General features: G+C 42.0%; 61 protein-coding genes (2 of these 61 running past the window's edge). 60 read left to right on the top strand and 1 reads right to left on the bottom strand.

The annotated features are described in order from the left end of the window. A protein-coding gene (locus K331_RS33015; protein WP_264177772.1) for a hypothetical protein crosses the window boundary here: on the top strand, nucleotides 1-85 show its 3' portion. 41 nt of this gene lie to the left of the window's left edge; 85 of the gene's 126 nt are visible here — the last part of the coding sequence; its start codon lies off the left edge, out of view; its stop codon occupies nucleotides 83-85. Here K331_RS33015 and K331_RS31210 read toward each other — a convergent pair. Then, entirely contained in the window at nucleotides 70-438 is a 369-nt protein-coding gene (locus K331_RS31210) for a helix-turn-helix domain-containing protein (RefSeq protein ID WP_051290015.1), read from the bottom strand. The two genes, K331_RS33015 and K331_RS31210, sit on opposite strands and share 16 nt — an antisense overlap. 174 nt (nucleotides 439-612) lie before the next feature. Between K331_RS31210 and K331_RS0124915 the strand changes: the two genes are divergently transcribed. The 59 genes from K331_RS0124915 to K331_RS30540 all read left to right on the top strand — a co-directional run. After that, nucleotides 613-858 carry a helix-turn-helix transcriptional regulator gene (locus K331_RS0124915; RefSeq protein ID WP_051290016.1) on the top strand — a complete coding sequence of 82 codons (246 nt, stop codon included), beginning with the start codon at nucleotides 613-615 and terminating at the stop codon, nucleotides 856-858. 22 nt (nucleotides 859-880) lie between these two features. Then, nucleotides 881-1,021 carry a hypothetical protein gene (locus K331_RS32050; RefSeq protein ID WP_156897709.1) on the top strand — a complete coding sequence of 47 codons (141 nt, stop codon included), beginning with the start codon at nucleotides 881-883 and terminating at the stop codon, nucleotides 1,019-1,021. Nucleotides 1,022-1,048: 27 nt separating this feature from the next. Then, on the top strand, nucleotides 1,049-1,849 hold the full coding sequence (locus tag K331_RS0124925) for a transcription termination/antitermination NusG family protein (protein ID WP_028592375.1): 801 nt from the start codon (nucleotides 1,049-1,051) through the stop codon (nucleotides 1,847-1,849). Continuing rightward, nucleotides 1,849-4,095 carry an SF1B family DNA helicase RecD2 gene (gene recD2 / locus K331_RS30485; RefSeq protein ID WP_051290017.1) on the top strand — a complete coding sequence of 749 codons (2,247 nt, stop codon included), beginning with the start codon at nucleotides 1,849-1,851 and terminating at the stop codon, nucleotides 4,093-4,095. Before K331_RS0124925 ends, recD2 begins: the two co-directional genes overlap by 1 nt. A gap of 14 nt (nucleotides 4,096-4,109) precedes the next feature. Further along, entirely contained in the window at nucleotides 4,110-4,799 is a 690-nt protein-coding gene (locus K331_RS0124935) for a hypothetical protein (RefSeq protein ID WP_028592376.1), read from the top strand. 208 nt (nucleotides 4,800-5,007) lie between these two features. Then, nucleotides 5,008-5,220, top strand: a complete 213-nt coding sequence (locus K331_RS0124940) for a hypothetical protein (protein WP_028592377.1) — start codon at nucleotides 5,008-5,010, stop codon at nucleotides 5,218-5,220. Between the two features lie 333 nt (nucleotides 5,221-5,553). Next, the gene (locus K331_RS0124945; RefSeq protein WP_028592378.1) at nucleotides 5,554-5,949 is read left to right on the top strand and encodes a DUF2538 family protein; all 396 of its coding nucleotides are present in this window, start codon (nucleotides 5,554-5,556) and stop codon (nucleotides 5,947-5,949) included. Nucleotides 5,950-6,278: 329 nt separating this feature from the next. After that, nucleotides 6,279-7,307 (top strand): hypothetical protein, encoded by a 1,029-nt coding sequence (locus K331_RS0124950; protein ID WP_028592379.1) that lies wholly within the window; start codon nucleotides 6,279-6,281, stop codon nucleotides 7,305-7,307. Beyond that, nucleotides 7,285-7,827, top strand: a complete 543-nt coding sequence (locus K331_RS0124955) for a hypothetical protein (RefSeq protein ID WP_028592380.1) — start codon at nucleotides 7,285-7,287, stop codon at nucleotides 7,825-7,827. Before K331_RS0124950 ends, K331_RS0124955 begins: the two co-directional genes overlap by 23 nt. A 271-nt stretch (nucleotides 7,828-8,098) precedes the next feature. After that, nucleotides 8,099-8,371, top strand: coding sequence for a stage V sporulation protein S (locus K331_RS0124960; protein ID WP_028592381.1), 273 nt, complete (start codon nucleotides 8,099-8,101; stop codon nucleotides 8,369-8,371). A gap of 12 nt (nucleotides 8,372-8,383) precedes the next feature. Further along, nucleotides 8,384-8,890: a hypothetical protein gene (locus K331_RS0124965; RefSeq protein WP_028592382.1), complete on the top strand. Its 507-nt coding sequence runs from the start codon at nucleotides 8,384-8,386 to the stop codon at nucleotides 8,888-8,890. Further along, nucleotides 8,887-9,429, top strand: a complete 543-nt coding sequence (locus tag K331_RS30490; RefSeq protein WP_051290018.1) for an HD-GYP domain-containing protein — start codon at nucleotides 8,887-8,889, stop codon at nucleotides 9,427-9,429. The genes K331_RS0124965 and K331_RS30490 overlap by 4 nt, the downstream gene beginning before the upstream one ends. After that, on the top strand, nucleotides 9,426-9,884 hold the full coding sequence (locus tag K331_RS30495) for a metal-dependent hydrolase (protein WP_051290019.1): 459 nt from the start codon (nucleotides 9,426-9,428) through the stop codon (nucleotides 9,882-9,884). The genes K331_RS30490 and K331_RS30495 overlap by 4 nt, the downstream gene beginning before the upstream one ends. 108 nt (nucleotides 9,885-9,992) lie before the next feature. Then, nucleotides 9,993-10,397, top strand: a complete 405-nt coding sequence (locus tag K331_RS0124980) for a hypothetical protein (RefSeq protein ID WP_028592383.1) — start codon at nucleotides 9,993-9,995, stop codon at nucleotides 10,395-10,397. A 349-nt stretch (nucleotides 10,398-10,746) separates the two neighbouring features. Then, nucleotides 10,747-11,532, top strand: coding sequence for a hypothetical protein (locus K331_RS0124990; protein ID WP_028592385.1), 786 nt, complete (start codon nucleotides 10,747-10,749; stop codon nucleotides 11,530-11,532). A gap of 13 nt (nucleotides 11,533-11,545) precedes the next feature. Continuing rightward, nucleotides 11,546-13,516 carry a VirB4 family type IV secretion system protein gene (locus K331_RS0124995; protein WP_036635732.1) on the top strand — a complete coding sequence of 657 codons (1,971 nt, stop codon included), beginning with the start codon at nucleotides 11,546-11,548 and terminating at the stop codon, nucleotides 13,514-13,516. Continuing rightward, the gene (locus tag K331_RS0125000) at nucleotides 13,517-15,700 is read left to right on the top strand and encodes a glycine zipper family protein (protein WP_028592387.1); all 2,184 of its coding nucleotides are present in this window, start codon (nucleotides 13,517-13,519) and stop codon (nucleotides 15,698-15,700) included. It begins immediately after the preceding gene. A 9-nt stretch (nucleotides 15,701-15,709) separates the two neighbouring features. Then, a complete protein-coding gene (locus K331_RS31215) occupies nucleotides 15,710-17,398 on the top strand; it encodes a M23 family metallopeptidase (RefSeq protein ID WP_051290020.1) in 1,689 nt (562 codons plus the stop codon). Between the two features lie 17 nt (nucleotides 17,399-17,415). Beyond that, entirely contained in the window at nucleotides 17,416-17,838 is a 423-nt protein-coding gene (locus tag K331_RS0125010; RefSeq protein WP_028592388.1) for a hypothetical protein, read from the top strand. After that, the gene (locus tag K331_RS0125015) at nucleotides 17,816-19,114 is read left to right on the top strand and encodes a hypothetical protein (protein ID WP_028592389.1); all 1,299 of its coding nucleotides are present in this window, start codon (nucleotides 17,816-17,818) and stop codon (nucleotides 19,112-19,114) included. Before K331_RS0125010 ends, K331_RS0125015 begins: the two co-directional genes overlap by 23 nt. 93 nt (nucleotides 19,115-19,207) lie before the next feature. Next, on the top strand, nucleotides 19,208-19,909 hold the full coding sequence (locus K331_RS0125020) for a hypothetical protein (protein WP_156897710.1): 702 nt from the start codon (nucleotides 19,208-19,210) through the stop codon (nucleotides 19,907-19,909). Further along, nucleotides 19,893-21,233, top strand: a complete 1,341-nt coding sequence (locus tag K331_RS0125025; protein WP_028592391.1) for an ATPase, T2SS/T4P/T4SS family — start codon at nucleotides 19,893-19,895, stop codon at nucleotides 21,231-21,233. The genes K331_RS0125020 and K331_RS0125025 overlap by 17 nt, the downstream gene beginning before the upstream one ends. 5 nt (nucleotides 21,234-21,238) lie before the next feature. After that, complete coding sequence (locus K331_RS0125030; RefSeq protein WP_028592392.1) at nucleotides 21,239-22,105, top strand: type II secretion system F family protein; 867 nt, start codon at nucleotides 21,239-21,241, stop codon at nucleotides 22,103-22,105. 15 nt (nucleotides 22,106-22,120) lie between these two features. Further along, the gene (locus K331_RS0125035) at nucleotides 22,121-23,014 is read left to right on the top strand and encodes a hypothetical protein (RefSeq protein WP_028592393.1); all 894 of its coding nucleotides are present in this window, start codon (nucleotides 22,121-22,123) and stop codon (nucleotides 23,012-23,014) included. A 20-nt stretch (nucleotides 23,015-23,034) separates the two neighbouring features. Continuing rightward, nucleotides 23,035-23,277 carry a hypothetical protein gene (locus K331_RS0125040; protein WP_028592394.1) on the top strand — a complete coding sequence of 81 codons (243 nt, stop codon included), beginning with the start codon at nucleotides 23,035-23,037 and terminating at the stop codon, nucleotides 23,275-23,277. Between the two features lie 62 nt (nucleotides 23,278-23,339). After that, nucleotides 23,340-23,783 carry a DUF4320 family protein gene (locus tag K331_RS0125045; protein ID WP_084165564.1) on the top strand — a complete coding sequence of 148 codons (444 nt, stop codon included), beginning with the start codon at nucleotides 23,340-23,342 and terminating at the stop codon, nucleotides 23,781-23,783. 12 nt (nucleotides 23,784-23,795) lie between these two features. Then, the gene (locus tag K331_RS0125050) at nucleotides 23,796-24,221 is read left to right on the top strand and encodes a hypothetical protein (RefSeq protein WP_028592396.1); all 426 of its coding nucleotides are present in this window, start codon (nucleotides 23,796-23,798) and stop codon (nucleotides 24,219-24,221) included. 14 nt (nucleotides 24,222-24,235) lie between these two features. Further along, nucleotides 24,236-24,949 carry a CpaB family protein gene (locus K331_RS0125055; RefSeq protein WP_028592397.1) on the top strand — a complete coding sequence of 238 codons (714 nt, stop codon included), beginning with the start codon at nucleotides 24,236-24,238 and terminating at the stop codon, nucleotides 24,947-24,949. Nucleotides 24,950-25,410: 461 nt separating this feature from the next. Beyond that, complete coding sequence (locus K331_RS30510; RefSeq protein ID WP_051290021.1) at nucleotides 25,411-29,724, top strand: OmpL47-type beta-barrel domain-containing protein; 4,314 nt, start codon at nucleotides 25,411-25,413, stop codon at nucleotides 29,722-29,724. 239 nt (nucleotides 29,725-29,963) lie between these two features. Beyond that, nucleotides 29,964-32,366, top strand: a complete 2,403-nt coding sequence (locus tag K331_RS30515) for an ATP-dependent helicase (protein ID WP_051290022.1) — start codon at nucleotides 29,964-29,966, stop codon at nucleotides 32,364-32,366. A gap of 16 nt (nucleotides 32,367-32,382) precedes the next feature. Next, on the top strand, nucleotides 32,383-32,433 hold the full coding sequence (locus K331_RS33180; RefSeq protein ID WP_404821528.1) for an exodeoxyribonuclease X C-terminal domain-containing protein: 51 nt from the start codon (nucleotides 32,383-32,385) through the stop codon (nucleotides 32,431-32,433). 565 nt (nucleotides 32,434-32,998) lie between these two features. Next, nucleotides 32,999-33,349: a hypothetical protein gene (locus tag K331_RS0125080; protein ID WP_028592400.1), complete on the top strand. Its 351-nt coding sequence runs from the start codon at nucleotides 32,999-33,001 to the stop codon at nucleotides 33,347-33,349. A gap of 94 nt (nucleotides 33,350-33,443) precedes the next feature. Next, nucleotides 33,444-34,211, top strand: coding sequence for a hypothetical protein (locus tag K331_RS0125085; protein ID WP_028592401.1), 768 nt, complete (start codon nucleotides 33,444-33,446; stop codon nucleotides 34,209-34,211). A gap of 383 nt (nucleotides 34,212-34,594) precedes the next feature. Then, complete coding sequence (locus tag K331_RS0125090; RefSeq protein ID WP_028592402.1) at nucleotides 34,595-35,644, top strand: GNAT family N-acetyltransferase; 1,050 nt, start codon at nucleotides 34,595-34,597, stop codon at nucleotides 35,642-35,644. Then, the gene (locus K331_RS0125095; protein WP_028592403.1) at nucleotides 35,622-36,011 is read left to right on the top strand and encodes an ASCH domain-containing protein; all 390 of its coding nucleotides are present in this window, start codon (nucleotides 35,622-35,624) and stop codon (nucleotides 36,009-36,011) included. Before K331_RS0125090 ends, K331_RS0125095 begins: the two co-directional genes overlap by 23 nt. After that, nucleotides 36,008-36,529 carry an ATP-binding protein gene (locus tag K331_RS0125100; RefSeq protein ID WP_036635736.1) on the top strand — a complete coding sequence of 174 codons (522 nt, stop codon included), beginning with the start codon at nucleotides 36,008-36,010 and terminating at the stop codon, nucleotides 36,527-36,529. Before K331_RS0125095 ends, K331_RS0125100 begins: the two co-directional genes overlap by 4 nt. A 19-nt stretch (nucleotides 36,530-36,548) precedes the next feature. After that, complete coding sequence (locus K331_RS0125105) at nucleotides 36,549-36,788, top strand: DUF3850 domain-containing protein (protein WP_028592405.1); 240 nt, start codon at nucleotides 36,549-36,551, stop codon at nucleotides 36,786-36,788. A gap of 435 nt (nucleotides 36,789-37,223) precedes the next feature. Then, nucleotides 37,224-38,102 carry a copper amine oxidase N-terminal domain-containing protein gene (locus K331_RS0125110; protein ID WP_036635740.1) on the top strand — a complete coding sequence of 293 codons (879 nt, stop codon included), beginning with the start codon at nucleotides 37,224-37,226 and terminating at the stop codon, nucleotides 38,100-38,102. An 86-nt stretch (nucleotides 38,103-38,188) separates the two neighbouring features. Then, nucleotides 38,189-40,507 (top strand): CARDB domain-containing protein, encoded by a 2,319-nt coding sequence (locus tag K331_RS0125115; RefSeq protein WP_028592407.1) that lies wholly within the window; start codon nucleotides 38,189-38,191, stop codon nucleotides 40,505-40,507. Nucleotides 40,508-41,000: 493 nt separating this feature from the next. Beyond that, the gene (locus K331_RS0125125; protein WP_028592409.1) at nucleotides 41,001-41,429 is read left to right on the top strand and encodes a prepilin peptidase; all 429 of its coding nucleotides are present in this window, start codon (nucleotides 41,001-41,003) and stop codon (nucleotides 41,427-41,429) included. 98 nt (nucleotides 41,430-41,527) lie between these two features. Continuing rightward, nucleotides 41,528-42,076, top strand: a complete 549-nt coding sequence (locus K331_RS0125130) for a sugar O-acetyltransferase (protein WP_028592410.1) — start codon at nucleotides 41,528-41,530, stop codon at nucleotides 42,074-42,076. A 324-nt stretch (nucleotides 42,077-42,400) separates the two neighbouring features. Then, nucleotides 42,401-42,736, top strand: a complete 336-nt coding sequence (locus tag K331_RS0125135) for a hypothetical protein (RefSeq protein ID WP_028592411.1) — start codon at nucleotides 42,401-42,403, stop codon at nucleotides 42,734-42,736. Nucleotides 42,737-42,753: 17 nt separating this feature from the next. Continuing rightward, entirely contained in the window at nucleotides 42,754-44,010 is a 1,257-nt protein-coding gene (locus K331_RS30520) for an FtsZ/tubulin family protein (RefSeq protein WP_051290023.1), read from the top strand. A 116-nt stretch (nucleotides 44,011-44,126) separates the two neighbouring features. Next, nucleotides 44,127-44,783 (top strand): hypothetical protein, encoded by a 657-nt coding sequence (locus tag K331_RS0125145; RefSeq protein ID WP_028592412.1) that lies wholly within the window; start codon nucleotides 44,127-44,129, stop codon nucleotides 44,781-44,783. A 253-nt stretch (nucleotides 44,784-45,036) separates the two neighbouring features. Continuing rightward, a complete protein-coding gene (locus tag K331_RS0125150) occupies nucleotides 45,037-46,077 on the top strand; it encodes a replication-relaxation family protein (protein WP_028592413.1) in 1,041 nt (346 codons plus the stop codon). 134 nt (nucleotides 46,078-46,211) lie between these two features. Continuing rightward, nucleotides 46,212-46,649: a hypothetical protein gene (locus K331_RS0125155; protein ID WP_028592414.1), complete on the top strand. Its 438-nt coding sequence runs from the start codon at nucleotides 46,212-46,214 to the stop codon at nucleotides 46,647-46,649. A 9-nt stretch (nucleotides 46,650-46,658) separates the two neighbouring features. Further along, on the top strand, nucleotides 46,659-48,164 hold the full coding sequence (locus K331_RS30525; protein ID WP_084165568.1) for a type IV secretory system conjugative DNA transfer family protein: 1,506 nt from the start codon (nucleotides 46,659-46,661) through the stop codon (nucleotides 48,162-48,164). Between the two features lie 66 nt (nucleotides 48,165-48,230). Continuing rightward, the gene (locus K331_RS0125165; protein WP_226383684.1) at nucleotides 48,231-49,049 is read left to right on the top strand and encodes a S1 RNA-binding domain-containing protein; all 819 of its coding nucleotides are present in this window, start codon (nucleotides 48,231-48,233) and stop codon (nucleotides 49,047-49,049) included. A gap of 14 nt (nucleotides 49,050-49,063) precedes the next feature. Then, a complete protein-coding gene (locus K331_RS0125170; RefSeq protein WP_028592416.1) occupies nucleotides 49,064-49,765 on the top strand; it encodes a hypothetical protein in 702 nt (233 codons plus the stop codon). 445 nt (nucleotides 49,766-50,210) lie between these two features. Next, complete coding sequence (locus tag K331_RS0125175) at nucleotides 50,211-50,558, top strand: hypothetical protein (protein WP_028592417.1); 348 nt, start codon at nucleotides 50,211-50,213, stop codon at nucleotides 50,556-50,558. 104 nt (nucleotides 50,559-50,662) lie between these two features. Beyond that, entirely contained in the window at nucleotides 50,663-51,601 is a 939-nt protein-coding gene (locus K331_RS31220) for a hypothetical protein (protein WP_051290024.1), read from the top strand. Between the two features lie 318 nt (nucleotides 51,602-51,919). After that, the gene (locus K331_RS0125190) at nucleotides 51,920-52,600 is read left to right on the top strand and encodes a hypothetical protein (protein ID WP_028592419.1); all 681 of its coding nucleotides are present in this window, start codon (nucleotides 51,920-51,922) and stop codon (nucleotides 52,598-52,600) included. Then, a complete protein-coding gene (gene ssb / locus K331_RS0125195) occupies nucleotides 52,597-53,073 on the top strand; it encodes a single-stranded DNA-binding protein (RefSeq protein ID WP_036635744.1) in 477 nt (158 codons plus the stop codon). Before K331_RS0125190 ends, ssb begins: the two co-directional genes overlap by 4 nt. Nucleotides 53,074-53,075: 2 nt before the next feature. After that, nucleotides 53,076-53,747 (top strand): PD-(D/E)XK nuclease family protein, encoded by a 672-nt coding sequence (locus K331_RS0125200; protein ID WP_028592421.1) that lies wholly within the window; start codon nucleotides 53,076-53,078, stop codon nucleotides 53,745-53,747. Nucleotides 53,748-53,760: 13 nt separating this feature from the next. Further along, the gene (locus K331_RS0125205; RefSeq protein ID WP_226383685.1) at nucleotides 53,761-54,117 is read left to right on the top strand and encodes a hypothetical protein; all 357 of its coding nucleotides are present in this window, start codon (nucleotides 53,761-53,763) and stop codon (nucleotides 54,115-54,117) included. Nucleotides 54,118-54,439: 322 nt separating this feature from the next. Beyond that, nucleotides 54,440-54,925, top strand: a complete 486-nt coding sequence (locus K331_RS0125215; RefSeq protein WP_028592423.1) for a JAB domain-containing protein — start codon at nucleotides 54,440-54,442, stop codon at nucleotides 54,923-54,925. A gap of 180 nt (nucleotides 54,926-55,105) precedes the next feature. Then, complete coding sequence (locus K331_RS0125225) at nucleotides 55,106-55,441, top strand: hypothetical protein (protein ID WP_028592424.1); 336 nt, start codon at nucleotides 55,106-55,108, stop codon at nucleotides 55,439-55,441. Beyond that, on the top strand, nucleotides 55,441-55,833 hold the full coding sequence (locus K331_RS33185) for a zinc-finger-containing protein (protein ID WP_036635893.1): 393 nt from the start codon (nucleotides 55,441-55,443) through the stop codon (nucleotides 55,831-55,833). Before K331_RS0125225 ends, K331_RS33185 begins: the two co-directional genes overlap by 1 nt. A gap of 102 nt (nucleotides 55,834-55,935) precedes the next feature. Beyond that, on the top strand, nucleotides 55,936-57,671 hold the 5' portion of the coding sequence (locus K331_RS30540; RefSeq protein ID WP_051290026.1) for an ATP-binding protein. Its footprint extends 532 nt past the window's final position; the window shows 1,736 of its 2,268 coding nt (coding positions 1-1,736); its start codon is at nucleotides 55,936-55,938; its stop codon lies beyond the right edge, outside the window.

Below are 57,671 nucleotides of genomic sequence, written 5' to 3' on the forward strand. Positions count from 1 at the left end.
ACTGGAGAACGAGCCTCCAGAGAGTGTTCATGAGTTTATAAAAGAGAAGTTAATACAAAAATTAGAAGCTCAAAGCTCTTCGTAAACTAGCTTGATCATTTTTTCTAATGTTTCCCTGTTATGTGGGTCAGTCAAGTCAATACGATATTTTTCAACTAATTCTCTAAGAACGTATTCAGATGTTTTCGTGGATATTTGTTCTTCCTTCACATATGATACATCTCTGTTTCTGAGCGGAAAATCAGTCCGACCAAGCAAATAGTCGGTATCAACATCAAGAATGTTTGCTAATGCAACAAGCGTTTCATTTGATGGGGTGCTATGACCATTTTCATAGTTGCTGATCGCTGCTTTTGTCAGATTTATTTTCAAAGCTAGCTCTTCTTGAGTTAGCTTTTTCTTTTTGCGCTCAGAAGCAACTCTGTCTCCTTGAAACACCGAAATTCCTCCTATTTACAAGATAAAAATAATAAAGTACATGTTAATTGTACATTGAATAGATGGTTAAATAAATTATGTACACTAAGTCTGTTTTTTTCTATTGACATACAGACTTAGTGTACTTTATTATTGATTTATTAGTACAAGATTAGTGTATATGAGGTGGGTAAAATGAAAAACAGAGCCTTGAGCACAGCGAGAAAAAATAATGGGCTAACCCAAGAAGAATTGGCTATAAAGCTCGAATATTCAAAGGCTACAGTTAGTAATTGGGAGAATGGATATTCGAATCCTTCACTTTCTGATGCTTTTAAAATTTCTAAAATACTTAATGAGGATATTAATGATCTTTTTTCAGGTCTCAAGGTACAGGTTCAGTGTACATTGTCGGTTCATTCGCCTAATAAAGCTATTTGAGAACGGTAAAGGGAGGCTGAGTATGGCAGATCAACCTAAAGGAATAAAGTATCAAGCTGTGTACAAGCCTGACACAGAGCGAATGATAAAAGCTCTTGAGATTGTACGTGATATGCCAGTCGATCTCCATCAGCGGGCAGAAGTAGCGAAAGAAGGCGCTTAATCTTATATATCTAAGGGAGGTACTCTGATGGGAGCTGCATTCGCAATTCAAGTTATGACTGGAAAAGAAGGTAATGTCCAAAAGCTAATGGAATGGGCATTCTCAAGAAGTGAGAATGCTCAAAAATGGATAAAATCCATTCATAATCTTACTGAATCAACTGTTCGTCGTCTGAGTGATGGCAGTTTAGGAAAAGAAATCAAACGAGCTGTTATGCCTGGTTATATTTTCCTTGAGGTGAACTACAGTACAGATGAAAATAACCAATACGCTTATATTCCAGCAGATGTGTGGCATCTCATCAAGAGTATTCCCGGCGTCCTTAAGCAATTTACAAATTCAGGTCAGATTATTGGAGCTGAAGAGTTTCAAAAGATGTTAGGGCTGAAGCCTGAAGAACTCCAAGTAGAGATTGCTGTTCCTTTTCAAGAGGCTTCTGCTGAAAGTGGTGAAGTGATTCAAGTTGAAGGAAATATGGAGAATGCTTTGCACCAAGTCAATACAGCAAGTACCCAAGAAGAACGTATGGAAGCAGAAAAAACACTGGAAGTGGCTGAACAGCAAATGAAAGAGCTGGTTGAAAAGCCTTATGAGGAAGCTGCTGGAGTTGTAGCTGTGAAAATCAGTGAAATTAAAAAGTTTGCTGATCCTAGTAGTGTGATAGGTAAGATTAAGACCGCTATACGGAACGGCAAGGAAATAATTCGCTTACCTAAAACACTGTTGGAAAAAATTATACTGGGAACGAATTCTCAAAGCAAACAATCCTCTCATACAATTATTGACCAATTATTTGAATACATAAGTCGGCAGTTAGGAACAAGCTAATGGAAGCTCCTTTATTGGAATCCAGTACGGGACATGTCGTTTACTTCATCCATCCCCGTGATAGTAGTTTAAGTGAAGAAAATAACTTCGGAATTGCACAGTGGATGCCGGAGAATGGTGGAGTGCCGTTTACTATTAAAGGTTCATTATTCGGAGTGAACAAGGGTGAGCGAATCGCTTTGCACGGAAAATGGGAGACTCATGCGAAGTATGGGCAGCAATTTGCGGTAGAACACTGGGAACGCCCAATGCCGAAGACGAGAGATCAGATCATCTCGTTCTTGTGTTCCAAGTTTGTAAAGGGCTGTGGGCCAAAGAAAGCCGAACTAATTGTACAGAAGCTTGGCGATCAGGCGCTTGATCGGATTATGGCTGAGGGAGATGCTTGTCTGAATGGTCTTAAGGGTATTGGCCCTAAAAATGCCATGAAAATTGCTGATAGCATCAAAAGCAATTTTGAAATCCAGCAGATCATGATGAGCCTTCTATCGTATGGCATAACTGCGGATACTGTGACCAAAATGTACAAGCAATGGGGAGCGGAATGCGTAGATATTGTTCGTCGTAATCCATACCAACTGACGGAAATCCGTTTAATTGGGTTCCTAAAAGCTGATGAAATCGCTATGGCAATTGGAATCAGTAGAGATTCACCATACCGTCTGAATGCCGCGTTGCAGTATGTTCTTAATGAAACATGCTACGGCGGAGGTCATTGTTATGTCTTTGAGAGTGACCTAATGAATCGTACAAAAGAGCTTTTGAATGGTGTTCCAGAACAGGATATTTTGACGGAGTTACAGTTAATGTCTGCTCATGAACAGATAATTTGGGAAGAAGAAAAAGTGTATCCCAAGCACTTATATGTCTATGAAAAGAAACTTGCGCACAAACTGGCTTGCATAGCAAACCGAGTTGGCGGAGCCATGCCTTTTTTGGACCAAATGATCCGAGAATACCAGCTTCAACATGGGATTGTACTTGCTGAGAAGCAGCGTGAGGCGGTTCGAGAGTTATTCAAGCAGCAACTTGTGATTGTAACAGGCAATCCAGGCACGGGGAAAACCACTGTAGTCAAGGCCATGATCGATATTTACCGTAGGCATTATCCTGATGCAGAGATAGGACTATGTGCGCCGACAGGACGAGCAGCACGTAAGCTGGGAGAACTAACAGGCATGGACTCTTCAACTGTTCATATGATGCTTGGATTTCGTCCTGGTGCTGACCCGATGTACGGTGATGAGCTGCCGTTGCCATTTGACTTGATCTTTACGGATGAAGTGTCTATGAAGGACTTGCAGCTAGCATATAACTTGTTTCAAGCCATCGGACCAAATACCAAAGTGGTGCTTATTGGAGACAGCGACCAGCTTCCTTCTGTCGGTCCAGGGAATGTCCTTCATGATCTAATTGCTGCTGGAGTACCACATGTTCGATTAACGGAGATCTTTCGTCAAGCCCAAGAGAGCCAGATTATTACGAACGCACACCGTATTAATCGCGGGGAGCAGATTGTTATTAATAAGAACAAGGATGACTTTTTTTTCATTGAACAACCTGAGCCAGAACGAATTTCCCACTTGATTGTCCTCAGCGTGCTGCGCTTTTTGGATAAGGGATATCAGCTAGAAGATATTCTTGTACTCTCACCAATGAAAAAAGGCATTATTGGTACAGAAGAGTTGAACAACGCTTTGCAAGCGGCTGTAAATCCTCCGTCTGAGGATAAGAAAGAACTGACAGCCGGAGGGCGAGTTTATCGTCAAGGAGACAAAGTAATACAAATCCGTAACGATTATAAGAAGAAAGTATTGAATGGCGACATTGGTGTTGTTTTGGGCACAGCCTTGGTGGAGGATGAAGATGGCGAACAAACAGATGAAATAGGGTTGGTTTGCAATTTTCAAGGAAAGACCATTATTTATAGCAGACATGAGCTCAAAGACTTACTCTTGGCTTATGCGATAACGATTCATAAGGCGCAGGGAGGGCAGGCTCCTGTCGTTATCATGCCTGTTTCGACCAGTCACTACGTGATGCTGGCACGGAATCTGATTTATACAGGGCTGACGAGAGCAGAACGAGTGTGTGTCATGATAGGAACCCGTAGGGCGTTAAATATAGCTGTAAGCAATAACAAGATAGTACAGCGTAATACGGGACTGAGAGAGCGAATAATGGGGTATATGAATGAAATGATCGGCAACCCACAAATTCTTGTGCGTGCGACGAATGGATTATGATGGAGTGACAGCTTGTGACGGATAAAATAATGAGTTTCAAGAGGAGATTGGATCAGGCTGAACTTGAAGCTAAACGGCGATTGGAAGTTGACTTGAATGCCGTAAATATGGAAGAAGCGAAGGCTAATGAACAAGGATTTATGATTGTCCGTAAAAAACAGAAAGCGGCTAATCAAACAAGATTTTCACAAACCATTGATTTAAATATATCGTATTTGTGCCAGTCGCAGTATTTAACCAGTGCCGAATTTAGCTTCATTTTTACACTTGCCCCAATGTTGAAAATGGGGGTGAATGCAATCGTTGATCCTCAGACGGGACAATACTGTTCAGTGTCGGAGATTGGTACGCTTTTGAAGCGAAGTCGGCAAAAGACAAGTGAAATGATTTCTGCTCTAATCGAGAAAGGAATCATGTACGAATTTGCTAATGTTCATGAACTTAAAATTCACGGTCGTCATGTTACTCGACGGCCGTTTTTTTTGAACCCTGAAATCCTGTGTTGTGGGGATAAAAATAAACTGGAGAGCGGGATTACGCAGCTTATGATTCACTACAATATTTTAGAGAAATCAGGAATTAAGTTACCGATCAAAGCTGTTCTTGAACCTCATAGTAGGTACGGTAAATTGGTTAGGCGAAAGACTTATTTGGAGTTGCAAAAAAAAAAGTTAAAAAAAGTAAAATGCTTTAAATTTACCTAGAGAACGTGTGTGTAGGGGGTGTCACCAAAAAGGGACACATGTGTCACGAAAAGGTGACACCCTAAAATGGCTAAAAAGGCTTATGTATCAAGGGTTTTCGGTGATTTTGGCAGTGGTCGTTCTTCTTAATCTATATATAGGCAATGACGATAGGTTACTCGAATAATTTGTCTATACCAATTCAGCGAAAACAGAGGGGATTATAACAATGGAGATTACCAAAAATGTTCGTATCCAGTTTGTTTTTGGTGAGCCAGATGATGAGGATACGCATGAAGTTGATTTACAAATTTCATGGGATGATTCAAAAATAGCAACAGGATCAGCGGCGATAAAAAAATCGTTGGATGAAGCTGTACAAAGATGGGTTGAGGAAAATGTAAGTTACAAATGGGAAGAGGTTGAAGAGGAAGATCTGTGAGTGAAATTTTCGAGGTATGCGCGTGCGCCTCATGATTTGATTTGAAGCTTCTGAGCGGTTGCTGTTACATCTGATGAATGGGGCTGAGGGAACGGGAGAGAGAATGGCTTGAGCATGAAGAGGTACGCAGGTGTGAGGGATCAGCAGACCATGAAGCCCTGCCTAGTTATGCCAGCCCCATTGTTCAGCGTGGGTCATTACTCTAGAGTCCATTTTGAGTTGCCAATATTACATTCAACTGACTTTCCAGAGAGCCTCTACCTGATGTAGGTGGGAGTTTTTTTGCAAAGAGAGATGAAGAAAACCATATGTGAATGAAGGAGGAACAATGGAATGTACTTTGTAAATGCTGAACACCAACTGAATTTTGATAAGCTGGCAAAGAAGTTTCCAGTAATAAAAGATAGCATCCAGTACAGGGCAACATGCTATATTGCTGCTCATCCAGAGATATTCAAGTGCTTCAAGTTGGAGCTTCAGGAAGATGGTCCTTTTGATTGGTATTTTGATTACTTGGAAGACCCAGAAAAATTCGTTAAGCTGCGAATTGAGGGGAAGACGACAGGAAATACAGCACCGTTAACAGGACAAACAGTTGAATTGGTTAATCTAGCTTTGAATCTATGGAATGGAAGAGAGTTTGATCTTTCCAGTGGAATTACTGAGTGGAATGAAACATTGTACAGAGTTGCATTACAGGCCATACAATTACGACGAAGCGGCTGGTAACAACACTAGTCAAAGAACGCAGCTTGGTGATCTTGGGCTGAGGTAACGGTGGAAGAGGGCTTTTGGTGGAGATGCTGGAACTTTACATCAAGGAGCAAATGTGGCAGCCTTCTCCTTTTCCTTAGATCCAGCCCTTTTAATTCTGAGGATTAATTAGTCAGTGGACTATTTGGAACTAGAAGAAAACCAAGTAGTTCATATAGTTGTGCCTGAGTCCTAAGAACTGCTTTAGGGGTTCAAAAGATATATATTCCATCTTTTTCTATTGAATTGTATTTGGTATAATATTACTGATATACAAGTCTAACGGAAAAGGTGTGCACCTACTTATGAAGAAGACTTTTTACGCTGCTAAAATTAATGTTCATGAAAATATATTTAACCAAAACCTTCAAGAAATCATTCGTGTGCATATTCCTAAAGCAATTTTAGCTATGCCCACAATTAGAGTAAATTCATTTAACCTTTCATTCACAGATGTGGTTGAGACTATATTCGAAGGAAATAGAATAATAGCTGGGAATATTACAAAATCAAAACACTCATCGCAAAAAGTAAGAATTGGTTCATCCACTAATATTGTTAAATCTGAATATGAATTAGCTAAGACCTCATTCTTTGTATATCATCCAGAAAGTGAAATAATTTGTTATGAAGTGAATAGTTCTATTAATGATGATGAATTTCGTTCTTTTTTCACTAAGATTCTTAGCCGTGACAATATTATTGGAGAAGTTATTATTAAAACAATTCCAGAACCATATAAAATAAGATCAGAGATTCAGGCAATGCAAACTGTTACAACAATACACTTTCAACTTATACATCCGAATCCAGGTAAAGATGCATTTAACTTATATAATAAAATAATTAAAGATAATCAGTTGAAAGAATTAGAAATAAAGATGTTTAATAAAAAAGGGGTGGTTCTTCGATCAACACTGCCTGTTATTGAGGAATTCTCTGGCCAAAATGAAGAAGTAATTATACTAAAACCTTACATTGATTTAAATGAGGAAAAAGATAAATCCATGCCTAACCCAATATTCGATAATGGCGCCGAGACAGGAGAATTTAATGAGTCAATTGAAAATGGCATTTCCTTAGTTGAATCAGGATATGGTGCAGTTAGTATTAAAGGATTTGATGAAATTACTATCCCGAGTGCAGGGAAAGGTAAAAGGAAGAAGAAAATAAAAAAGAATAGATTTTTTTCTTCTCAGAGATCTGTACGAATGATTAAAACCGATGAATATAGTCAAGAAAGATTAATTAGAAGGATTATTAATTTTATTCAAGATGTCAAAAATAAGGTGATTAAAGAAGGTGAGCAAAATGACACCACAGAACCGCTCTGATTATGAAATGCTATCTTATGAAGAAACAACCTTTATTGGGTTACTAAAGATAGATAAGTTGAGGGCTTTTAAAAATTGGTCTATTTTGTGGGCGATAATTCTCACCGTTTTTGTTGTTTTGTTCATTAGCATAAAAGGAGACTTTCAGAGTATTGTCTTTGAATTCTCAAAGGAAATTACAAGTACACTACTCGGGGCATCAGCAGGAATTTTTGGGATTGTTATAGCAGCTCTAACTTTGACGCTAACATTATTCCATCAAAGTTTATTACCAATAATGCTCAGGGAGAAGCTATTACAAAAATATCTGTTTCCTTTTTGGTTTGCGGTGGTTCTCTGGGCTGTAAATATTGTGGTATGTGTTTTTTTAACTTTTCTTCATGTTATAAAACTGACCTACGTAATTACACCTATATTTATTTTTGAGTTTTTTGTATTTTTGTTTGCGACATTCTATACTGTGAAATTAACTGGACTTGTGATAAGACTTGCATTACAACGTGCACAAATGGATAGTTAAAAAAACGAACATATGATCTTGATTTTTGTTGTTCAAACAATTATAATGATCCTAGATGGTTTCAAGGCATAATATTTCAAAGGCCCTTAGAAAATATCCCCTTAATTGGGGCTGTTTTTAGTTTAGGGGAAGTACACAGGATTAACTATACAGTGAACGAACACTGTATTTAAAGAAGGATAAGCCGATTTTGTATGACTATTCATACAAAATTGGCTTTTTTTATTTCCAATTAGTGAGAAGTCACATTAAACATTTAGGAGGAACATATATGTCGTTTGAAAATGTATTTAAAGTATCAGCAAAATCGAAACCAAGCTCACTAGCTGGAGCGGTGGCATCTGGCATACAGCAAAATGGAAAGGTTGAGCTACAAGCGGTAGGGGCTGCTGCTGTAAACCAAGCGTTGAAGGCTGTTGCCATTGCACGGGGATTTGTAGCTCCAAACGGTGTGAACCTGATCTGTGTTCCGGCTTTCGTTGATGTTGTTATTGACGGATCAGAACGGACAGCCATAAAGCTGACGGTTGAGCTAGGTAAATAAGGAGAAGCAACTATGACAATCGCAGAGAAGCCGAAGATTGAGGAATTGTTGCAAGCCTACATCCAGATTGATGAACAGGAACAGGAGACAAGGTTCATTAAAGGCCAGCTTCTAGATTCCATGCTTACTGCAGGAGCCAAGCAGAAGTTTTTATCATCACAGATCGGCGTTAGTCCTGCTCAAATTCGGGAATTAGTGCATGTGTATCGAACATTCCCAACGTCCGAGTCCCGATCTCCTTCACTGAGCTGGTATCACCACCGAGTAGCCAGTCACTCAAATGAACCGGCTGCTCTGCTTGCGAAGGCTAATGATGAAGCAATGAGCACTAGAGATCTACGCAAGGTCATTTTGAAGCAGGAAGGGGCCGATGCGATTGTTAAACAAGATGAGAATGTGGAACAAAAGCAGGCAACACGAGTGCTTACATCTGTACAGAAACTTCTGGATTCCGGAAGTGAGGCCGCCAAGTGGCTTCGATCAGAGCTGAAACGAACGCTGGAGGAGGGAACAAATTGATACTGAAGAACGTACTGGACATGTTGGACCCGGAGCATTCAAAACGGGTGAGCGTGCTTTCCATGGACTTAGCTCGTGCCTTGAAATTAAGTGAACGGGAAATTGAACTCATTGGTTATGGTGCGCTGTATCACGATATCGGAAAGATTTCGATTCCTACGTCCATATTGGAATCGACGAGTAAACTGAATGAAGAGGACTTCAAACTGATGCAGCGGCATGTGGACTATGGGCTGTCTATACTTTCGGTTTATACAGGTGAGGAAATGCAGGCAGCACAAGAAATTGTTGCTTCTCATCATGAGCGTTGGGATGGTTTGGGGTACCCCCATGGCTTGATGGGCGAAGAAATCCCCCTCTGTGGTCGAATCGTCAGCATATGTGATGTATTTGATGCCCTATCTTCTCAACGTACCTACAAGGCAGATTGGCCTTTAGGAAAGGTGTTAGACCATGTTAAGAGCCAACGAGGTACGGCCTTTGATCCCAGATTGACGGATGTATTTTTGGAGATGGTTTATGAAGGAGCCGTCGTATGAACGGTGCCTCCCATCTGATCGGCGGGATTACAGCAGCAATGGTCCTTGGAGTACATACCCCAACCCACCTTGCGATTGTGGCGGTGTCATCCCTCTTGCCGGATATAGATCGCTCAAACAGTTTGCTAGGGCGCTTCATTCCAATACTTCCAAGTATGCTGGAAGGTACACTCGGTAAGAGGACATTGACTCATAGCCTTCTTTTCGGCTTTGGCATGTGGCTGCTGTTAAGTATAAATCCTGCTTGGCAGTGGGCCTTTGTGATCGGCTATCTATCTCATTTACTCCTTGATGTGGTAACTGGAAGAATCGCTCTACTGTGGCCCCTTCCGTGGAAATTCGGGGTTCCCCTGTTTGGAATCCCACCTGTATTCATGGAGACGCTGAGCTTGGCTGGTTGGGGAGCATGGATGGTTCTTGGAGGTTATCAATATTTTCAAATATGGTTCTCTTGAGCTTCTGCAATGATTGCAGAGGCTTTTTTTCTATATATGGGGGTGGTCTATATGATTGTCAGCAGGTCGTAGTAGCATGCGGAACCTAGAAGAAAGGAGAATCAATTCATGACAAGCGCATCGGCTAAAGGACGAGCCCACTGGCTACTGGTCATTCTCATGCTGGTTTCTTTATTCATGCTGACTCTGCCTGTAGAGCAAATCCATGCGGAGAGCATCAAGGATCGCCTGAAAAGTGGCGGCGAAGTTACACAATTGGAAGAAGTGGTTGATAAATCGAGCAATACGCTGGTAGATACAGCAAGGCGTATCTTTATCATGCTCAGTATTGTTTTCGGGATATGGCTGGGGATCTCATTTTTTCGGGCGGGATTCAGCCCAGATACCCTTCGGGAAACGAAGATTCAAGCTATTGCATTAGTAGCGTTTCTTATCTTTTCCTTCTGGACCGAACCTATTTTGGGCTTTCTCTTCAGTATCTTGGGCATTGATTTGAACACCTATTTGAAGTAAAGGGCAGAAAGGGAGATTGTATGTGGGGACAATATCACCCCATCCCGTACCGAAGCAAAATTAAGGAGAAGTTCCTTACGGTATTCGGGATCGGACTAAGCTTTAAACAAGTCTTGTGGTGGTCGGCAGGATTATTTTTATCAGTCCAAACCAGCAAGATCATCCCTCCTATCGGAAATGACTGGATGTATTCACGCATCCATTATGCGATTCCCTTTGCCCTTTGCATGTATCTCTGCTATTTCAAACATACCGGGACATCTCTCCCGGTATGGAAATACTACGCGATCCTCATTCAATTGAGAGTTCGGCAAAGGTTATTTCTGTATAAGAAGGGAGGAACATAAGCGTGGCATTTGTTGTGTTGGGGGTTGCTGTCGGGTTGGTTTTGCTGTTCCTGTTTGGATCAAAAAAGAAGAAGCGAATACCTACCGTACAGGATGCGATTGGGCAAAACGCTAAAGTAAGCTGGGATGGAATGACCCAGAATGGAAATCTGTTTCGCTTGGTTGTTGAAGTAGAACCTATTAATTCCGATCACGCTTCTGTTGAGGAGCACAAGGCCATCTGGCTCAATTTTTTAGGGCTCGTGAATACCTTATCCCTTCCATATAAATTTGTCTTGCAATCGCAGCTTTTTGAGATGAAAGATTACACGAGAGATTATGACCTTGAAGTAGAGCAGATATCCGATGATTATCCTGCGCTCAAAGCTTCAGGTCGGAAAGTGAGTGAGTATCTAACTCAAAGTCTGGATCAAGACGCGATTCGTGATTATCGGGGCTATGCCATTTTTGAATACGATCCTGTTCGTGCTTCTGCCATGACAGGCATTCAAGTGGGTATAGGCAAGGTGGATGCTGCACTTGGAAAAGTAGGCTCCTCTAGCAACAGACTATCAGAAGAGGAAAAGTCTGATTTGGCATTGCAGATCTTGGAGGAAGCAGCGGATACGCTATATGGTTTTTGTGAACAAGTTGGGATGAGATATCAACGTCTGGACCGTGCAGGGGTATGGAACTATAGCTACCAGATGTTGCACCGGGAGCTTTCACCGCAGGCGCGCATGGTAGATGCTCTTCAAGCGGAGAGCTTCAAAAGAACTAAACGTTCCTTGACCGTGGAACCGCAGTAAAGGAGGTCGGATTTTGAAATTCAATTTCAAACGCAAGAAGGGCTCGGGAGTCCAGCAGCAAAATCAGTCCGTGGATTCGGGCAAAGCAGGAGGCGCGGACTTTGCAGCTCCGTCGTTTATTCGTGAAACGATTCCTCAAGACATTACAGCAGAACATGTTAAGATGGACAGTTATGCCGTGGAAGTCGGAGGAACGCTAGTTCCAGCTCGGTATTTCCGTAGTTTCTTTGTTGAAATAGCGTCAGGAAATACCTGGGCGGGAATGCTCGACTCTCTCATTCGTGGAGATTACGGTAAAGGCGATGTGGACTTAGCCCTTCACATTTTCCCGTCATCCAGCGATCAGGAACTCAATGAAATCGGTAGGCGAATTACAGGACTGCTCTCTGATTTAGTCGACGAGAAAGATGTTCGGAAGATTGATGCCATGCGGGATGAAATCACCGATTTAAAGCAGCGACAAAAGCGTATTCGTTTGAATGTAGAGCGTAGCTTTAAAGTGACCATTCAAGTCATCGTCAGCTCACCTGATTGGAAGGGACTGATGAAGCTTTGTCGCTCATTGGTACAAAGATTCGCAGGCAAGTCCTTATACCTTCGCTCTGCGGACGGGCAGCAGCTCCAAGCGCTACGGGGAGTGTTGCCTACCACTTCAGCATTCAAACACGCTGAGGAGCATGTACTGTCTTTGGAAAGCTCCAACGTAGCTGATCTGTTCCCTCTTGGTGGAGGTAGCCTGAATCATCGAACAGGGGTCATCGTGGGGAAGGACCGGGCAGGTCGCCCGGTATGGCTAGATAACTGGCATCCTGACCTAGCGAACTATCATATGTGCATTATTGCTCGTTCAGGAGGGGGCAAGTCCTTTTTGACGATGCTCTTCGGTCACCGCTCAACTCATATCGGAAGACAAGTTGGAGCGATTGATTGGAAAGGAGAATATGGCGATTTTGTACGAGCGCTTGGATGTCCGTTCATTGAACTCAGTGAGCATTCCAAATATCGTATTAATCCATATGATGTGGACATTACGGAACTAGCTGATGGAACAAGGTATGTAGACATTGAAGAAGCGTCGAATTCTGTCCAGGCACTGGCATTTAAAATGATTTCTGTTTATGACCGTGCTGCACTCACGGGGGAAGTTAAAGTTTTTATTGGTACAGCTATTCGAGATCAATATACTGAGCAAGGTATTAAATCTGATCCAGAAAGCTTATATGTTCAAGGGGGCATGCAGGATGGAAAATTCCTTGTAGGGAAGAGCCGGAAGGCCATGCCTGAACTCGTCGGTTTGTTTGATAAAATGATGAACAATCCAAGTGATGCGATTCGCAAGGCAGCCGAATTGCTAAAGCCATTTACTCGCAGGGGAAATATGAGTTCCTACGCTATTTTTGATGGCCCGTCAACAGTGGAGCTGAAGAGTGCTCCACTCTTTGCGTTCGCTATTAATCGGCTGGATGCTGAAATTATGCGTCCCATTGGCTTGTTCGTTACCGAACGCTGGATGATGGAGAGATGGGCGAAGAAGCATCCTGAACTCCAGAAATTACTCATCATCGAAGAGTGCCAGAACATCTTTTTGGATGAGGATTTTGGAGCGGTGTGGGCAGAAAGTGCCTTCCGTGAAGGACGTTCCACGAATACGGGAATCGTTTCGGTTACACAAGGACTTGAAGTGTTTACTCGCTCTCAAGCAGGCATGGCAGCGATTAAAAACAGCCCGATTAAAATTATTGGTATTCAGGAGTCATTAGATATTGACGCGGTGAGAGGAAAACTGGCACTAACCGAAGGGGAAGCCGACTTCCTTGTGTATCAGGCTCGTAAAGGAGATATGCTGGTCAAAGTGGATAACCAATCTGCTTTTGTTCATGTCGATGCTTCTCCATTTGAACATATGCTATTCACATCTGACGCCAATGACCCGTTGTATGCAGAGCGTAAAAAGTACATTAGGCAACTTGAAGGAGTGGGGTAAATGCGAAAGCTCCTTGTTCTGATCTGTATCTTTACGATTCTGTTTCAAGGCTGGGGATCAACGGTATGGGCTGAGGAAGATGACGCTGGTGGAACTTCTGGAATCATAGGAAAACAAATGGATGAATATTACTCTAACCCGGATAACAATCCTGGACTCATGGAGCGTTCCATTTCAGATGTATTGATCGGAAGTGCCAATTTCTTAATTCAGTCCTTTGGCATGAGGGATGTTACTTTACTGGTATTTGGAAAGAATCCGAACCCGACAAGCGATGGTTTCTTGCAGGGAGGGAGTACAGGTTCGGAGTTTTTATATCTCGGTGTGTTTACCGAGGGAATGATGAATGCCATTGAGGCGTTGTATTCGACATTTGAGCGAATGATGCCCTTCCCTGTAGTCATAGCAGTGCTGCTCATTGCTGTACTGATGTTATTTCAAAGTATGTCCTCCGAGAGCCGGAGTAAAGGGAAGGATTATGTTACAGCTTTTCTGGTAGGACTGTTGTCTATTCGATTCGGACATTATCTGTGGTCGTTTGTTTCCTACATATCAACGAAATTCACGGAGTTGGTATGGGCCACAATGATTGATTATGGAATCCAGCCGGACCTGTTCCTGAACATGATTTGGGGGAACGGTGCGGAAGGATACGGCGAGATGATTGAGTATCGAGGATTTGTTGTCGGAGTTCTGGTTCTCTTAGCAGCCATTATGACGGCGATGTTAAATTATCAATATACTTTGCGAACGATCATGCTGATGATATTGGTTTCAACGTTCGTGGTTGCTGCCATATTGACGATCTTTCCGAAGTTCCGCCATAGCTTGCAAACGTGGTGGGATTTATTTATTTCTTATATGCTCATGCCCTGTGCCCATGCGGTTGCATTAGGGCTATTTTTCTTGCTACTCAGATTTAGTCCCGATGGCGTATCCAATTGGGTCATTGTGGCGTACTTGTTTGGTTTTTCAGCTATTCAAGGATTGGTAAGCAAGCTTTGGGGCGACTCGGAATCAAAACAACGCTCAGGCATGGGTGCCATGTTAGGAATCGGCAGCATGATGGCATTGGGACGGATGTTTCGTCCAAATGGTGGATCTAAACGTGGTGGTAAGCAAAAATCCCAGCAGACAGTTCAACCAGAAGAAGATGGGCAGCAAATGCAGGAAGCTCCGTCAGGCTCTGCGGCTCCTTCTGGGGGAGCAGTGTCTATTCCAGGCAGAACAGCGACAGGGGGTTCAGCAGCTTCAGGATCTTGGAAGCAGAAAGCAGTAAAAACAGGAGGCAGAGTAGCTGGCCTTGCATTGAATTACGGTTCAAAAATGGCCGGAGCTACTGCTGGAGCTTCGATTGGCATGATGGCAGGCAATCCGATCATGGGTGCAGCGATTGGAGCTAAAGTTGGTGGTTGGGCTGGTAAGGGAGCCGAAGGAATTGCTAAAGGTGGTGTATGGCTGGGGAGTAAAGCATTTGGGGGAATGCAGAACATGTGGGCAAATCAGTCAGCAAATAGTCCTTCAGAATCCATGCTTGAAGAAGGGATGACGATGGAAAGCGAAGGAGTAGAACAATCCAGCTCACTTATTGCTTTTCATACAAGAAGCGAAGGAGCCAGGGCTGCTATCTCCGCTGGGAGCCAAGGGGAACTGCAACCTCCTATACGGCCCACGGGTATTGGAGCGTCCCGTTTATCAGAAACTCTTGCTACTTTAAATGGTGCCGATAATGGTGAGGCTGTTGGTAAAGGTTCATCTGATACTGCTGTTAAATCTAAAAAAGCTGTTATTAATAGCGGAATCATTATCAGTGGTGGGGATGTTCAGGCAAATAAAATTCTTGCTACTAATACTTCTCGTGATTCAGAAAGTTCCAATTCTGAAAACTATAATAGTGGAATATGGATTTCAGGAGGAAATGTAAAGGCAAAATCCATTGAGTCCAAGGGGGATTCGTCAGGTCAAGGCGTGAGAATTACGGGTGGTCATGTGGAAGCTGATCGTATTACCCCGAATACAGATTTACGTAAAACGGGTCGTTCACAACCAGAATCAACACATGAAACTCCTAATGCTCCAAGTCCCGCTGGATCTCCGTTGGGTTCAAGTGACAGAGGTTCGTCAAGTACAACTGAAAAACCATTTACTCCATCCAATAGTAGGCACTATAACTATGACTTATAGGAGGGAGTTATGGATTTAGAGCAGCTAACGAAGCGCGGGATTAAATTGATTGCCGATTGGCTCGTCACGAAACTTCTGGCAGCGATTTGGCCTTATGTCCTGATCATATGTGCTCTATTGATTGTCTGTGTAATAGCCTTTTACGCTATGTTTGAAATGCCAAGAGAGTCCATTCTAGGAGCCTACTCTGATCAAGATCAGATTCAGGCTCTTTATTTTGGATCGAAAGAAGAGCAGGAGGATGCGATTGCGGAGTATCAAAACGTTGCAGAGGGTTGGAAGAAGGGGCTGAACCAGAATCAACTTAATCAAGTGGACCCCTATGCCTTACCGTGGGGCTGGCTTGCCATTGTAGATAGGCAATTGAATGATCCCTCATTTTTAACTACGTATTCGGAAAAAGAGAAAGAAGTCATTTTGAGGCCCGAACAGACGTTTAAAGAGGTTAGGCCAAAATTCAAGTGGGATACCCGTGAGAAGAAAACCATTACGGAATACTGTGTCCGAGAAGAGGAAGCATGGGTTGTCATTAGTAAAACGAAAGTTGAGCAAGTCGAGCTATTGTTACAAGCAAACACCATGCAGAACATCTATAAGTATGCCTATGAGCCAAGTGTCGTTATAACCAAAAGTTCCTCACCTTGCGGCCCATTAACCACCACGGTTCACTGGTTTTCCATTACAGAAATTGAACTGGTGTTGGATGAAGATTGGATTCCACTACGGCAACTCCTGATTGATCGCGAGGTTAGCGAGTTAGATCAGGAGTTTTTAATGGAATACTGGCTTTCTTATTTAGTGGATGATGAAAGCGAAGGGGGATTTTTGCCTCCTGATGACTGGATACCCTCAGATGGGGATTTACTTTGGCCTGCCCCTGGTTATTCCAAGGTTTCATCCTCCTTTGGGCTGCGTGTGCATCCTATCGAAAAAATCACAAAAATGCACAATGGTATAGATGTTGCTGCTCCACAAGGAGCGCCTGTTCTCGCAGCGAAAGAAGGAACCGTCGTGTATGCCGCTCCGATGGGGACTGCCGGCAATAGCATCATTCTTCGTCATGTAGATATCGAGACTAGATATTATCACCTTTCTAGAATTGATGTTGTGAATGGGCAAAAGGTCGAAGCGGGTCAGAAGATTGGTGAGGTGGGAAGTACGGGGGGCTCCACTGGGGCGCATCTACACTTTGAAGTGCGAGCGGGTGGAAAACCAGTAGACCCTTTAGGGTACTTTGGATATACGGGTTCCAAAGTATTGACCTATAAAGCACTAAATATTACGGCAGTTCAAAAGTGGCTACAAGCTCGAAACTCAGCTTTAGCCGAAGAATCCATTCTACGGATGATTGATCAGGCAGGTAAGGCGACGAACGTAGATCCATATTTGCTTATTGCTATCACGGGAGCTGAGCAATCCTTCGTTCCAGCAAGTCACCCGAAGGCCAGTCAAATCGTTCGAAATCCATGGAATGTGTTCGGTAGTTGGAACAGTGGTAAGGGAGCTACATTGAATACAGGTGAGTCTGCACGTATAGCAGCGCGCACGATCGTGAAGCTTTCCAAAGGGCGGCCTGCGGACGCGAATCCGATTCAGTGGCTTAGCAGCCGTGACAATCCCAATGGATACTATGCGGCAGATACAGAGAACTGGTGGAAGAATGTAAGTTCATTCTATGACCAATTATCTAATTTATAGGATAGAGGAGAACCGCCATGAGCATGAAGTGGTATGTGGCTGTGCTAATGGTGCTTGTTTGTATTTCGTTGTATCCTGTGTCGGTGTCCGCATCGACATCGGATACGAGCGTAGTAGAACGGGTCCAGCAGCATAACACGGAGTTTAACCCGGATCAGTTTGGTAAGCAACTGGAGTCAAAAGGAAATGAATTATTTGGTGTCGCACGGTCAGGAAGCAAGCTCTATATTGGACTAGCCCTGATCATTTTTCTTTGTCTACTCCTTGTAGGAGCTTTCTTCAAGAAGGTTATGGCATTTGCTTTTCTATTTTTGCTCCTTGTCGTGACTGGATTCTTAATTATTCAATTCTGGCCACAGATCATTGAATTCATCATTTCATTTTTAAACTGGCTCCTTGGTAAAGGGGGAACAACGATTGAACCTGCATCTGGTATTTAGCAAGTCTATACTGGAGTCACTCACGGAGGCGCTACGCATGAAGAATTACACGGTTTCCGGCTCGGATGTCACCTTAGAGCAATTCGAGATTGCAGCAACGGCAGGGAAGATTGATGCAAATATCGCGCTAGTCGATGCTGCAATCGGAGTGGCTCATAAGCGGGAGAGCATCCGTCTACTTAAACAAATTCGTGCGAGTGTCCCTGATCTGCGACTGATCGTCCTCATTCCACAAGAGGACGAGGATTGGCGAAGAACACTTGGGATGTATGGTATTTATGATGTGTATACAACCGAACACTTTGCCGTAGAGGACGTGCAGGCTTGGATTGAAACCAAGAAGACCATAGCGGATGTTCCTTCCTTTGGCGTGGAGCGTCCAACAGGTCAGCGTGAGGTGAGAGTAGAAAGCCAGTCTCAGTTCACGAAGGAATCTAGGAGCATGATGCAGTCCATTCAAGCTGCGGTACAGCGATTTACAGGGCTTAGGAGGGTTTCAAGAGTTGAAGAAGATCCACTGCAGGAGGTAGAAGAGAGCACGTCTGTATCTGAAGAGATCATACAGGAAGCACCAAGAGAAGCCACTCCTGATGTAGCTGCTGTCCCACAGATAAAGCCCGTGCCATCAGCCATACCACCTATGTCTCAGCCCTATACGGTGGCTGTAGGAGCTTTGGCGGCCCGTAGTGGTAATACGCACACGGCTATCCAAATCGCATTTGAAGCGGCGCGGCAATACAAAACCGCTTTGGTTGAATATCAGAGCCATAATCGCCCTTCTGATCTAGTCAGTTTTGCTTCTGATTTTGACGGGCTAAAGTTTGAGCGGAAAGGCATCGACTTCTTTCCCAACCGCACTGCTGAGGATGTCATGGAAGTGTATGCTATGGATTACGAAGTGATTGTACTTGATCTTGGTGTCCTGGTGGAACTGACCGAAGGGAAGCCACGATACTTACCTTCAGCTCAGGAGTTTTTACGGAGCCAAGCTCACTATGTAACAATTTCAGCAGCCCCGTGGGACTTGAATCGCTGGGCCCGTCACGTTCAAGATGTACAGATGCTTACGAAACGAGCTTCCATTATCGTCAATTACGCTGACGATGAAATGTACCGTGAGTGCAAAGAACTATTCACGTTTTGTTCTTCACCTTTACTGCTAAATGTGATGATAGCCAATCCATTTACCGATGAGGCACATCTGACAGAAGGGCATTTGAAATTCTGGATAGATGCGGAGCAGAAAGTGAAGAAAAAACGCTGGTTTATCCACTAAGCAAAGCCTCTGCCTGATGTAGTTCGGGTGGAGGCTTTTTTTATAGGTTGAGGGCCAGTGCCTTTCAAGAACCTAGGTAAGAGGAGAGATGTCATGTTTTTACAACGCCATTCGAAAAAGGAGACTCGGCAACCCACACTCAAAGGCAGAATGGTGACTTTGTGGAATCCGTCTGGTGCAGACGCATTTCCACTACTTGAAAAGTTACTTACCTTTGTGAAGAAACGTGAGCAAACGGCTGTTGTGGTCGAATTCCCATGTTTGGGGATTCCGCGTATTGCGTATCAGCTTGGGGTATCCGAACTGGAATCGAAGGAGACAGTGGATCAATTTCTCATCGACTATGATCGAGCAATGCTTCAGGGCATTCATCAGTACCTTTATTCCTTTAATGGTTTTGATGCCCTGCTAATTCAACCTAAGAGCAAGCCAGATACACCGACATTGATTAAGCTCCAACAGCAAAAGACCCTTCAGGAAGTTCCTACGTATTTGAAATTGCATTTATCGGGCTACGACAATATTTTTGTTGTTCTTCAAGGTCAAATGATTCATCCCTTAACCTTCTTCTCGATCCGGGAAACAGATCATTTGGTGTTGGCGATGAATTCGCCCATGGAACTGATTCATGCGTATACGGCCTATAAGACATTGAAGCAGGATTATGGGGTTGTGTCCCACATGTTCAATGTCAATGGCAGTGACCTTCGAGATTTTAAAGAAGAGAAAATGTACAGCCGAGCAGATGATGTTGTAAGCAGATGGGAGGAAGAGGCTCATGATCGGAATCATTAATCCTGCTGAATATGTGCAGTACCAGCGCCCCGATTTGAAAATGCCAAGTGTGCGCAATAAGACGGATGATGAAAATATCAAGGGGCTTTTGGAGAGGACCCAACAGCACTTGATTACGCATTATAATGATGAGTTTGTAAAAGCGATCATTGACGAGGATGCAAGGCAGCGAGTGAAATTCCACATCATGGATTACATTCGGGATCAGCGGGATTTTAAATTCAGCATGGCTATTTCAGAAGTCATTAATTATGTTCAAACGGAGATCACAGAAATGGGTGTGTTACAGCCTGCTCTAGATGATCCGAGCATCAGTAGCATTGAAATTAATGGTCCAGCTGAAGTCATTGTAGAGAGAAATGGATTCCCGGTACATATGACTGAAATTCGGTTTCAGGATGTCGATCATATTTACCGCACCATTGACAAAATGTTAATGCCTATCGGGAAAAGTCTAACAGCGAATGAACCTGTTGTTGATGCCAACTATCGGGGGTTTCGAATCAATGTCATTATGGACGTTACTCGCGGTGGGGTCAGTACCAGGAGTCCCATTATCTCCATTCGTAAATTCCCACCAGATGTTTTTTCGGATGAGGAATGTATTGCTTACGGCAATATTTCATCATTGATATCTAAATTCTTGCAGGACGTTTTGCCATACGGAGTGAGCTGTGTAGTAGCTGGGGGAACAAACAGTGGAAAAACAACGCAATTGATTCGTTTCCCAGCCTATTATGATCGCTTGACTCGTTTCTTCTGCATTGAGGATTCTGAGGAAATGCTGCTTAAGAATAAGACAACCTACCAGGACTATCCGAATATCGCCTCGGTTGTTGTGAAAGAGCATGAGGATGCTCGTAAGTCCTATTTCATACCGAAGCTAGTGAAGACCAGCTTGCGACAAAACCCAGATGTCATCCTGATCGGAGAGGTTCGTGATGAACATGCGGCGCAGCAGTCCCTCGTTGCAGCCAATACAGGGCATATCGTTCACCTGACAATACATGCGAATGGGACACAGGAAGCTGCCATTCGTTTTTTGCAGTTAACAGGTAATAATCCACTTGCAGCTTCTCAAATTGCAATGAGTTTTGATTTGATCTTGTTTCAAAAGTATGAAGCGAGTACAGGAAAAAGGGTGGTTTTTGAGATCGGAGAATTGCTTGGTTTTGAAGGAGATAAACCCGTGATTAATTCGATCTTTAGGTATGATCCTACATTAAGAGCATTTGATCATGTCGGTAGGCTCAGTAAGCTTAAAAGCAAGTTGATAGCAGAGAGTGCTCCACGCGAGGTGATATCCCGTTGGTGTGAGGAGTGATGGCTATGCCCAATTGGATGATGTATATCTATTACTTTGGCTTGATGTTCTTCACCTTGGGATTTTTGTTTCCAAAGGCCAAGGTTGATAAGCCATTTACGCTGAGCAAGTTGCTCGGTTATGAAAAAGTACGAAAAGAAGCCGAAGATGCTGGATGGTCGCTATCGTCTAAAGAGTTTATCAGTATTATCGTGTTTTCCATCATCGTAGTTGCCCTGATAGCTATCTTTATTGGCAACTACTTTTTTATCGCTTTGGGAATTGTCCTTTGCTTTACTCTACCTCGTGCCATTGTGCTCAAGGTGAAACGGAAGATTCGGCAAAACGTTCTTTTTGATTTGCCTGCAAACTTGCGTTTGTTTATTTCAAAGCTGGCTGATTTTCCGAATATCCAAAAGGCTCTGGAGAACGCCTTACCCGATATGAGTGGTGTAACCAAGCCAATTTTTGAGCAAGCATCCAATCAGCTACGTGTGGGATTCCCGTTAGAGAAGGTGCTGGATGACATGATGGTAGAGCTTCGTATACGGAAAATGGAAGACTTCATGGAAAAGTTAGTTTTAACCCAGACAGAAGGGTTCCATGCTCGATCATTGGAGAGCTTGAGAGAAACGGTAGAAGAGATCAGCGAGGATATTCAGCAGATTCAAGAACTTGAGATTGATGCCAAGCGAAAACGAAGGGATTTGTTTCTGATTTCTATCATGGCTTGGTTAATGCCGATCCTTCTATCCTTTCTGAATACTGGGGACGAAAATGTATTTCTGAATACGTCATTTGGTCAGGTTTATATTGTTTCCTTTGCAGCAGCCACACTGTTTTCGATATCTAAAGGCGATGATTTTCTATCGCTGAACCTTGATAAACTTTGAAAGGAGGTGATTGAATTGCTCGTATCAGGAACGCTTTTGTTCGTAGCTATCATGATCATTTCGATTCTCATATTTGCTCGGTTCCTACCGGGATTCGACCTGGAGAAACGATATGCATCTCAAGCTGCTTTGATTGTAAAAAGTAATCAGGAATTGCGTCGTATGAGAATGGACCCGATGACGTTATTTATTGCAGAAAAGTGGATGCCGAAGCTTACGAACCTGCGTCTACCACTGCTAAGTGGTCAACTGCGGCGTATGTATAACCTGCTTGGAAAAGATAACACCTTTGAGGAAGAGCTTGCCGACAAACTGTTAAAATCCATTGTCGGGTGCCTTCCTTTTTTAGTGCTGCCATTTATCTTTAAAATCCCAGCTCTGCTTTTGGCTCTGCCTGTAGTCATCATCGTGTTTTATCTGGCGCAGCTCACAGAGATCAGAAAAGAGTACAAGAAGCGACAAGATGAAATTGTGCGTGACTTACCCCAGCTTATTAGTAAGATGATGATTACCTTGGAAACAGGGAAGTCGTTCATCACAACACTTCAACGGCTGGAAGAAACCAGTGGCCCTCGCATGAAGCGAATGTTGGTTCGATTAAACGCCAATGTGCGGATTATGAAGCTCACTGATGCTGTCGATTTATTTGCAGCCGAGACGGATATTCCCGTGATGAGGGACTTTGCTGCTGCCGTTAAAATCGGGGTGAACAATGGTTATGTTGAAGCGAAGAAGTATTTCGATAATATCAAAGGAGATTTGAAGAAGCTGCGTTTAGCGGCCTTGAAAGACATGACACGAAGCCAGCCGGAAAAAATCAAATATCTTTATTTGCTTAACGCATTCTTTGCGTTTGGCTCCGTTATTTTGTCGTTCTCAACGATTATTTCAGAAATTCAAAATATCTAAATCCATTGGAGGAATTGAAAATGATGACTAAGAAAATGACAGGTTTTATGTTGTGGCTGATGGTAGCGTTCGTAAGTAAAGCTCAAGGTGTTTTAAAAAGATTGAAGGCTCCTCTGCAAAACCAAGCTGGAGCAACCATTATTGAAATTTTGGGATATGCCCTTCTTGCTGTACTGGCAATTGTCTTGGTCTGGGGCCTGCTTTCTGGCTGGCTGCCTAACTTCTTCAATAAAATCACAGGCAAACTGGACAGCATGTCTTAAGTCAAGAATGCTGGGACGGGGCACAGAGTGTCCCGTTTTCTTTATGAAGGAGATGGTATCACTTGAGGAGATTTCGACGTTTGTATGAAAAATTAAAGCTTCCACTTCGAAATCAAAGAGGTGGGATCGCAGGAACCCTAAGTATTATCTTTTCGATTCTTGTGAGTTGCACGTTATTGTACTGCTCGGTTGATTTGTATGGATACTGGAGTCAGCGCCAAAAGCTGGTGATTGGGGCCAATGAGCTGATGGAGGTCATGAAAGCCGAGAGTGGTTACAGTATCAGCAATCGTAGGCAGTTTGACGACATGCTTATCACAATGGGTCTTGACCCATCCAAGGTGACGATCAGTGAGGCAACCCCAAAGACTGTGCAGCGTTGGGAAACTCTCACGTTAACCGTTCAGATGAACTATGAGACGATTGGGCTAAAACCACTAGGGAAAAGTTTGACCCTGCCTATTCATGTTTCAGCAGATGGTCTTGCTCGAACGTTTATTCGTTAAGGGAGATACGACATGATACGAACAATGGCAATGATTATTCTGGCAGCGGTAGGACTTATCTTTATTCGAGATATTGGTGTTACCTATATGGCGTATCTTAAGATCGAAAAGGCAGTTGAACAGTCACTAGATGCAGCCATTGTAGCAGCGACAGAGGACTTGGACAGACAACGTGGTCATTTGCGTTTGGACCAGAATTCAGCTCAGCAGACCATATCCTCGAAGCTGCAAGGCAATTTGAACTTAGATCCTCATTTAAATAATACGTTCTTCCATGGTAGCTCGCTCCAAGTGGGTATTGCGTATGCAGGTGATAAACCACGAATTGAAATGGAGTATCGAACCCATTTGGAATTGGGTGCTGGGAAAATGTTTGGTCTGGATGCCTGGCCCCTAACGGTGAAGAAGAACACACCATACTTAGCAGAATTTTTATGAACGGGAGTGAAGTGATGAAACTGAAACGATGGTGGAATAAAACAACGCGTCGCCTGCTTATATTCATCGTAGCCTTGGTTCTAGCAGGAGGAGCAGTCATCTTGCAAAATCAGATCGTGAAGCAACAAACAACAACAAAAAAGGTCCTTGTACCAGCGATGAATATCGTTCCGTTTAGTCCTGTGGTTGGAAAGCTTGTGCCAAAGGATGTCGTGCAAAGTGAGATTCCAGAGGATGCGATAACTTCTCTTGATGAACTGAAAGGCGAGGAATGGGTCACAGGTGAGATTGGGCTGCCTGCGGGATTCCCTATCTCCAAAACGATGTTGATGACTGCGAAGGATAGCAAATATGGTCAGAGTGTAGAGTTAAAGCAGGGAGAGTTTTTTGTTGGGGTTCAAACGGATCAGGTGCGAAGTGCAGGGGATTTCATTAAACCCGGAACGTTAGCTGATGCCTACGTATATGTAGAAGGAGACAATCAGACTCCATCAAGACTGATTACTCCCGAACAAGATCCATTGCTGAAGGACTTGCTCATTCAAGATCGCCAAAACCAAAATGGCTACAATCCGCAGGATGAACAACAGAATCCGATCCCATCCATTGCGATTGTAAAAACCAGTGATACTAAGGTGGTTGCTGCACTAATTCATTATCAAGAAGAAGGTCGCGTTTACTTTGCACCCACAGGAGTAGATCGTACTCAAGTCGCTAAGATGAACTAATGTACAGGATTAGACCGAAAGCAGGCATTCCATGTGTCTGCTTTTTTGCTTGTCACGAAAGGAGCGTATGAATGAACAGACAGTCTCAGTTTATGAAATGGATAAGCTTATGTGGTTCCTACAGGAAAGGATCAAAGCCAGTCTCACCTTATTTGAAGACGAGAAGACAAATGAATTTACTACTCATTACTTGTATGGTATTGCAGACATTCGGGTTGATGATTCCTCCAGCAAAATCATATGCAGCAACTCACTTATATAATTATGAGCGGTATGAGGCAGTTTCAACACCATACGGTCCTTGGACCGATCCGTATGCACTAGGACTAGCTGCTGATTTTAGCTACCTAGATGGTTCATATTACAGAGGTGGAGGTCTGAGTGTTACAGCGTATCCAACATACTCTTTTAACAGCTCTACTGGTACATACACACTCACAGGTTCGAAACGAGTAGCGTATGTGTCGGGTAACACAGGAGGATTTCGACCTGACGAAACCCCGTATGTACAGCAATTTACGGTAGACAATGGTATTGAGGTGCTAGGATCTCGTGAGAGTAACGAATTATGGATTGCTACAGGGTGGGATACTGATGGTTCCAAAAAGGAGGTATACGGAAGACAGTACATTGCTAAGCCTTCTGGATACAATTATAGTCCTGGTGCCCACATAGCAACAGTACAGGCTCTAAACGGCACTTATCCAGACCATGGAAGAGCAGTAGACGGTTATTATTATGTAAAAGGAGCGATCATCAACAGCTCTCCAAAATTTTTAGCCTGGATTATGAATACTTCGTATTTAGGTCTGAATTCTTCTCCAGCCCAATTCTATTTGAGTGCACGAGATGATGATGGTGATGATCTCACATACACAGCATCTGTTGGTTCGGTGTCCAAGATTGTAACCGTAGATAGCGGTACAGCGTGGTATCCTTCGTTCTCTACTGCTGAGTTACAAGAAGGTGTTTGGCCTGTGACTTTTACCGTGAGTGACGGTTATGGTGGTAGTAGTACAGAGAAAGGAGGATCAATTATCGTCGATAAAACACCGCCACAACCGCCTAGCATTTTGCTTACGGGCGGAGCCGACTGGCAGCGTGGGAATAAGACTGTCACAATTACAGACGGCTCAGATACTGGAGGCAGTGGAGTCAAGGAGACACAGTATCGTATTAATAATGGCAACTGGACTGTGTACACGGCTCCATTTACGTTGTCGGATGAAGGTCAAACCGTCTATGCAAGAACGTTGGACAAAGCAGACAACGTGAGCGCGGAGGTTTCCTCGGATTCCAAGATTGATAAGACTCCACCGACCGCTCCACTCATTCATACCAATCCTCAAGAGGATACTTTTGGAGACGTGGAAATTTCGATTACTCCGGGAACGGATACCCTAAGCGGTATTAAGCAGACCGAATATCGGGTGGGATCATCTTCAGGCTGGCAAATCTATACGGGTCCATTTGTTATTTCTGCTGAAGGCGAGAATCAAGTCTTCGCTCGTAGTATAGATCATGCAGGAAATATCAGTGTGATTGTTAGTGGAACGTCTGTTATAGATCGTACACCACCAACCGCACCAAGTATTACCTTGTCTACCGACAGCTACACCCAAGATGAGGTTCAATTCACCGTGTCGGGTTCTACCGATGCACGAAGTTTCCGCTATGAATACAAGATTGATCATGGAAGTTATAGTGCAGGGGAGCAGGAGACAATTGCTAAGGATGGACTGACGCTCATAACAGCTCGCGCTGTTGATGCGGCAGGCAATACCAGCACGGAAACGACAAAGACAGTACGAATTGACAAAAAAGAACCTGTGATTCGAATTAATCCATCTCAGCGTGGCTGGTCGGCAGATCCTGTTACAGCTACGATCCAGTATGAAGATGATGGTTCTGGCGTCAATCCAGATCGTCGTTACTATAAAGTTACTTCTTCTCAAGAGGAACCTGATAGCTGGGAGTTAGCAAGCAGTAACAGCTTCCAAGTGAATATTACGCAAGAAGGTATTTGGTACATCCATGCCAAGGTGGAGGATAACGTAGGGAACAGTACGGTAGCTAGTTCTTCAGCGATACGCTTGCAGCAATCACCTATAGCACCAGAGCTTTCCGTGCAGTCAATCGGCCTCAATCAAGCTGTCCTTCAGTGGACCCTTCCTAACGGAAATAGCTATACAGACGGCTATGTATACACCTTACACAATCTTACGAATGGACAGACCATGCGTGTCACGTATCCGGGAGATCAGGTTGAGGATACGTCTTTGTCCGCAGGCACGAACTATGAGTATGAGCTGAGTGTGCAAAATCATGTGGGTGAAGCCGTCAGTGAGAAGATCCATTTACTCACGCTGCCTGCTGCACCGACTAATCTGACTCTGAAACCCGTTGAGCGAGATGCGACACAGATGACAGCCAGCTTTGATCCTGTACAGTCTGCTCAGCAATATCGTATCGTGGCTTACAACATGGCCACGCAGCAAGAAGTGTACAATCAGTCGGTGACAGACAATGTATATCAACCTGTGCTGAATTTACAAGCAGGAACGATGTACAATGTTGCTATTTCAGCTATTAATGAAACGGGTGAAGGAGCGGCAACGAATCAATCCATTCTGACATTGCCAGCCATACCAGGAGGATTTAAAAGCGTGTCCATTGGTGAAAATCATGTGGATTTAGCTTGGCACACGGTGACTAGCGCTACCTATTATGTATTGGAAAGAGAGGATACTCCAGTTTCGGAGGCGGTGTATGAAGCCTTTTTGGATACAGGATTGTCCTCGGGGACCGCATATCATTATGGAATTTCTGCCGTGAATCCAACAGGAACTGGGGCATATAGCTATCTGGATGTTCTAACCCTTCCCGGTATGGTCAATGGTCTTCAAGTAGTCAAAGCACGCAGAAATGAGATGCTGATTGCTTGGGATCGTGTTCGGGGAGCTTCAGGGTATAAGATTATTGTGAATGGTGTACAGGAGTATCACATGGATGCAGAGGATCTGGAAACTACGATTCCTGATCTGCCAGCAGGTACGCCAGCCCATATCTCCATACAGGCATTTAATAGTAGTGGCTTTGGTGTGACAGCAGATACCTATGGTTTAACCTTACCTGAGCAAGTGGAAGAGTTGAATGTGATAGATATTCAGGAGCAATCTGCTATTCTTAGCTGGACTCTTGTCTATGGAGCCAGTAAGTATGAGGTCACTATAAACGGACAGTCTTATACGATGTCAGACGTTTCATCAGCCGTTTATGGGCTAAAGGCAGGTAAACAGTATTCTTTTAGTGTCACGGCAGGGAACACTTCTGGATGGGGAGAAGTCAACAAAGGGAAATTCCTCACACTGCCATCTCAAGTAGTCGGATTTTCTGTTGAGCAGCCAGAGGACAAGGGCTTTATATTGTCATGGGAACCAGTGAATAGTGCAGTTCAATATATAATCTATCAAGGTGAAGAGGAGTTGGGTAGAACTACTGAACCACGCTTGAAGATTGTTGATCTCCAGCCAGGAACGAATTATGAGTTCAGGGTCGTTGCGGTGAATTCAACAGGCAAAGGGAAGGCAGGGATTTTTATCTGGCGAACCAATCCAAGCGCAATTCAACAAGGTGATGCTTGGATTACGGACATTACGACTCATAGCGCTGCTGCAGAATGGAAAGAAGTACCCGGAGCTGACTACTACCGGGTCTACCTAGATGATGAACTGCTGGGCGACACAACAGAACTGAATTACGCTTTTGAAGGCTTCAGCAGCTCAGAAGTTCATGAGGTCAAGGTTGAGCCAGTGAACAGCAGCGGATCAGGAGCAGCCAGCTCTGTGACATTTGAAACGTTACCTGATGGTTCATTTTCGGTAGAGGCTAAGCCACAACACACTTCGATCACCATTACGGTTAATGATACGAAGCCAAGCGATGTAATTGTGATTTCTTACAAAGGAGAAGTAATATACAAAGGTAAGGACACTGCTTTTACATGGGAGCCTGTCAAGAGTGGTACCGTGTATGACATTGAAATTTGGACCGAAAACAGTAGTGGAGTAAAAAGTGAAGCACACGTCGTATCCATTCGCACCCTCTCTCGCAGTAATCCCTTAACTCCAGCTAATGAAGCACCAATAAATGAAATAATCCCACCAGTTATTCCAAAACCAATGCCAGTTGTAGAGGAATCCTCTATTCCAGTACAAACCGATAAAGTTGTGTTCAAGGACATTGATCGTGTGTTTAATCGCGATAAGATTCAAGAACTTGTTAATCGTGGCATCCTGAAAGGAACAAGCGATACGACCTTTGAACCTTATCGGGAAGTGACACGAGCAGAATTCACCTCGATGCTTGTAAGGGCGTTGAAGCTTCCAGAGGAGCCAAACGTGCAGCTCAGTTTTGAGGACCTTGAAGATGATGGGTGGTACATTCCTGAACTAAAAACAGCCATTAAGCATGTCGTGGCTCGTGGGTTCTCTGATACTGTCTTTGCCCCGGACAGACTCATCTCTCGTGAGCAGGCATCCAAGATGCTGGGCAATGTTGTGCAGCCGGAGAAATCAGTTGGATTCCAGGAATTCTATCAAGACGAGCAGGTCATTGCAGAATGGGCTAAGACGGAGGTATTAGGATTAACCAGAGAGTCATTACTTCAGGGCTATCCAGATGGCAGCTTTCGTCCTAAGCAGCCTGTAACTAGGGCTGAAGCGGCCGAGATGATATTTAATTTGTTGCAGGATAAAAGTTCAAGAGGGTTTTAGTGAGTTTGGGCTATATCATATGTTGGGATATAGCCCATCTATATCACTTCAAAATAGTAGATGTTTGTAGGTCTAATGCCATGAGGAAAAGTATTAACTTAGTTGCACATATAGAAATTGGAAAAAATAAATGGTATATTCATCCTGATGCTAAATACCTAGAAGAACAGAGGATAGCTGTTACAAGAGATTTAAAGCTAAACCTGTGCTTTATTTATTGTATAAAGGGGATTTGAAAATTGCCATTTCAAAATGTACTCAACAAAATTACAAAGAGGGATGTATTGCTAGATGAAATAGCTCGTCAGAAGGCAGAAATAATGAGTTTAGGAATGAAAGAGCAGCAGTCAGTTAAGGCATTAACAGACAGTCACTTGATAAATAAAGATTTAAAACGACAGATAGATAATTTAAAGAATCTAGTTAGAAACAAAGAAGTTCATATTGAAACATTAGAGAGGATTATTGAGGAAGTAGAGACCAGACTCAATAATAGCATACAAACAGAGGAATCTTACAAAGCCCGATATGGTGAAATAGTTACATATTCAACTTCTGATGAAATAGTTGGTGAATGGGATGAAGACAAAGGTTTCTTTGATCATATTGAAAAAATAAAGGGAAACTCATTCAATTCGCAGCAGCTTTCTGCTGTTCGTTATAGGATGGAGCAGAACCTTCGTATTATTGCTGGAGCAGGAAGTGGGAAAACTGAAACGATTTGTGCAAAAGCCGCATATCTCATAATGATGGAAAGTGTGCCACAGAGTCGAATTTGTATGGTTACATTTACTCGAAAAGCAGCTGATGAGATGCGGGAACGAGTAGAAAAGTTTCTCGGCGAAGAAGGAACAAACGTCTATATTGGTACGTTTCACAGTATTTTTAAATCACTTTTCAATCAACTTATAAAGCGATTCCCTTCATTTGCATCTGTAGGGGTGGTAGGCGAAATAAATAAAAAAAGTACCGAAAATTATGAAAAGTTGCTTCGTAGTCTAATAAAGAAATATCGTCTCTCCGACCTGGACAAGTATGGTGATAAATTGATAAAGGATCGTGTCAATTATTGGACAAGTCTTACCTATAGCCCGACTGAGATGAGAGATTTTGTAGCAATGCATTACAACGGTATTGATAAAGACTCTGAATATTTACTGAGTGAAAGATTTTACGATATGCTCATTGAATTTAATGAAATTCGTGTTAGAGAAAAACTAGTTGTATTTGATGATTTCTTGTTGAATCTGTACTATTCGTTGCAGAAGTTTGAAGCAGCAAGGGAATTCATTTGGTCAAAATTTGATTATATGTTTGTTGATGAATTTCAGGACATAAACCCATTACAGATGGAGATACTGAAACTAATTTGTCCGCCACAGGGGGGAGGTCCAAAACTTATTATTGTTGGAGATGACGATCAGAGTATTTATGCTTTCCGAGGTTCTGATCCAGATTTCATTAAAGAATTTCATGAAATATATTCAACAAAAACTATTGAGCTAATGACAAACTATCGTTCAAAACACAATATAGTTACGGCTGGAAATCGTATCATATCCGAGAACAATAATAATAGAATTTTAAAGTCGATGACTCCTTTTCATGATTCAGAAGGAGAAGCTTTTGTTTGGGCTGCAAATGATGCAACGGATGAAGCGAATTGGATAATAACTAAGGCACAAGAGCTTGGTTCTAAACAGGTTTATCAGGAAATGCCTAACCAAATTAATTATAAATGCTCTACGGTGCTTTATCGTTCCGTTGGTCAATTACAGAACGTCTATCAAGTATTGGATGAGAGAAATATTCCATACGTTATTGAAAGTAAGGAGGATGTTCTAGGGATATTCAATATTTCTAACTTTAAGTATAGCTTCAATAAATGGCTTACTTTATTCCGCACAAATAACTTGACCGATGAATTAGCCTTGTGGAGTCCTATTCTTAATGAACTCGCCAATTCTCATTATATTAGTAACAATGATTTTAATCGTTTTATCCGATCGGCTCGGTCCGAATATTTAATAAATGACTTTTTGCAATTTGTAGAAAAAAACAAGCCTAGAGTGGATACAGCAATTATTAATAAATACTTGTTAGGTCTTATGGAAATTAGGAGTGGACGAGATGTCGAAGTAATTCAAATTGTAGGTTCATTTTTTGAATTTCCAGTTGTTAAGAAAGAAATGACTAAAGAAGAAATAGATTGGATAACTAAGGAAGTGAAGCATTATAGAACGTGGGGCAATTTAATCTCATACTATGAACGATTAAAAGATAAAAGCAAACAGATGAAAGAACGATTGGAGGAGTACAATAAAGGGAAATACAATGCGTTATGCTTTATGACTATTCACAAAAGTAAAGGACTAGCATTTGATAATGTTTTTGTGATGGGTGTGTATGAAGAGGGTTTACCTGCAAAAAAGGCAAAGTTATTAAATTCATTAAACATAACAGAGTGCAAGGAGAAGGCCGAACCGCCGCCGACAATTGAAGAGGAACGAAGACTTATGTATGTTGCAGTTACACGTGCTAAGCATAACTTATATGTTACTTTTCCTAAAACAACGCAGGGTAAGGCTATAAAGCGTTCTAGTTTTATAAAACATTTAGGTCTACAAATCAGAAATGGCTGAGGTATCTTTTATGGATATGACATTTGGCAAGTATAAGGGAAAGAGTGTACATGAAGTTTTTAGCTAAATCGAAGTTATTTCGAGTGGATGAAAGAACAAGGAATGAATAACAAGGAATGAATAACAAGGAATGAATAACAAGGATGAATATCTTTACTATATTGAAACAATTCCTAACTCATACCCTGAATTATTTCTTTGGGATGTAGATGTACGCTCAGGTTATAAGTGTTGGAAATGCAACAAGCCAATGAATATAATGTTGTTATTTAATCCTGAGCTCGAAAACGTGTTTAGAGATGGGTATCCGATTGTTAGTGCCCTTGTACATTGTAAGCCCGAGTCGATCATCCCATTTGCATTGCAAGAAGGAATTTCAATGGAATTGCGATACAGTAAAACCATCGAACGAAAATGTGTTATGCATGTATGTCTATCTTGTAAAATGCCTCAAGGGGACTATCATGTAGCAGATGATAATCATCAAGTTACAGATTTAAAGTCAAGATTTAAGATTCGTTTTGATAAACAGAATGATTCCTGGATTAAAGTAATCTAAAAAGTAGGATTTAATGCCGTCATTTGCTGAATTGCGAGTGGCGGTATTTTGTATTTTATGAGGAGTTGATTAGATGATTGGGAAGTGTGATCAGTGTGAGAATGAGAATAGGAAACTTAAATATGTGTATCATTATGATGATCCAATTCTAGCTATATGCCGTTTTGGTTGTGAAAATCAGAGAAGTATTCCCAGCGCCAAAAATCGAAAAAGACCATTTGAAATAATATCTATTATGCTGCTCTCAAAGAGTTATGAAGAAACTTTATGGGAGGTTAAGGTGAGGGCTGAAAGAAGAAGCAAAACTTTTCGAGTGAGAAGGTATGCAGATGAAACACAATCTTCATTGATTACTTTAATTAAGAAAAGATGTGAAAACTTGAATCAAGTCGCAAATTTAAATGTAGACATATATCTTAACTAATCTACATATTTCGACATATACTTATTAAGGCATTTGATATAATAACATATTACAGAAGGGCACTCAAAAAAGAAGTACAAGGAGATTCTATATAATGCAATTTTTTAATAACAATTTGACACGCAAACAGAAGTTAATATTATTCATTGTTGGTAGTATTATATTAACAATAGCAATATATTATTTAAACGAGCTTACAAATGATTATGTTTTAGATGTAGGATCAGCAAACTTTTACTACAATACTCTAAGAATTGGAGCAGCAGCTTTGGCAGCAATTATTGGAGCTCTGATGATAATAGTTATTTTAGAGTTCAGAAATAATTTAATATTCTATACTAGTATAATTAGTCTTCTAGTTGGGTTGAGCTTTTATAATGGAGTTACACGAGCAATACTACTATCTATAATCGTTGGCTTTGCTCTATTGTGTCTCCTAGCTATATTTTTTAAATTATATAGCACAGTAACTACAATGAGTATCCTTTTTCTTGTATGCCTATTATTATTTATAGTTATTGTTAATACACTAAATAGATTTGGAGTTACTCTTTCAATTTCTCCCTATATACTAATATATGTAACTATTACTCTCTTTTTAATAGCGTATCAATTTTTAGGAGTTTGGATAAACCGTTTTTATATCTCTGTAATCATGCAGAAACCTACAATTGGTGAAACATATAGTGTAGAAACATTAAAATCACATATAAATTTAATATACGTTGTCGGATTTATTTTTATAAATGCCACTGGGGTGTTATATATCCAAGAAGATTTCAACTTTTATAATATAGTGAACAATTGTTTTTTAACCGCTATCGCACTTAATCAAATCAGATGGTCAAGCATTAGTTGGTAATTATTTGGGTTCTTAATCTTCCTACTCAAGACAAACCCGCACCTATAATAGATTTAGATTAATATACATATATGCTAACCGTCTTCAAATGAGACGGTTATTTATCATTCGCAAACCAAACTGGCATCTGAAATCTAAACAACTAAGATTGGGCCAAGTGAAACACTCAAATTACAATTAACCTCCATTTTTCGACATATTATTCATAAGTCTTTTGGTACTATAAATACAGGTAAATAGTCTCTTTATTTAGAGGCTTTATGCCAGGAGGAATTTACTGTCAGTCACGTATGAAAATCGTTCTTGAGAAACTGGTGTGCATCGAGAGGCGAACCTATGTTTGTGTGTTTTTTGAAACAATGATAATATGGAGGAGATATAACATGAGTAATGATGTGATTCAGATTGTGAAATTTTCTGATTTGAATGTTTCGAATCCTTTTTTTGACTCTTTAAAAGATGCCTATGACGGCTTTACTGCTTGGTTTGAAAAGAAGTCACTTGGAGAAGAAACTGTATATATTCTGCAGGATCAAGAGAAATTACTAGGTTTTTTGTATTTAAAAGAAGAAGATGAGGAAGATACAACTATAGACCCACCATTACACAAAAAAAGGCGCTTGAAAATAGGTACATTTAAAATTATGGCCCATGGCACAGTCTTAGGAGAAAGATTTCTTGGGATTATTCTGAAAAAGATGATTGAAGAATCTTTTGAAGAAACGTACGTTACTTTATTTGATGAACAGAAGGGCCTAATTAAACTTTTTGAGAAATTTGGGTTTCTTTTCTGGGGAAAGAAGGAAAATGGAGAATTAGTCTATAATAAAATATTAAAAGAGCAGAATGATATTTTCAAGGATTTCCCTAGAATAACGACACATGATACCAGTAAGTACTTATTATCTATTCTTCCTGAATATCACACTAAGTTGTTTCCTTATTCTAAGCTAAATACAGAAAAAGAGCATAAGATCGAAGATTTGTCTTTCACTAACACGGTGCAAAAAGTATATCTAACTAAAATGTCTGGCACGGGAAACCTTAAACCCAAAGATAATATTGTGATTTATAGAATGAAAGATGTTGGGAAAAAGGCCGAGTATAGCTCAGTTGCTACTTCTATCTGTACAGTTGTTGAAACAAGAAGAATTGAGAGTTTTAGAACTCTACAAGATTTCCTTGATTATTGTGGAAAAGGTGTAGTTTTTTCTGATAAGGAATTACGAAGTTTTTGGGCAACAAAGAGATATCCTATAATTATAAAAATGCTGTATAATTTCTCTTTGAATAAAAGAATAATTAGACAAAGACTGATTGAGGAAGTAGGACTAGAGAGAAATGCTTATGCTGGATTTATGCAGTTAACGGATTCTCAGTTCAATAAAATTATGGAGTTAGGTGAGACTGATGAAAGTTTTATTATCGATTAAGCCTGAATTTGTTGCAGAGATCATATCGGGGAATAAAAAATTCGAGTATAGAAAAAGTATTTTCAAAAGAGATGATATTTCTACTGTTGTTGTATATGCTACTAAACCTTTTGGAAAGGTAGTTGGTGAATTTGAGATAGAGAAGATACTGGAAGATAGCCCATATAAAATTTGGCAAAGAACAAAGAAACATTCTGGTATAAATAGAAGTTTCTTTAACGAATATTTCAGGGATAAAGAAAAAGGTTATGCGATACAGATCAAAGACTTTATAACCTACGAAACACCTTTGGAATTGAAAGATATTGATGAGGGGATAAGAGTTGCCCCTCAATCCTTTTGTTATATTAGAGAAGCATCACTATGAACGATTACATTTTATTCACTGGCATTCATGGAGCAGGTAAATCGTTTCTTACAGCAGAGCTAAAGAAATCTTTGGAGTTCGATGTATATGCAATTAGTGATTTAATTAGAAAAGCGGGAACTAGGATAGATAGCGCAAATAAAAACACATCTGATCCACTTGCTAATCAGATATTGTGGAAGAAAGAACTAAATGATATTAAATTCGACAAGAAATTTTTAGTGTTAGATGGTCATTTTTGTTTATTGGACAAATCTCGATCAGTTATTGTTTTACCAGAGGACACTTTTCTCGGAACAAAATTAAAAAAAATAGTACTAATTACGCACGAGCCTTCAGTAATAAAAGACAGACTTTTTAAAAGAGATGGTGTAGACTATCCACTAGAACTTATAAACGACTTCCAACAAAGTGAAATTAATGCTGCTTCAAACTTTTCTGAAAAGTATAAAATCCCTCTTTTTGGTTATCATAAAAACGTGTCGATCACTGAACTTGTGAAATTTATTAATTATTGATTTTGAAAGGATCTTGAGTATGGAACATCAATTAAAAATCAATAAGGAGTTCTTTGATCCAGTTTTAAAAGGAATAAAGACATTCGAAATTAGATACAATGATCGCAATTTCAATGTTAGAGATATGATTTTCCTGAATGAATGGGATCCCTTTAGAGAATTGTATACTGGGAGAAAAGTTAAAGGGGAAATAACGTATATTACAGATTATGAGCAGAAAGAAGATTACGTAGTTTTTAGTTTTATATTACTTCATTAGGTCAGGCGTGTATTTGGATAATGAGAAAGCCGTCTATTTAGACGGTTTTTTTGCATTGAATTTTTAACGAATTTAAAGTGGCGAATGTGTTGTTTATTAGTCGATATAAAATAATGAGCTCACTAATTCAAGTAACTATTTATAAAATATTGTAACTGGAGGAGTAGTGTGAAAAAACGTAGACAATTTATATGAAAGCGAACAAATGATCTTGCTTTTTGAAAGTTTAAGGAATATAATGGAACCAAGCAAGAAAGCAAGTATTTAAACTTAATAGAATTCTAACGAAAATAACCCCTGTAAAGGGGCTGTTTTTAGTTTAGGGGTATTTTAAACACGCTTTTGTTAGCACTACTTCTTAAAATTACACTCAACCAGATATGACTTGATGACAATGGTATACCCATACCCATAATAATCGATGAGGTGAAGAAAATGTTGAAGAAGAAACTGTCTCTTGCATTAATGTCTGCTCTGATGCTGTTTGGTGTTGCCGCCTCTGTATCTGCAGCTCAAAAGGTAAACGTTCAGGTGGATGGTAAGAATGTGATTTTCCCAGACGCCAAGCCTTATGTTGAACAAAACCGGGTGCTGATCCCAGTGAGATTCGTCAGTGAATCACTCGGTGCTAAGGTTGACTATAAGAAAGAAACGACTGGTAACAAGGTGAATCGTACTATCGTCATTACCCAGGCTGATAAGACGGTTCACATGAATGTGAATAGTGACAAGGTGCTGGTAGGGGATAAGATCATCACACTCGACGTTCCGGCTCGCCTGCAGCAGGAACGTGTATATGTCCCGCTGCGATTCGTATCTGAAGCATTAGGAGCTTCAGTGGACTGGAACAGCAGCAAGAGTCTGGTGAGCATTAGCACAGGCGCTGTAGTCACCGATCCGGAGCCGGTTCCAGATCCTAAGGATGAGTTTGGATGGAAGCTTGGATACACTGATCTGGCGAAAGAACTGTTTGTGAACAATGCCAAGGTGTCTGATGGTAAGTTTACGATTACGATTCCGAAGGATGCCACGGTCAGCTATTATCCCAAAAATAGTTTAAAAAAGACTGTTCTCACTCCAGGTAAGCAATATACGTATAAATTAGAAGAAGGGCAAGGTTCTCTTTCAATTGATTTAATCTATCCGGGAAAACCTGAATCAGAGGGTTACGCTATTTTCCTTGATGGCAGAGGGAATGAAATTGATGGAACTCAGAACGGTGTTATTCAAGATGTTGTCGTGTCTGGATTCAATGGTACATGGAATGCTGAAGCGACGCTTAGTGATGTAATCCAACTTGCTAAATCGCTATAAAAATCAATAATGAGTGACAAGGGAACTGCTAATTCTGGCAGTTCTTTTTTTTATGTAATAAGTAGAAAAAAGAAAGGATGGATGCTATGTTCAAGTTAAAGAAAACCTTTGTAGTAGTACCACTGATCCTTAGTCTTATGGGATCAACTATTCTAGCCGCCACTTCTACGCCAGCTTCAAACAAATTTGTTCAATTGGAGTATGGAGATACAGGGAAGAGGTTGCTAGGATACATTCCCGCTTTAAATGAAACTGTAGAACGGGACTGGGAATTATCAAGGTGGGATGGGATATACAGGTTCTCAGACGGGAAGGAACGAAAGGTTTTAAATTATGATGTGTTTAATGTGAAGAAAGAGCAGAGCGATCCAAACTTTGACAAGGAGAATGGTTTTGGACTTGTCTATAAAAGTCAAGATGCACTAGGTGAACTGTTCGATTCTATATGGTCAGGACAGACGATCTCAGAAAAACAACGCCAATATTTCAAATCCAAATTTGCAGCTAACGCAGATGATCCTGATTTAAAAAGGGGTCATCTTTTCTATTATCAGATTGAAAGTAAGGCAGACTTTCTCCGAACCTCCGGCATCGTCCAACGCATGGGTGTTCAGTTTGAAGAGACCCGTAAGATCGACGAAGATAAGCGACAGGCCGTGTACTCCGTCACCAAATGGCCTGAGATGCAGGTTACGCTTGGAACCGATTTGTCCGTGAATTTCACAGCTCATGGTATTTTGAACAGTATGCGTCAGGTAGATGTATTCGCATTGCCAAAGGGTGCTTTCCCAGATATGAGTAAGCGAGTGAAAGTCACTTCTATTACAACCGATAGTGCTATTTATACTAATACTGCGAAGATTGCAGCTAATGACATTTCAAAGGTCCTGGGGAAAGATGTGGACATTGTTCTAGACGATGGCTACGGCAGGACGGAGATTAAGAGTGTGACACTGCCGGAAGATTTAAAGATTGACTATATTCCGACGAAGCTGACGCTGACTGAAAACGGGCAGCTCTGGGTGAAGTACAGGTATACGGGGGACAACATCATCATGACTGACTATGTAAATGAACGTGGTATGCCAATGCTGGCTGAGGTCAATATCACAGGCCCTGAGAGTAGTTCTCCTAAGTTAGCTTCTATGAACACCAATCTGCCTGCTGAACTGAAGAATGACATGGAACTGAATTACATGCTGGGCAAAGTGGATGTGGGCAGTAAGCCGGGAACGTACCGTATCAAAGTCGTTACAACGATTAATAATCCAAACCATGGAGATCGAGGGCTTGAGGCTCCAACGGAAGCCTATCGCAATAATACAATTGAAGATGAATGGACAATTGAAGTGAATGACCTAATAGCTGAATCTATTACGGCCAGCCCCGATTCACTTGTAGTAGGAGAACACTCGACGGTGACGGCTAAGGTGAAAAATGAAGGTGATAAGGCAGTTTCGAATGTGCTGATTCGTTTCACGGAGAATGGCAAGAAGGTGATCTACGAAACACGTAAGAACCTGCCCGCGAATACATCTGTATCCGTAGGAGGCTTTCAATGGACGAGCACTTCGGGCATTCACATGCTGACTGTGGAGGTTGATCCGAAAGAGGAACAGGATGATATCAATCGAGACAACAATATAGCTGATACCAGTTGTAGCATCATCAAGCCAGGAGAGCAGGAAACTGGCAAGTGTGAGAATTCGGATGTTACTGAGGAGTGGGATACAACGTACAGAGTAAAAGTCGGAACTGAGAGGGATGACAACGGAAGAAAGAAAACTATATGGGAGGATGAGACTGTTCAATATAGTGAAAGATTAACGATTAACGCTGAGATCAATACGAAGCAGGGGATTCCAACGCAGCCTAGAGATGGCACGACTGCTGGCAGAGAGAGTAGAGGAAGTTGGGAGATCATCCCATGGGCTAAGGAACAGAAGTTGAATCCGAATGAAGTGACCCGTGCAGGTTACGGAGTTGAGTTCAAAGTTAAGACGAATTACATCACTGATTGGGAAACGAAAGTGCCGTCAAAAGCAACTAAAAAAGGTGGTACGTTAAAGGGTCCAGACGAAGTGTTTGTGTGGGTATGGGATTCACGAAGTAAGTTCGTGACAACACTTTCGCTGGAGAAGACAAGCGGAAATGATCGGTCTGCAACGTGGGAGCTGCCGGAGACATTTTTTGAGACGAGTAGTGGTCCGTATCATTCATACTATGAACGAAAGTATTATACTGATAAGGCAGCTCCTGATGGAGAATTTACCTTCGTGATTGTAGCGAAGGGAGCCGGACGAAACAACATCAGCGCGTGCATTACAAAGAAGATGACTATTTTTGGCTCAATGTATGATGATTCTCAAGCTGTTCGGGATACATCAGTATTTACCAATAATTAGTGGTCACTCGTTAACTAACTAATTGATTAGAAAGCATGTAGGGTTTAATAAAGACAGAAAGAGGAGCCGTGTTACTAACACGGCTCCTCGGTACAATAGTCTTGTAAGAACGGTCTATTTATTTGTTAAGCTTGGTATCGAAATCATCATCTCCAAGGAATTTATACTCGTGATCAATATGTTTCAACAGATACATAATTGTCATAAATGTAAAAAATGATCCTAGCGTTGCTCCAAAAATAACATAGAGAATTACATTAATAAAAAGAAAAATGGATACTCGTATAGGATTGAATGTTTTTTTAACTGCTAGCTTCATCCTTTTATTTACATCTTCCATCAATTCATCGTCTCCTACGTTTATGCTGAGAAGATTATACCATAATTATGCAAGCCTGTAGTTCTCCAGATAGGAGAGTTACGGGCTTTTTCTAATTTATAGATCGAACAAAGGGGGGGGAGGAGACTGGGTGATCTACTTACATGGGGCCCGATGCTGATTATGCTCGGGATTGCTACGTACACTGATCTAAGATGGCGTATTATACCAGACAGATTGCTCATGGTGGGATTGGCCTATTTCCTTGTGCTGAGGTTTCTATATGCTGATCAGCCTTACTACAACTATGTAATAGGGATTGTAGCAGGTGCTAATGTACTGTATTTACTTGCATTAATTCGTCCAGGTGCCTTCGGTGGTGGGGATATTAAACTGATGGCAGTAATCGGTGCAGCATTGGGCTGGCAAGGATCTCTTATTTTCTTATGGCTTGTGTTAGGAACGGTTGGATTGTTTGTGATATATAAATTGCTCCTAAGCAGAATGTTTCTATGGAAGGAAAGGAGACTGGAGATACCACTTGCTCCGTTTTTCCTTTTAGGACATTTTCTATGGGCGGTTTATTTTGACCATTGGGGTTGAGGAGGAAGCCGCCGCTTTATTAAGCTTTCTGGCAGGATAGACTCTATGTATAAATCTGATAATATAGTCTTAGGTAAACATAACTAAGGAGGACTCTCATGGACAACAAGAAAGAAAAGGTCTTTTATGAACGTGGGACAAGTGACCTGCGGGAAAAGAGCTTGCGTGCTCAAAAACTTGTCAGAGCCTTCAATAATTGCGATCCTGAGGATGGGCAAGAGCAAGGGCAATTGATTCGGGAATTGTTCGGTAGTGTTGGCGAAGGAGTAAGCATCGAGCATAACTTTCATTGCGATCTGGGTTATAACATTCATGTTGGCCGCAACTTCTACGCAGGCTACAACTGTACTATACTTGATATGGCAGAAGTCCGAATCGGTGACGACTGCATGATTGCGCCTAATGTCGGGATTTATACTGCAGGTCACTCCATCGATCCGAAAAATAGGAACAAAAGCGGTTATGGTCTGTCGATAACAATTGGTAATCGAGTTTGGATAGGTGGACACTGCGCAATTTTGCCCGGTGTGACAATTGGCGACAATTCGATCATAGCGGCGGGTTCGATAGTGACAAAAGATGTGTCCGCAAATACGATTGTCGCCGGTAATCCGGCCAAGTTACTTAAACATATTGAAGAGGGATAAAATTATTAAGCAGCACGGCTTTAAGCTAACGAGGAACTTTAGTTGAATGACAACAGCTAGTCTAATACTTCATTCTAACCGCACACCTGACATATCATCATCATTGGATCTAGAATGATATGGTTTGTTCGAGCGTTGAATATCGTGAGAAATTTGATCGAGAGATGCTTTAGCTAATTGTAGTTTGTTAGGGCTATTAGTTTGGTTTATTTAATTTGGTTTATTATGTTCTTTTAATCATAGAGGTAGATTAATACTGGCTCTTGCCCAACAGGGTAAGGGCCTTTTTTTGTTTGTACAAGAAGTGAAGGGAGGGAATGTTCCTTGTTAAGTAGAGAAGCAATTTTGAATGCACTGCTTTCGGCAGTTGCCCAGAATGAAAACATGATGTGGATGCTGGCGGCTTTGCGAATGACGGATCGTCCTGTGCAGAAGGAGCAGCTGCGTGATGTGACCAATGCTCTATATAAGCATGTTCATCCTAAAGTGGAACAAGACCAATTGCCGATCCGATCAAGATATTTGCTGGATGAAGCTGCTGCCATGCTTGAGGGAGCTGCATTAGTGAATGTAGCGGAGGTAGCCAAATCTAAGCGATATACTTTATCAGCGCTTGGAGAAGAACTGCTGAATTATAGGCAGGAGCGTAGAAATTTATAAGGGGAGGAAGTTAGACAATGAAGATCAGTTTAAAATATGGCTTCATGGGATTAGGAATGGGAGGAACTTCAATCGCGCACGCCTGTGCTGGTGTGAAATTATCTACTAGGAGTGTACAGCGGCCTTATACGGCTCTGCTGGTTAACAGCAATGAGATGGATCTCTTCAAGTTGCCGGACTATCCGAACATTAAGAAATTGACTTTGCCTGGATATGAGCGAGGTGTAGGCCGGGACATCCAATTAGGACAAGAAGCTTTCAATGTCCATAAAGGAAGTATAGCGGAGACGGTTCAGAGCTATTTCAGCGATAGAGATTATATCTTTATCTCCTGTGGCTTGGGTGGTGGAACAGGAACAGGAGCTGTCATTGAAGCCATCCGTTTGTTGCACTCTATAGGCTTCGCAGGGCACTTTGGTCTTCTGCTTACACTACCACGGCGTAACGAAGGCCGGAAGGTACTGGATAACGCCTTACAACGACTACAAGTGATAAAGAGAGCCATGCAAGGGCTAGGAGCTATTGTGGTGGTAGATAATGAGAAGCTGTTCCAAATGGGGCTGAATCAAAGTCAGAGTGTGGAAGATTTCATGAAATCATGTAATCGTCAAGTGGCTCGGCTCCTGCATGATTTGAACACCGTGACTGCCAGTTATAAGCCATATGGAAGCTATCACTTTGATGCGTCGGAATGGCTGAATATGCTCAAGACGGGTGGCTGTTTACACATTGGTAAATGCATACTGCCTGCTCTGAAAGTTGATCTGACTTCTCCAGTAACTTATATGGAGGCTATCAAGCAAAGCGTGCTGAATGGTGAGCTATCAACGGGGTACGATCTGCAGGATGCAACCAGTAGTGCGGTTAGTATTGTAGCTGACAATTTGACGGCAAAGCGACTGTTTACTCATACCTTTGTGGAACAGATTCAATCTTTTCTACATGGGTGTACACCGATACTGGATGAGAATCCCGTAGCAACTTATGTCGGAGATCAGCAAGGACAGGTGACGATCTACACGGTATTTGCTGGACTCAACTTTCCAGACAGCGTAACCAAGCTCACGGATGAACTAGCAGAGCTGGAGCGCAAAGTTGAAGAACGGAGTCAGAAGACGGATACCATCGCGGTAGCACTGGCTGGATTCAAGTCTCATGTGAAGAAAGAGGATGTGGATTTGGAAGCTCTACTCTCAGAGGAAAAACCATCCTCGGCCCCAAATACTCAGGTTTCGAAAGACCCATTTGATTTTTTAGACCGCCTCTCTAACTGATTCGCTTCATTAAAAGTAATGTGCGGCAAATAGCAGGTATGTATTAATGGAGATTTTTGTGAGTTTATAGATAAGTGATGCACATAGAACATACTTAGAAAATGGGAGTGAAGCAGATGTCTATTCTTCCAGAGGAGAATGTGAAGTCATCAGTTAATGAACTGTATAGACAACACTTGAGAATTGAAATGATAGAGGAGTTGTACCGCCAATCGGTAATGATGTCTTATGAACTGGCCAATGAGTTATCAGAACGATTTCATTTACTACCTGATCGAGAAGGAAATAATGTTGATCCAGTGATCTACCCCCCTTGTCATTTTCAGAAGTTCAACATGGAAGGAACTCCTGTATACCAACTTTCTTATCAAGGGATGCTGCCGCTTTACATGAAAGAGAATTCTTCCAAAAAACAAGTTAGAGATTATTATATTCGGGCGACAATGGAAGAAACAATACACCATGAAACACCTGTTATAGATTCCGCGTTCATTTACATTTGTCACTTTTTCCAGAATTCAATAATTCGCGATTTGGATAATCGTAACCGTAGCGTCTTGATTAATGCTCTCCGATATGCTGGCTTTATTAAAGATGACTCATGGAAGGAAATTGAAATAATGGAATCTGGATTTTTGGATTTGGCATGTAGAAATCATGTTCAAGTATTTGTTACGCCTTCTCAAAATGCTTTGAAGTTGATTGGAGATGTGCGTGAAAAGTATGCAAAAGGGCATGATTTTTCGGGTGCGTTTGAACCCGAAAAACACTAGTCCTGAGTTGTACCCGTTATTTTGAAGGGGGGATATCTTTGAATCGTTGATGGAATAAAGGATTGAACCCGATACGGAATTTAGGGACAGAGCGGAAAGGTGGGAAGAGGCTACTGCGAAACGCAGTTGAGCCGGAGACTCTGAGCACCCGTCCATAGCCCAGCGTCAATTAATCCGCAAATAGCCTATCCAATTTCACAAGTCACTAGAAAAGATAGGAAGTAAATTTCCAGCAGAAAAGGAGGAATTACGGGTGCCAAGACAACGAGAGTGGACAGAACGTGACCTGCACATATTGCAGGAGCTGTATGACTTAAGAGAGCTGACGAAGCGGCAAATTGCGACCAAGCATTTTGCCAGTGAGAAGTATGCAAATAAACGATTGTACATTATGAAGAGAGAAGGGTTAATAACCACAAAAGTGTATGGTAACAGAACATCAGGTCAAACGTTAACAGCGGCTTATGTACGTTTAACCGAAGCGGGTATGGATTTGTTAGTAGAGCGTGGGTTATTGGACAGCAAGAATTATCGTGCAAGGGATTTGGGTCTGTCTATTCAACAGAGACAGTATATTACCGATGCGAACGAGCTGTTTGTACAAATACCTGAAGTGTCGTTTATGGATTCGCGTGAAATCAAGAAGAAGTATCATCTCAACCGTGGGAATTTGACCATCGGTGGGTTTAGCAGCAGTGAAGGGGATTATATGATTTTCATACTGATGGCAGATGCGAAGAGCCAAACAATGATTAAGATCATCAACGAGATCAAGAGGCAACTGAAGATGCAGGGTTACCTTATTTATTACAAGAGTGATTCGGTTAAACGAGCTTTTGAATCACTTTGTGTTAAGCAAGGGTTGGTAACAGGCGGTGTTCCAGTTCATTTATTGCCATTTGATAAGCTGGGAGTCGGTATGACGTGGCACTGCATCCTATCAACAAAAGCGTTTTTAAATTTACAAGCTGTGTTGTCTGAGTCCGGGCAGCTAACGAAGGTGAAGGAAGAGAGTAACAAGCACGGATTTCTTTATGGCATGAGAAGAAGTGATGGGCTTCCAAGCCCGTATGTAATTGAATTGCTGACAGGCGATATCATGATTTTGAAACGATGTTTAAAGAATTACAACGTGGATGCTTATCAGAGGGAGGGGCGAAGAGTCCTTCTTTTTTGTTTTGAAGAAGAACTGGATTGGTACAAACAAGAGTTATTAAGTGCAGCACATGTGGATATTGTGGGTATTCCAAAGAGTGCGTTTGAAAGCCATTTTGAAGGAGGTGATGCCGGATAGCTTGAGACTAATCTTGAAGTTACAGAGGGGAGAGCAAATATGTTTACGATAAAAGCTCATTCGTTCGCATCTCTAATTCAGTTGTTATGATTCGATTCATTTGGTTAGTGCTCACCCTTAATGGGTGGGCTTACTTGTATTGGCGTACTCCTGAGTTGTCAACCATTTGGATGTATATTCCGGCAGCTCTGTGCTTCGTAAGCTACTTGTATGGGTGGATACTGGAGCGGAATAACAAGCTCATATATTTCTTTGCCGCCTTGCTATGGACAGGCAATGGCCTAAGTCTAAAGCTAGGAACGTATGTAGCTAGTCAAAAGGACTTTCCGTTCTCAACGGATGGAATGGTACAAAGCGCTCTGATCATGACTATGCTTTTTTCAACGTTCCTTACGTTTAGCAATTATAGATTGGCTCAGAGCCTTCATAATCGCAGAGGGAACGTCAGTAAGCAGCAGCTCGTTCATGTCCGGCCTACAGCAAAAGATTATTTTGAGAAATTCAAAAGGCTGTTTAAACGCAATCAGGAAATTAAGTTGAATTTGGGTGAAGAGATTCCCATGAAGGATTGAGGTGATTTCATGATTCATTGGGGTGGAAGTGATCTGTTTACCCATATGCTTGTGGTTGGACCAACTCGCTGTGGAAAGACGGCGACCCTTCTCAAACCGATCATATATCAACTGCTGTTGATGAAGAAGAAAGGTATTCCGCTTGGACTGTCTGTTGTGGAGCCTAAAGGTGATGTGGCAGCCTTGGTAAATGAGATGTGCGGTGAGATGGGGTTGCCTTGTGTGCATGTTGATCCGCTATTAACGAACAGCGCACGGTTTCCAGTCATGAAAGGTGATGAGGACGATGTGGCTGAAGCTACTGTTACGGTGCTCAAATCCATGTTCGGTAAGCAAGAAGCTTTCTTCGCTACAGTGCAGGAGCTAGCCGGACGGAATATTACCAAGCTGTTGAAACGTCTTTACTTGGATGATGTGAATCTGGGAGATGTACTCCGAGTGATGAGAGATCAGCGGATTTTAGAAGACAAGGTGCAGGAACTGAGAATCAAGGAAGGCGAATCCGATCTGGTACAGTTCTTTCAATCCGAGTTGCTGGGAGCACAGAAAGAGAAGTACCAGCAATTTGTCATTGGTTTACGTGCCCAACTGGAGAATCTGACCTCAAACCGCAATTTGGAGCCGATTCTAACAGGCCAATCCGATTTTGATATGGACAAGCACTTTGCAAACGGCGGGGTCCTAGCCGTAAATACAGCGATGGGCAAATTACGGAAAGCTGGTGATGCTTTCGGGCAGTTTGTCGTGATGCACTTGCAGAGTGGAACATTTCGCAGACCAGGAACAGAAAGCACGCGCATACCGCATTTCATGATCGTGGATGAGTATTCACGCTACATTAACCCGGATGTAGAATTGTTCCTTTCCATAGCAGCGGAATACAAGACCGCCGGGATCTTCGCGATTCAGTCACTCGGGCAGCTTGAAGTTGAATCGGGCAAAATCAATGCGAAGGCCATGAAACAATCCATCATGACGAGCTGCCGTAACAAAGTTTCCTTTGGTGGCCTGTCATATCAAGATGCTCTTGAATTCAGCAGAGAGTTTGGTAAGAAACAAATCATCAGCAGGCAAAGCACATTTAAGCAGCAGATACTGGTTCCGAACCTGTTGCCCGAGAACTACCGAGATACGGAGGTCGAAGAAGACCGTATTTTCTATACACAGATGATGGACGGGCTTCCTAAGTTTCATTATGTGGCGAAGCTGTTGGACGATGGTACACCACTGCCACCGAAGATCGGGAAAGGTGTATTTGTTCCGCAAGACTGGAAAGAGAAGCGAGAGTGGGAGACGCGAAGAAGGATTTGGGCGTTTAAACACGTCTTCAAACGTAAAGTGCAAGAAGGAGTAGTCCAGCCCATTGTCCCTGCAACCGAGGACATGGAAATCTCCTCTGAGCTAATCTTTGTAAGTTCTAGTGTGGAACAAGTAACAGTACCAGATGAGCCAATAAATCAGATCACAGAGTCAGTACCTGTGGTAATCCAGCATGAAGATGATCCTTTTGAGTAACATCCTCACTGTCATTCAGTGAGGTTATTTATATTGACTACATTCAAAAATATGGAGGGTTTACACATGAGCAAAGAATTGAAAAACGTATTGATTGAAGGCTACCAAGAAGAGAAGTTGGAGCGGAATAGCTACGATGAAGGGTGGGCACAAATTTATAGTGCTAAGCAAAATAATCTCATTTTGCAAGCTGATATGATTGGGGTTGAAGTCAAACTGAATAAGCTTTGCGGAGTTGTTCAGGTTGGGGATGTACGCGGTTATATTCCACAAGAGTTTTCTGGCGTGACGGATGCTCATGCATTCCGACGTCTTCTAGGGGAGCCAGTCGCTTTCAAAATCGTAACGTATGACCGCGATGGAGAAACGTTTATCGCTTCTCGGCAAGCAGCGATTGAACATATGGAATCGGCCACGTGGAAGTGGCTGGAGCAAGGCGCAGTTATTACCGCTGTTGTGCGTTCTGTTCAGGCTAAGTCACTATCAGTAGATATTGGTGGGATTGAAGTAGATCTTCCTGTAAAGGAATTCTCCTATGGCTGGACGGAGGATATGCGGGATGTAACGGAAATTGGCGATCACTTCAAGGTTAAGGTGTTAAAGCTGGACAAGGAACAGAAGAAAATCGAAATTAGCAAAAAGGCGTTGGATAAAAGTCCTTGGCCCGATTGCAGCAAGCGGTACAGCAACAAGGGTGAATATATTGGGACCGTATCTGGAGTCGTAGAGTATGGAGTGTTTGTAAATCTGGATCGTGGTGTTGATGTGCTTGTTCGACATATGCCATTCAACAAAGTGAAACGAGGGGATAAGGTTTTTGTTCGAATTATCAATGTGGACTTGAAAAATCAGCAAATGTTTGGACACATTACTCGGAAGCGTTAAAGGGAGGAAGTAGGATGGAAAACAACCAAGGGGATCGGGTCACCCGGTCTCCTTTTTCCATAACACATGACTGGTCGTATGTTCCGACTGTTTTGCCAGAGCCTATTTCTGCTGGCTATGCTCCAATCAGGCTTCCAATGGAAGAGGTAGGGCTCCAAGCGATTGGGCATATCGGATGTATCGGAAGTGTACAGATGAGCCGGCTATTTCATTGGAAACGTCATCAGGTACGACGGATGCTAGCTGAACACAAGCTGGTTCAACATGAGCTAAAGAAGAACAAGAACAGCATTCCGATTTTTACGTTAGGTCCTCGAAGTATACAGCTTTTCAAGGTCGATCAGTCCGTAAATAGCTGGAGGAACTGGAGCATTGCATCGGTATTATCTAAACTTGTCTTTTTTCAGTTTTGTTGTGCGCTGCATGATAAACAAAAGGGCTTTCAAATTCTTCCGACAGCACCGCCATTCACTGGAAAAGTACAGATGGGAGAGCATCTGAGGTATGTTCTTGTATTGCGTGGTCAAATGGATAGAGTCGAGTTGGAAAGGGAGCTTCGACTACGCAGGCAGCCTATGATTATTCTTGCGGAAAAGCTGGAAGACGTTAACCCATTTAATGATGTACTGTCCTCAGCTCACCTACTACTAGATCAGGACTTGCGTGAGGATTACAGGTTTCTACGTCAGCAAGCTGGAATTTGGCAGCGATCCTAAGCTGAAAGAAAATGAGAACAGACGCTTGTATAGAAAAAGAACGTGTGCTAGAATAAAAGTGTAATTTTTTTCTATCCCTAAACTCCCTTTATGCAGGAGACAAGGGTTTCACCCGACGCTTGGACTTTGATCTTCACAAAGTTATATAAAGCAGGGACCTTGTACCGAAAGGACAAGCAAGTGCACTACCTCAACCTATACCTTCGTTCCAAATGAAGATGGAAATGAAGAGAGGCAAAAAAATAGGCTAAAAGGCGAAAGCCACCAAGATTCCGAAACTCTCATTTGCTGGAGGTAAGGAATAAAGAGTACCGAGAGGCTCTGTGAAAAGCAGTTGTATGCGCGTGCGATTTTGAATGTGTTGTTTATAAGCCGATTTTTGCATAGAGATTCCATGTAGAAATCGGCTTTTTTGCGTTTCTAAAAAACTGAGAGGTGATGAACTATGAAAAATTGGCTGAAGAGGTTGTTTGTTAAGCAGGAAAACGGGTGTCAAGTTTCCCTTCTTGATGAGGAAAAGCAGAAGGAGTGGAGTGAAATGAAAGAACGTTGGATAGCTTCTCGGAATGATACAGCACAAAAGACGCTTGCTTCATTAGAAGGTACTGAGTCTTTTGAACGTATCCTTCCCGTTCTGGAAGAAACCTTATCATTGTTGGATGATGCTTATGCTGGTGCCAATGGATTGTTGAAAAAAGAAGTGTTTCTGATTTGGTACTCCTTAGATGGATTGGTCACCAAATACTCCAATAAAGTCGAAAATTCGAATCAGAATCAATCCAATAACCCCTGACTAAAACGCGTATCCGTAAGAACTGGATAGGCGTTTTCATTTTACCTTCTATGCAGGTACAAATGCATAGAGCGTTCAAAAGTGAACGTAGAGGGAGAAAAATTATGGAGAATAACATGGATTTGGCTATCTTAGAAAAAGTCATTGTACATGGAGATTTGTCAGTGTTGACCCCTCAAGAGAGGTATGTTTATTATACCAAGGTGTGTGAGGATCTTGGACTCAACCCACTGACTCGCCCATTTGATTATCTTGAACTCAAAAATGGAAAAGAAAAGAAAATGTTTCTTTATGCTAAAAAAGAATGCACGGATCAACTCAGACGAAATTACAAAATAACAGTCGATATTGTCTCCGTTAACGAAACCTCCGAAGAGTTATGGATGATGGCTAGGGCGACGATGCCCGATGGCAGAACTGATACTTCGATAGGTTCAGTGCCTTTACTAAAAGAAGAAACGGTCTGGAATAAGCAGGAACAACGTTACGTTTCTACAGGAAAAATAGTTCCATTGGGCTTCAGAGAAAGAAGCAATGCTCGTATGGCATGCGAAACAAAGGCGAAGCGTCGTGTAACATTATCCATTGTCGGCCTGGGCATGTTGGATGAGAGTGAAATCAGTAGTATTGAGGGTGCTGAAACTTTGCCTGCTGAGATTAGGGAGGATACTGAAAGCAAACCGCTTCAGGAAAAACCGAAGTCACCAACTCAACCTTCAAAGTCAAATAAGGCAGGGAAATCAGTCAATAAGCCATCGACTGCTTCACAACAAACGGAGCAGACTCCTAAAGTTGGAACAGCCAGCGATACTTACAAATTACTAGACTATGCCACAGGAACCTCACCAGGGGGAGTAGTATTTGCCAAGCTACTAGTAGCCAATATGTCTACTGGGGAACAGTGTATTATGATTGCAAACACTCCCGAGACAATTGAGCAAACTAATGCGCTCTCAAACAACTCACAATTCAAAATCAATTTTGAATTGTTAAATGGATTCAATATTGTGGAATCTGTTGCGATTGTGGGTGAAGCTGCATGAGTAAATTGACTGCTACGTTTACAGACGGGAACGCATTGATTTGCGCGTTCCCTTCCAGTAGACAAAATGGCGTTTATCTCGTTAAAGCCGAACCTCACTTCAATGACATTATCATTACCCATGACTGCCCTGCATGCCATTATGGACACAAGCAATGTAAACATGTCCAGATGGCTGTGGAAGCCTATGAGCGCTGGCAATGGTGGGAGCCTAAAAAGAAGATTCACACCGTAACCCGGAAAATTGTTCTTTCCCCGGATTGGGAGCAAATACAGCTTCCACCCAACTCGAAGGATAGGATACGGGCTATGATAGACCATGCTTCCTGACATTGTAAGTATTGCAGAGAAGCATGGGTTGTCTATTAATCCGTATTCTAGATCAAGAGAAGAAGTGACGTGCAAATGTCCATTTTGTCATGAGGACTCGAAGCCAGGAAAAAAGCGAAGATACTACCTCTCTCTAAACAGCAAAGATCAGGTGTTTAAATGCTGGTATTGCAAAGAGAGCGGAGGTGTTTTTCGCTTTATTTCGCTTTTAGAAGATGTCACTGAAGATCAGGTTCGGCAGCGATATCGAAAAAGAAAGGTCATTCATCCTGCTGAACGGCTCAGCCAGAGTCAACGTAGATGCTTGAGACAATCTACGGGTGGCAAAGAGCCGAATTGGTCCAAGATGAGGGAACGTGATTTTGCTTACTACAAACGTTCTCTTGATCTACTCTGGCAGCAATGGAATGAGTTCTTGGAACGAGAGCAGCAGGAAGCTTACTCTTGGCTGATCATTGGAATTCAGAGTTTTAATTATCAAAAATACATTGAACGAATCCGGCAAAGAGAGCGTGAGATAGAGTCTTCACTCCTGGAACATGCACTCCAAGTCTATTCTTGTGCAACTCGTCCCCAGTGGGCAGAGGATATCGAGAGATTTGTTCATCGTTTAAAATCTGTAAGTCCTGAACCTGTAGAGGCAGGCGTGAATATGGAGGAAAAAGCATGAGCTTGAACCAAGTGGTATTGATCGGAAGACTTACGAAGGACCCAGAACTGCGCTACACTCCTTCGGGCGTGGCAGTGGCTCAATTTAATTTGGCTGTGGACCGTCCGTATCCGAACCAAGCTGGGGAGAAGGAAGCAGACTTTATTCCAATCGTCGTATGGAAAGCCATTGCTGAAAATGTGGCCAACTATGTGAAAAAAGGACATCAAGTCGCTGTCACAGGTAGGATTCAGGTTCGGAATTATGAGAACAATGAAGGGCGTCGTGTCTATGTTACAGAGGTCATCGGGCAGAATGTTCAGTTTTTGACTTCTAATCAAAGTGAGTCAGGACAGCGATCTTCTGGAGGACAGGCTTCTGGCAACAGTACAAACCGAAATGGTCAGGTTAACAATCGCCAGTCTAATTCCAATCAAGGAACCAGTGGTCAAGACAGTGGTTGGGATATCAATGATGATGACTTGCCATTCTGAAAATGTTGTATTCCTACTCTCGACTCTCCCTGTATGAAACTTGCTCCTATCGTTTTTACCAGAAATACATTCTGGGGAAATCAGAGCCGGTTACAAAACCCCTGGCACTCGGTAAAGCGGTTCACAAGGCTATTGAGTTAAAAATACAGGGAGCTGCGGTTGAAGATGCCATTACATCAGCAATTATTGAATCGGATTTTCATCCAGAAGTGACTCATGAAGAGATTAGCTCGTTGACACAACGTGCACCTCAAGTCAGCGGACAAACGGAAGTTCATTTTGTGCTTCCGCTGGGATCTGGAATTCAGATTCAAGGTTACGTTGATCTGCTTCAAGAGGTCCAATTTTGGGATTGGAAATCAAACTGGAAACCGTACCAAGCGAATGACACAAGGCAGCTTGCTTTATATGCTTGGGCCATCATGGAAATGAGAGAACTCCAGCGTATCAAGGGCACACTGTTTTTTCTACGCTTCAGGAAGGCAGAGTCGTTTGTATATACTCACTCTGAAACGAATGAAGCTAGAGAATGGGCGCTTCGATTAGCTGAAGAGATAGAAATGAAGAAGTCATGCCAGGAATCATTCCCGGAAATGGCTTCTTCTTTATTTTTCCCTACACCGGGAAGTCACTGTAGGCATTGTCCATTCGTGCTGGAGTGCATTAAAAATTGAGAGGATGTTAAATATGACAACTACACTTCACCAACTGACTGAGGATCAGGCTATTCAGCTTGCATTGGAGATTGAAAGAGCTGAGGCAGCCTTAAAGCAAATGAAAGTGAATTTGAAAGCCTATGTTGATGAAAAAGGACCGCTTCAAGCAGGAGATCAAGTTTGGAACAACTATGGCACTATTTCTTGGGGATTCGGAGCAGACAGTTTGAAAGAGCTGGCTGTTGCAATCACTGCAGAAGGTAAGAATGCTTGGGAGTTCCTTACTTTGCCAGCAGCTTCGCTCAAGAAACTGGGATGGGACGATGATTCTTTGGCTCAATACGGCACATTGAAAGAATCGAAGAGGTTTGGTTCTCGCAAAGCCTGATTCATAGGTGTTAATCATGGAGGATATTGTTGAGATACATTACTGAAAAGTATGATGAGTGAGCGGATCTGGCGGTTATATAGTACCGACAAAACAGTTTTTAAACAGGAAATGATTAAATATTTCAAATTAGGCTATCCTGGCTGGCAGTTGTTCGGGTCGAGTATCCTATTGTCTCTCTACGAGATGATAGGGAACAAGAGATTTGATTCTCACAAAGCCAGAATCATTATAAAAATATAGCCTTTCGCCCGGCATTAAACGGCGGTGTCAATCCTATGATGCCGCCGTTGGTGGCGGGATTGACGGAAGGGAGAAAATTATGAAGCCGTTTCTTATTAAAGAAGTTGATGTACAAGCTTTGCCTGTGCAAAGAAGAAAGCTTGCTCAACATCTTATTCATCTGCTTGAAAGAGTGATGTCTGAACCAAGTTACAACTACATTCGTAAGCCAGAAGATGTGTACATTCTTTGCAGCGATATACTTGAAGCTAAACAGGAATTATTTATTGTTTTCCTTTTAAATACTAAGAACCGTGTCATTTCTCGTAAAACCGTATCAATTGGAGGATTGAATGCCGCTGTAGTGCATCCAAGAGAAGTTTTTAGAACTGCTATCGAAGCCAACGCAGCATCGATTCTGTGCGTTCATAACCATCCAAGCGGAGACCCAGCCCCCAGTCAAGAAGATATAGGTGTTACAACACGGCTTGTGGAGTCAGGGGAGATAATGGGAATTAAAGTGCTCGATCATGTAGTAGTTGGTCGTGACGGCTGGATATCCTTGAAGCAGCAGGGGATGATGTGATGTCTGCCAAGGAAAGATTCCTACGGTCACTTCTAAGCAGAACTACTAAGGAGCGCTGGGTTGCCGAGGTTATGCTTAGTGCATCATCAGAGGTTTTGAAAACCATAACGCTGCGTCAAATTAAACATGTGAAATAGAGAAGCACTTGCTCCTCTTTATTATTTTCGGGTAGGTGAATACATGGAGATTTTTAATATAGTAGCTAAACGTCCTGTAACCCCCGTTCTTACGAAAGGTGTAGAGAGTTTAAAGCTTGAGCCGACAGTTTTGATACGAATGTACATGTTGGCGATTAAACGTTGGGTAGTGAACGGCGATGATAATTTCACATTGCTCACACCTCACGGGATAAATGTTGAAGTATCAAATGGTGATGTGGTTATAGAAAAACTGCTCATTACTGATTATACTGGCCTGAAGGATTCGGTATATGTCATTGTGGATGATTATGAGGATGACAGGCTAGTTATAACGGTCTTGCTGCCAAATGAGTATTTGAAGGGTGGAAAGACATGATGGATAAATACCCCATACCAACGAGATGCCCTTATTGCAATAGTGAGGTGATCTATACCAGCAACGCAGCAATTTATGGGCGGGTATACGGTAATGGTCGGTGTTATAAATGTACTTCTTGTGATGCCTACGTAGGTGTTCACAACAGGTCAAATATACCGCTCGGACGACTTGCCAATAAGGAACTGCGAGAACTTAAAAAGAAGTGTCACGTTTTGTTCGACCCGGTTTGGAAGTTGAATAAACATCTAAAACGTGAAGATGCATATGCGTGTTTAGCAAGTAAACTTGGAATACCAATTCACGAATGTCATTTCGGATGGTTTGATGGAGAGAGGCTGCATAAAGCTTTAGATATTCTTCGTCAGTCTGATTGGTATGAAGTGATTTAGAACGGATTAGCAGTGACACATTAAAATATCCATTTAACACTTAAACAGCAGCTACCTAAATTTGTGGTAGTTGCTGTCTTATTTTTGAGAGGAGAAAAAGAGATGAGTATTACTTTTACACGCGAAGATTGGAAGATGTTTAGAAACTTGGAGACCTTATGCCAGAAGGCAGGAGTCCATCGAGATTATATTCCGCGACTTGTCGTGAAAGAACTTGTGGACAATGCGTTGGACATTTCAGGAAGCTGCGAACTTTCTCAATCCAGTAAAAATAGTTTTGTTGTTAGTGACTCTGGAGATGGAATTAATCCCGATTTCCTTGAAACGTACTTCTCTATAAATCGTCCTATGGTATCTAGTAAGCTCTTAAGATTGCCAAGCCGTGGAGCGTTAGGGAATGGCCTTCGAGTTGTGACAGGTGCCGTGATTTCTACAGGAGGGACCTTATCCGTATCTACACATGGAAAAACATATGCTTTAACCTTCAATGAGGATGGTACAACCAGAAAGCAGCCTATTGCTGACTGGCAAGGCACGGGTTCGAGAATCGAGGTAAGTTTAGGGGCGTTAGAAATTACAAAGCAGGACCTAACATGGGGAAACGCAGCTATTCGTATGGCGCTTGCACATGACAGCAAGCCTTTTAAGGGAAAAACATCGCCATTCTGGTACACTTCAGAGTCGTTTTATGAAGTATGCAATGCAGCTCAAATTGACTTGCTTTCTCTGGCTGCTTACTTCCATAAGACAGATAAGAATACGATTGGCCTGATTGAAAGTGCATTTGGTAGATCGCCTGTTTCCTTGTCAAACGAACTCTCATTTGAACAAACGGAGCAGCTTCTTGATATTTTGAGAAGTGGTGATTCCCATGTGAAAGCTAACTCTTTGGGCCAAGCTGGTGATTATGCACACGGAGGTTCCTATAAAAAGCAGACAGGGACATTTACAGTTCAATCTTCCCGAGGCAGGCACAGTGCAGAAATACCATTTGTTGCAGAAGCATGGGTCTCCTATCATGATGACGATGATGAGGACAGCCGTTCTTACTTATGGAATTATGTAAACAATACGGTTGCTGCCACGGACGTGAGAATTCACTATAACAAAAAGCAAGTGACGATCTGGAGCGGTGGATTATACATTGAGATGAAGAAATCAAGACCTGGGATTTACCGATTTAACCTAATTACTCCATACATGCCCATCACTTCAGATGGTAAGGCACCTGATTTTCGGCCTATGAGCGGTGTGATCGAAAAGGTTATGCTTGCTGCTAATAAAGACCAGTACAAGCATCGAGTACAGTCAAAAAACAAAGGGGCTAGAAATGAGAAAGAGCTTATTTTAACCAATCTTCCCGCAGCCATTCAGAAAACGAGTGGTAACGGCACCCACATATTTAGCTTACGTCAGCTCTACTACGGAATTAGACCTTACGTAATGGAAGCATTGGATAAAGAGCCTGAGTACAACTATTTTTGCCGATTAATCTCTGAGTATGAAAATGACTACGGTGAAATTCATGGCATGTACCGGGACCCGCGGGGAATTTTGTATCATCCACATCGAGGAGATGAAATTCCACTGGGTACGATTGCTGTACAAAACTATGCTAGGCCAGAATGGACATTCAACAAAATCATATTCATTGAAAAAGAAGGTTACTTCGCTTCATTAAAAGATGTGAAATTTCCTGAGAGATATGATTGTGCTTTGATTACTTCAAAGGGGTTTGCTAATCGCGCAGTGAAAGACGTTTTTGATTTACTCGGGGAAACAGATGAGGAGATCACGTTTTTCTGTGTTCATGATGCGGATGCAGCCGGAACCATGAT

Origin of the sequence: Paenibacillus massiliensis subsp. panacisoli DSM 21345 (assembly GCF_000426545.1) — a bacterium.
In the GTDB taxonomy this organism is placed as follows: domain Bacteria; phylum Bacillota; class Bacilli; order Paenibacillales; family Paenibacillaceae; genus Paenibacillus; species Paenibacillus panacisoli.

Excerpts from the sequence above, each read along its gene's own strand:
- K331_RS0124965 (WP_028592382.1), top strand. The coding sequence starts at position 8,384 with ATGACAATCGCAGAGAAGCCGAAGATTGAGGAATTGTTGCAAGCCTAC.
- K331_RS0125170 (WP_028592416.1), top strand. The coding sequence starts at position 49,064 with ATGGAAAACAACCAAGGGGATCGGGTCACCCGGTCTCCTTTTTCCATA.
- K331_RS0124915 (WP_051290016.1), top strand. The coding sequence starts at position 613 with ATGAAAAACAGAGCCTTGAGCACAGCGAGAAAAAATAATGGGCTAACC.
- K331_RS0125000 (WP_028592387.1), top strand. The coding sequence starts at position 13,517 with ATGCGAAAGCTCCTTGTTCTGATCTGTATCTTTACGATTCTGTTTCAA.
- K331_RS0124980 (WP_028592383.1), top strand. The coding sequence starts at position 9,993 with ATGACAAGCGCATCGGCTAAAGGACGAGCCCACTGGCTACTGGTCATT.
- K331_RS0125020 (WP_156897710.1), top strand. The coding sequence starts at position 19,208 with ATGTTTTTACAACGCCATTCGAAAAAGGAGACTCGGCAACCCACACTC.
- K331_RS0125125 (WP_028592409.1), top strand. The coding sequence starts at position 41,001 with ATGCTGATTATGCTCGGGATTGCTACGTACACTGATCTAAGATGGCGT.
- K331_RS0125165 (WP_226383684.1), top strand. The coding sequence starts at position 48,231 with ATGAGCAAAGAATTGAAAAACGTATTGATTGAAGGCTACCAAGAAGAG.
- ssb (WP_036635744.1), top strand. The coding sequence starts at position 52,597 with ATGAGCTTGAACCAAGTGGTATTGATCGGAAGACTTACGAAGGACCCA.
- K331_RS0125205 (WP_226383685.1), top strand. The coding sequence starts at position 53,761 with ATGACAACTACACTTCACCAACTGACTGAGGATCAGGCTATTCAGCTT.
- K331_RS0125055 (WP_028592397.1), top strand. The coding sequence starts at position 24,236 with ATGAAACTGAAACGATGGTGGAATAAAACAACGCGTCGCCTGCTTATA.
- K331_RS30495 (WP_051290019.1), top strand. The coding sequence starts at position 9,426 with ATGAACGGTGCCTCCCATCTGATCGGCGGGATTACAGCAGCAATGGTC.
- K331_RS0125105 (WP_028592405.1), top strand. The coding sequence starts at position 36,549 with ATGGAACATCAATTAAAAATCAATAAGGAGTTCTTTGATCCAGTTTTA.
- K331_RS31215 (WP_051290020.1), top strand. The coding sequence starts at position 15,710 with ATGGATTTAGAGCAGCTAACGAAGCGCGGGATTAAATTGATTGCCGAT.
- K331_RS33185 (WP_036635893.1), top strand. The coding sequence starts at position 55,441 with ATGGATAAATACCCCATACCAACGAGATGCCCTTATTGCAATAGTGAG.
- K331_RS0125225 (WP_028592424.1), top strand. The coding sequence starts at position 55,106 with ATGGAGATTTTTAATATAGTAGCTAAACGTCCTGTAACCCCCGTTCTT.
- K331_RS0125115 (WP_028592407.1), top strand. The coding sequence starts at position 38,189 with ATGTTCAAGTTAAAGAAAACCTTTGTAGTAGTACCACTGATCCTTAGT.
- K331_RS0124950 (WP_028592379.1), top strand. The coding sequence starts at position 6,279 with ATGAAGAAGACTTTTTACGCTGCTAAAATTAATGTTCATGAAAATATA.
- K331_RS0125085 (WP_028592401.1), top strand. The coding sequence starts at position 33,444 with ATGCAATTTTTTAATAACAATTTGACACGCAAACAGAAGTTAATATTA.
- K331_RS0125215 (WP_028592423.1), top strand. The coding sequence starts at position 54,440 with ATGAAGCCGTTTCTTATTAAAGAAGTTGATGTACAAGCTTTGCCTGTG.
- K331_RS0125175 (WP_028592417.1), top strand. The coding sequence starts at position 50,211 with ATGAAAAATTGGCTGAAGAGGTTGTTTGTTAAGCAGGAAAACGGGTGT.
- K331_RS30525 (WP_084165568.1), top strand. The coding sequence starts at position 46,659 with ATGATTCATTGGGGTGGAAGTGATCTGTTTACCCATATGCTTGTGGTT.
- K331_RS0124955 (WP_028592380.1), top strand. The coding sequence starts at position 7,285 with ATGACACCACAGAACCGCTCTGATTATGAAATGCTATCTTATGAAGAA.
- K331_RS0125050 (WP_028592396.1), top strand. The coding sequence starts at position 23,796 with ATGATACGAACAATGGCAATGATTATTCTGGCAGCGGTAGGACTTATC.
- K331_RS0125010 (WP_028592388.1), top strand. The coding sequence starts at position 17,416 with ATGAGCATGAAGTGGTATGTGGCTGTGCTAATGGTGCTTGTTTGTATT.
- K331_RS0125090 (WP_028592402.1), top strand. The coding sequence starts at position 34,595 with ATGAGTAATGATGTGATTCAGATTGTGAAATTTTCTGATTTGAATGTT.
- K331_RS31220 (WP_051290024.1), top strand. The coding sequence starts at position 50,663 with ATGGAGAATAACATGGATTTGGCTATCTTAGAAAAAGTCATTGTACAT.
- K331_RS30520 (WP_051290023.1), top strand. The coding sequence starts at position 42,754 with ATGAAGATCAGTTTAAAATATGGCTTCATGGGATTAGGAATGGGAGGA.
- K331_RS0124945 (WP_028592378.1), top strand. The coding sequence starts at position 5,554 with ATGTACTTTGTAAATGCTGAACACCAACTGAATTTTGATAAGCTGGCA.
- K331_RS0125130 (WP_028592410.1), top strand. The coding sequence starts at position 41,528 with ATGGACAACAAGAAAGAAAAGGTCTTTTATGAACGTGGGACAAGTGAC.
- K331_RS32050 (WP_156897709.1), top strand. The coding sequence starts at position 881 with ATGGCAGATCAACCTAAAGGAATAAAGTATCAAGCTGTGTACAAGCCT.
- K331_RS0125100 (WP_036635736.1), top strand. The coding sequence starts at position 36,008 with ATGAACGATTACATTTTATTCACTGGCATTCATGGAGCAGGTAAATCG.
- recD2 (WP_051290017.1), top strand. The coding sequence starts at position 1,849 with ATGGAAGCTCCTTTATTGGAATCCAGTACGGGACATGTCGTTTACTTC.
- K331_RS0125110 (WP_036635740.1), top strand. The coding sequence starts at position 37,224 with ATGTTGAAGAAGAAACTGTCTCTTGCATTAATGTCTGCTCTGATGCTG.
- K331_RS0124960 (WP_028592381.1), top strand. The coding sequence starts at position 8,099 with ATGTCGTTTGAAAATGTATTTAAAGTATCAGCAAAATCGAAACCAAGC.
- K331_RS0125190 (WP_028592419.1), top strand. The coding sequence starts at position 51,920 with ATGCTTCCTGACATTGTAAGTATTGCAGAGAAGCATGGGTTGTCTATT.
- K331_RS0124925 (WP_028592375.1), top strand. The coding sequence starts at position 1,049 with ATGGGAGCTGCATTCGCAATTCAAGTTATGACTGGAAAAGAAGGTAAT.
- K331_RS0125040 (WP_028592394.1), top strand. The coding sequence starts at position 23,035 with ATGATGACTAAGAAAATGACAGGTTTTATGTTGTGGCTGATGGTAGCG.
- K331_RS0125025 (WP_028592391.1), top strand. The coding sequence starts at position 19,893 with ATGATCGGAATCATTAATCCTGCTGAATATGTGCAGTACCAGCGCCCC.
- K331_RS0125095 (WP_028592403.1), top strand. The coding sequence starts at position 35,622 with ATGAAAGTTTTATTATCGATTAAGCCTGAATTTGTTGCAGAGATCATA.
- K331_RS0124940 (WP_028592377.1), top strand. The coding sequence starts at position 5,008 with ATGGAGATTACCAAAAATGTTCGTATCCAGTTTGTTTTTGGTGAGCCA.
- K331_RS0125080 (WP_028592400.1), top strand. The coding sequence starts at position 32,999 with ATGATTGGGAAGTGTGATCAGTGTGAGAATGAGAATAGGAAACTTAAA.
- K331_RS0125145 (WP_028592412.1), top strand. The coding sequence starts at position 44,127 with ATGTCTATTCTTCCAGAGGAGAATGTGAAGTCATCAGTTAATGAACTG.
- K331_RS0125200 (WP_028592421.1), top strand. The coding sequence starts at position 53,076 with ATGTTGTATTCCTACTCTCGACTCTCCCTGTATGAAACTTGCTCCTAT.
- K331_RS0125030 (WP_028592392.1), top strand. The coding sequence starts at position 21,239 with ATGCCCAATTGGATGATGTATATCTATTACTTTGGCTTGATGTTCTTC.